The organism is Flavobacterium daemonense (assembly GCF_007341385.1).
In the GTDB taxonomy this organism is placed as follows: domain Bacteria; phylum Bacteroidota; class Bacteroidia; order Flavobacteriales; family Flavobacteriaceae; genus Flavobacterium; species Flavobacterium daemonense.
The window spans coordinates 1-57,671 of sequence record NZ_VJYD01000020.1; the positions used below are offsets into that span (position 1 = coordinate 1).

The 57,671-nt window shown below is 33.2% G+C and carries 56 protein-coding genes (1 of these 56 running past the window's edge); 36 read left to right on the top strand and 20 right to left on the bottom strand.

Annotated elements, in window-relative coordinates:
- Positions 1-162 precede the first annotated feature (162 nt).
- Positions 163-987 (bottom strand): dihydropteroate synthase, encoded by an 825-nt coding sequence (gene folP, locus FND99_RS18795; RefSeq protein WP_144339476.1) that lies wholly within the window; start codon positions 985-987, stop codon positions 163-165.
- Positions 988-1,207: 220 nt separating this feature from the next.
- Between folP and FND99_RS18800 the strand changes: the two genes are divergently transcribed.
- The 10 genes from FND99_RS18800 (at position 1,208) to FND99_RS18845 (ending at position 8,722) form a co-directional block, all read left to right on the top strand.
- The gene (locus tag FND99_RS18800; protein WP_115886753.1) at positions 1,208-1,747 is read left to right on the top strand and encodes a DUF1599 domain-containing protein; all 540 of its coding nucleotides are present in this window, start codon (positions 1,208-1,210) and stop codon (positions 1,745-1,747) included.
- Between the two features lie 88 nt (positions 1,748-1,835).
- The gene (locus tag FND99_RS18805; protein ID WP_144339477.1) at positions 1,836-2,957 is read left to right on the top strand and encodes a BT_3928 family protein; all 1,122 of its coding nucleotides are present in this window, start codon (positions 1,836-1,838) and stop codon (positions 2,955-2,957) included.
- A 142-nt stretch (positions 2,958-3,099) separates the two neighbouring features.
- Entirely contained in the window at positions 3,100-3,759 is a 660-nt protein-coding gene (locus FND99_RS18810) for a YqiA/YcfP family alpha/beta fold hydrolase (RefSeq protein ID WP_144339478.1), read from the top strand.
- A gap of 76 nt (positions 3,760-3,835) precedes the next feature.
- Positions 3,836-4,291 (top strand): hypothetical protein, encoded by a 456-nt coding sequence (locus FND99_RS18815; RefSeq protein WP_144339479.1) that lies wholly within the window; start codon positions 3,836-3,838, stop codon positions 4,289-4,291.
- A 315-nt stretch (positions 4,292-4,606) separates the two neighbouring features.
- A complete protein-coding gene (locus tag FND99_RS18820; protein ID WP_144339480.1) occupies positions 4,607-5,107 on the top strand; it encodes a TlpA family protein disulfide reductase in 501 nt (166 codons plus the stop codon).
- A gap of 50 nt (positions 5,108-5,157) precedes the next feature.
- Positions 5,158-5,910 carry a triose-phosphate isomerase gene (gene tpiA / locus FND99_RS18825; RefSeq protein ID WP_144339481.1) on the top strand — a complete coding sequence of 251 codons (753 nt, stop codon included), beginning with the start codon at positions 5,158-5,160 and terminating at the stop codon, positions 5,908-5,910.
- A gap of 223 nt (positions 5,911-6,133) precedes the next feature.
- The gene (gene prmA / locus FND99_RS18830; RefSeq protein WP_144339482.1) at positions 6,134-6,967 is read left to right on the top strand and encodes a 50S ribosomal protein L11 methyltransferase; all 834 of its coding nucleotides are present in this window, start codon (positions 6,134-6,136) and stop codon (positions 6,965-6,967) included.
- A 34-nt stretch (positions 6,968-7,001) separates the two neighbouring features.
- Positions 7,002-7,277, top strand: coding sequence for an ATP-dependent Clp protease adaptor ClpS (locus FND99_RS18835; RefSeq protein WP_026729399.1), 276 nt, complete (start codon positions 7,002-7,004; stop codon positions 7,275-7,277).
- A 53-nt stretch (positions 7,278-7,330) separates the two neighbouring features.
- Complete coding sequence (locus tag FND99_RS18840; RefSeq protein WP_342777803.1) at positions 7,331-8,125, top strand: sterol desaturase family protein; 795 nt, start codon at positions 7,331-7,333, stop codon at positions 8,123-8,125.
- Positions 8,126-8,209: 84 nt separating this feature from the next.
- A complete protein-coding gene (locus FND99_RS18845) occupies positions 8,210-8,722 on the top strand; it encodes a hypothetical protein (protein WP_144339483.1) in 513 nt (170 codons plus the stop codon).
- A 105-nt stretch (positions 8,723-8,827) separates the two neighbouring features.
- Here the strand turns inward: FND99_RS18845 and FND99_RS18850 are convergent, their stop codons facing one another.
- The 4 genes from FND99_RS18850 to FND99_RS18865 form a co-directional block, all read right to left on the bottom strand.
- Entirely contained in the window at positions 8,828-9,214 is a 387-nt protein-coding gene (locus FND99_RS18850; protein WP_144339484.1) for a hypothetical protein, read from the bottom strand.
- A 4-nt stretch (positions 9,215-9,218) separates the two neighbouring features.
- Positions 9,219-9,635: a hypothetical protein gene (locus tag FND99_RS18855; protein WP_144339485.1), complete on the bottom strand. Its 417-nt coding sequence runs from the start codon at positions 9,633-9,635 to the stop codon at positions 9,219-9,221.
- Between the two features lie 246 nt (positions 9,636-9,881).
- Positions 9,882-10,892 (bottom strand): P63C domain-containing protein, encoded by a 1,011-nt coding sequence (locus FND99_RS18860; RefSeq protein WP_144339486.1) that lies wholly within the window; start codon positions 10,890-10,892, stop codon positions 9,882-9,884.
- Positions 10,885-11,811: an IS1595 family transposase gene (locus FND99_RS18865; protein ID WP_144339487.1), complete on the bottom strand. Its 927-nt coding sequence runs from the start codon at positions 11,809-11,811 to the stop codon at positions 10,885-10,887. Before FND99_RS18865 ends, FND99_RS18860 begins: the two co-directional genes overlap by 8 nt.
- Before the next feature lie 82 nt (positions 11,812-11,893).
- Between FND99_RS18865 and FND99_RS18870 the strand changes: the two genes are divergently transcribed.
- The 10 genes from FND99_RS18870 to FND99_RS18915 all read left to right on the top strand — a co-directional run bounded on the left by FND99_RS18870 (position 11,894) and on the right by FND99_RS18915 (position 19,032).
- Positions 11,894-12,433, top strand: a complete 540-nt coding sequence (locus FND99_RS18870) for a hypothetical protein (protein ID WP_246074248.1) — start codon at positions 11,894-11,896, stop codon at positions 12,431-12,433.
- Complete coding sequence (locus FND99_RS18875; protein ID WP_144339488.1) at positions 12,430-13,107, top strand: lysoplasmalogenase; 678 nt, start codon at positions 12,430-12,432, stop codon at positions 13,105-13,107. The genes FND99_RS18870 and FND99_RS18875 overlap by 4 nt, the downstream gene beginning before the upstream one ends.
- A gap of 106 nt (positions 13,108-13,213) precedes the next feature.
- Complete coding sequence (locus FND99_RS18880; RefSeq protein WP_144339489.1) at positions 13,214-13,666, top strand: 2-dehydro-3-deoxyphosphooctonate aldolase; 453 nt, start codon at positions 13,214-13,216, stop codon at positions 13,664-13,666.
- Positions 13,667-13,692: 26 nt separating this feature from the next.
- Positions 13,693-14,007 (top strand): hypothetical protein, encoded by a 315-nt coding sequence (locus tag FND99_RS18885; protein ID WP_144339490.1) that lies wholly within the window; start codon positions 13,693-13,695, stop codon positions 14,005-14,007.
- Between the two features lie 535 nt (positions 14,008-14,542).
- Complete coding sequence (locus FND99_RS18890; protein ID WP_144339491.1) at positions 14,543-15,241, top strand: arylamine N-acetyltransferase family protein; 699 nt, start codon at positions 14,543-14,545, stop codon at positions 15,239-15,241.
- Positions 15,242-15,594: 353 nt separating this feature from the next.
- Positions 15,595-16,413: a 3-deoxy-8-phosphooctulonate synthase gene (kdsA, locus tag FND99_RS18895; protein ID WP_144339492.1), complete on the top strand. Its 819-nt coding sequence runs from the start codon at positions 15,595-15,597 to the stop codon at positions 16,411-16,413.
- Between the two features lie 19 nt (positions 16,414-16,432).
- The gene (locus tag FND99_RS18900) at positions 16,433-17,338 is read left to right on the top strand and encodes a hypothetical protein (protein WP_144339493.1); all 906 of its coding nucleotides are present in this window, start codon (positions 16,433-16,435) and stop codon (positions 17,336-17,338) included.
- Between the two features lie 166 nt (positions 17,339-17,504).
- A complete protein-coding gene (locus FND99_RS18905; RefSeq protein ID WP_144339494.1) occupies positions 17,505-18,182 on the top strand; it encodes a YiiX family permuted papain-like enzyme in 678 nt (225 codons plus the stop codon).
- 87 nt (positions 18,183-18,269) lie between these two features.
- A complete protein-coding gene (locus FND99_RS18910) occupies positions 18,270-18,722 on the top strand; it encodes a hypothetical protein (protein WP_144339495.1) in 453 nt (150 codons plus the stop codon).
- Positions 18,723-18,726: 4 nt separating this feature from the next.
- Positions 18,727-19,032 (top strand): hypothetical protein, encoded by a 306-nt coding sequence (locus tag FND99_RS18915; RefSeq protein WP_144339496.1) that lies wholly within the window; start codon positions 18,727-18,729, stop codon positions 19,030-19,032.
- Between the two features lie 70 nt (positions 19,033-19,102).
- Here FND99_RS18915 and FND99_RS18920 read toward each other — a convergent pair whose 3' ends face one another.
- The 13 genes from FND99_RS18920 to corA all read right to left on the bottom strand — a co-directional run bounded on the left by FND99_RS18920 (position 19,103) and on the right by corA (position 41,232).
- Entirely contained in the window at positions 19,103-20,494 is a 1,392-nt protein-coding gene (locus FND99_RS18920; protein ID WP_144339497.1) for a M20/M25/M40 family metallo-hydrolase, read from the bottom strand.
- Between the two features lie 299 nt (positions 20,495-20,793).
- The gene (locus FND99_RS18925; protein WP_144339498.1) at positions 20,794-22,710 is read right to left on the bottom strand and encodes a discoidin domain-containing protein; all 1,917 of its coding nucleotides are present in this window, start codon (positions 22,708-22,710) and stop codon (positions 20,794-20,796) included.
- A 31-nt stretch (positions 22,711-22,741) separates the two neighbouring features.
- Positions 22,742-23,524, bottom strand: coding sequence for a glycerophosphodiester phosphodiesterase family protein (locus FND99_RS18930; RefSeq protein ID WP_144339499.1), 783 nt, complete (start codon positions 23,522-23,524; stop codon positions 22,742-22,744).
- Positions 23,525-23,604: 80 nt separating this feature from the next.
- Positions 23,605-25,905: a beta-glucosidase BglX gene (gene bglX, locus FND99_RS18935; RefSeq protein ID WP_144339500.1), complete on the bottom strand. Its 2,301-nt coding sequence runs from the start codon at positions 25,903-25,905 to the stop codon at positions 23,605-23,607.
- A gap of 10 nt (positions 25,906-25,915) precedes the next feature.
- On the bottom strand, positions 25,916-26,629 hold the full coding sequence (locus FND99_RS18940; protein ID WP_144339501.1) for a carboxylesterase family protein: 714 nt from the start codon (positions 26,627-26,629) through the stop codon (positions 25,916-25,918).
- A gap of 10 nt (positions 26,630-26,639) precedes the next feature.
- The gene (locus FND99_RS18945) at positions 26,640-28,025 is read right to left on the bottom strand and encodes a glucoamylase family protein (protein WP_144339502.1); all 1,386 of its coding nucleotides are present in this window, start codon (positions 28,023-28,025) and stop codon (positions 26,640-26,642) included.
- Positions 28,026-28,092: 67 nt separating this feature from the next.
- Positions 28,093-28,989, bottom strand: a complete 897-nt coding sequence (locus tag FND99_RS18950) for a LamG domain-containing protein (protein ID WP_144339503.1) — start codon at positions 28,987-28,989, stop codon at positions 28,093-28,095.
- A gap of 19 nt (positions 28,990-29,008) precedes the next feature.
- Positions 29,009-30,463: a RagB/SusD family nutrient uptake outer membrane protein gene (locus tag FND99_RS18955; RefSeq protein WP_144339504.1), complete on the bottom strand. Its 1,455-nt coding sequence runs from the start codon at positions 30,461-30,463 to the stop codon at positions 29,009-29,011.
- Positions 30,464-30,467: 4 nt separating this feature from the next.
- Positions 30,468-33,500, bottom strand: coding sequence for a SusC/RagA family TonB-linked outer membrane protein (locus FND99_RS18960; protein WP_144339505.1), 3,033 nt, complete (start codon positions 33,498-33,500; stop codon positions 30,468-30,470).
- Positions 33,501-33,744: 244 nt separating this feature from the next.
- Positions 33,745-36,489, bottom strand: a complete 2,745-nt coding sequence (locus tag FND99_RS18965; protein ID WP_144339506.1) for a helix-turn-helix and ligand-binding sensor domain-containing protein — start codon at positions 36,487-36,489, stop codon at positions 33,745-33,747.
- Positions 36,490-36,588: 99 nt separating this feature from the next.
- Positions 36,589-37,773 carry an acetate/propionate family kinase gene (locus FND99_RS18970; RefSeq protein ID WP_144339507.1) on the bottom strand — a complete coding sequence of 395 codons (1,185 nt, stop codon included), beginning with the start codon at positions 37,771-37,773 and terminating at the stop codon, positions 36,589-36,591.
- A 243-nt stretch (positions 37,774-38,016) separates the two neighbouring features.
- A complete protein-coding gene (pta, locus tag FND99_RS18975) occupies positions 38,017-40,110 on the bottom strand; it encodes a phosphate acetyltransferase (protein ID WP_144339508.1) in 2,094 nt (697 codons plus the stop codon).
- A 42-nt stretch (positions 40,111-40,152) separates the two neighbouring features.
- Positions 40,153-41,232 carry a magnesium/cobalt transporter CorA gene (corA, locus tag FND99_RS18980; RefSeq protein WP_144339509.1) on the bottom strand — a complete coding sequence of 360 codons (1,080 nt, stop codon included), beginning with the start codon at positions 41,230-41,232 and terminating at the stop codon, positions 40,153-40,155.
- Between the two features lie 179 nt (positions 41,233-41,411).
- Here corA and FND99_RS18985 point away from each other — a divergent pair, with 179 nt between their 5' ends.
- Positions 41,412-42,014 carry a hypothetical protein gene (locus tag FND99_RS18985; protein ID WP_144339510.1) on the top strand — a complete coding sequence of 201 codons (603 nt, stop codon included), beginning with the start codon at positions 41,412-41,414 and terminating at the stop codon, positions 42,012-42,014.
- Positions 42,015-42,415: 401 nt separating this feature from the next.
- Here FND99_RS18985 and dnaK read toward each other — a convergent pair whose 3' ends face one another.
- Positions 42,416-44,299 carry a molecular chaperone DnaK gene (dnaK, locus tag FND99_RS18990; protein WP_144339511.1) on the bottom strand — a complete coding sequence of 628 codons (1,884 nt, stop codon included), beginning with the start codon at positions 44,297-44,299 and terminating at the stop codon, positions 42,416-42,418.
- A gap of 266 nt (positions 44,300-44,565) precedes the next feature.
- Here dnaK and FND99_RS18995 point away from each other — a divergent pair, with 266 nt between their 5' ends.
- The 12 genes from FND99_RS18995 to FND99_RS19050 all read left to right on the top strand — a co-directional run bounded on the left by FND99_RS18995 (position 44,566) and on the right by FND99_RS19050 (position 54,657).
- Entirely contained in the window at positions 44,566-45,267 is a 702-nt protein-coding gene (locus FND99_RS18995; protein ID WP_144339512.1) for a DUF2225 domain-containing protein, read from the top strand.
- A gap of 70 nt (positions 45,268-45,337) precedes the next feature.
- The gene (locus FND99_RS19000; RefSeq protein WP_144339513.1) at positions 45,338-45,952 is read left to right on the top strand and encodes a YdeI/OmpD-associated family protein; all 615 of its coding nucleotides are present in this window, start codon (positions 45,338-45,340) and stop codon (positions 45,950-45,952) included.
- Positions 45,953-45,985: 33 nt separating this feature from the next.
- Positions 45,986-46,519 (top strand): hypothetical protein, encoded by a 534-nt coding sequence (locus FND99_RS19005; protein WP_144339514.1) that lies wholly within the window; start codon positions 45,986-45,988, stop codon positions 46,517-46,519.
- 120 nt (positions 46,520-46,639) lie between these two features.
- Positions 46,640-47,314 carry a hypothetical protein gene (locus FND99_RS19010; RefSeq protein ID WP_144339515.1) on the top strand — a complete coding sequence of 225 codons (675 nt, stop codon included), beginning with the start codon at positions 46,640-46,642 and terminating at the stop codon, positions 47,312-47,314.
- Between the two features lie 117 nt (positions 47,315-47,431).
- Positions 47,432-48,709 carry a Na+/H+ antiporter gene (locus FND99_RS19015; protein ID WP_144339516.1) on the top strand — a complete coding sequence of 426 codons (1,278 nt, stop codon included), beginning with the start codon at positions 47,432-47,434 and terminating at the stop codon, positions 48,707-48,709.
- Between the two features lie 109 nt (positions 48,710-48,818).
- Positions 48,819-49,286, top strand: a complete 468-nt coding sequence (locus tag FND99_RS19020) for a hypothetical protein (RefSeq protein ID WP_144339517.1) — start codon at positions 48,819-48,821, stop codon at positions 49,284-49,286.
- 36 nt (positions 49,287-49,322) lie between these two features.
- The gene (locus FND99_RS19025) at positions 49,323-49,784 is read left to right on the top strand and encodes an SRPBCC family protein (RefSeq protein WP_144339518.1); all 462 of its coding nucleotides are present in this window, start codon (positions 49,323-49,325) and stop codon (positions 49,782-49,784) included.
- A gap of 91 nt (positions 49,785-49,875) precedes the next feature.
- Complete coding sequence (locus tag FND99_RS19030; RefSeq protein ID WP_162615577.1) at positions 49,876-50,931, top strand: nuclease-related domain-containing protein; 1,056 nt, start codon at positions 49,876-49,878, stop codon at positions 50,929-50,931.
- 82 nt (positions 50,932-51,013) lie between these two features.
- Positions 51,014-51,211: a hypothetical protein gene (locus FND99_RS19035; RefSeq protein WP_144339520.1), complete on the top strand. Its 198-nt coding sequence runs from the start codon at positions 51,014-51,016 to the stop codon at positions 51,209-51,211.
- Complete coding sequence (locus FND99_RS20355; RefSeq protein ID WP_144339521.1) at positions 51,120-51,419, top strand: TlpA disulfide reductase family protein; 300 nt, start codon at positions 51,120-51,122, stop codon at positions 51,417-51,419. The genes FND99_RS19035 and FND99_RS20355 overlap by 92 nt, the downstream gene beginning before the upstream one ends.
- 1,006 nt (positions 51,420-52,425) lie before the next feature.
- Entirely contained in the window at positions 52,426-54,012 is a 1,587-nt protein-coding gene (locus FND99_RS19045; protein ID WP_144339522.1) for a T9SS type A sorting domain-containing protein, read from the top strand.
- Between the two features lie 207 nt (positions 54,013-54,219).
- Complete coding sequence (locus FND99_RS19050; RefSeq protein ID WP_026982233.1) at positions 54,220-54,657, top strand: acyl-CoA thioesterase; 438 nt, start codon at positions 54,220-54,222, stop codon at positions 54,655-54,657.
- Between the two features lie 187 nt (positions 54,658-54,844).
- On the opposite strand, the gene FND99_RS19055 is transcribed toward FND99_RS19050, so the two are convergent.
- Positions 54,845-55,537, bottom strand: coding sequence for a hypothetical protein (locus FND99_RS19055; protein WP_144339523.1), 693 nt, complete (start codon positions 55,535-55,537; stop codon positions 54,845-54,847).
- A 280-nt stretch (positions 55,538-55,817) separates the two neighbouring features.
- Between FND99_RS19055 and FND99_RS19060 the strand changes: the two genes are divergently transcribed.
- The 3 genes from FND99_RS19060 to FND99_RS19070 form a co-directional block, all read left to right on the top strand.
- Positions 55,818-56,810, top strand: coding sequence for an alpha/beta fold hydrolase (locus tag FND99_RS19060; protein ID WP_144339524.1), 993 nt, complete (start codon positions 55,818-55,820; stop codon positions 56,808-56,810).
- Positions 56,811-56,981: 171 nt separating this feature from the next.
- Entirely contained in the window at positions 56,982-57,371 is a 390-nt protein-coding gene (locus FND99_RS19065; RefSeq protein WP_144339525.1) for a DUF1398 domain-containing protein, read from the top strand.
- A gap of 5 nt (positions 57,372-57,376) precedes the next feature.
- On the top strand, positions 57,377-57,671 hold the 5' portion of the coding sequence (locus FND99_RS19070; protein ID WP_144339526.1) for a ThuA domain-containing protein. The gene runs 560 nt beyond the window's last position; only the first 295 of its 855 coding nucleotides appear in the window; the start codon lies at positions 57,377-57,379; the stop codon falls past the right edge of the window.

The window sequence follows — 57,671 nt, forward strand, 5'->3', positions numbered from 1 at the left end:
ACTTTTGCTTCCTTTCTCAATCATAAATCTACTCAAAATTTCAAAAAACAAATCTAAAGGAGGAACGAGGAATCTCCGCAAGAAACTCCGTATAAAAATTCGCCAATCTTTGTCGAGCTACTTGCGAAGATTTCTCCTTCGTCGAAATGACAAAATAGACGATTACAAACCTAATTTATTAAACAAACTAACACATTCCACCGCTTCCTTCACATCATGAACACGCAGAATCTTTGCGCCTTTTGTCAGCGCAATCGTATTTAAAAACGTTGTTCCGTTTAAGGCCTCTTGTGGCGTAATATTAAGCGTTTTATAAATCATTGATTTTCTAGAAATACCAGCTAAAACAGGTAATTCCAATAAATTAAAAAGTTCCATTTTTTGCATGACTTCATAATTTTGATCCGTTGTTTTGGCGAAACCAAAACCTGGATCAAGAATCAAATCATTAATTCCCAGACTTCTTGCCTTTTTTACTTTTTCTGAAAAATAAAAAAGCATTTCTTTTACAATGTCATCATATTGCGTCAAACTCTGCATCGTCTGCGGATTGCCACGCATGTGCATCATGATGTATGGAACGTTATATTTCGCAATAACCTCAAACATTTTTTCGTCCAGTTCTCCCGCCGCAATATCATTTATAATCGCCGCGCCACTTTCGATGCTTGCTTTCGCAACTTCGGCTCTAAAAGTGTCGATTGACAATAATGTTTTAGGAAAATGCTTTAAAATCAATTCTATTGCGGGAACAATTCGGTCGATTTCTTCTTGTTCGCTGACAAATTCGGCGCTTGGTTTGCTTGAATATGCCCCAATATCAATAAATGTTGCTCCTTCAGAAAGCATTTTATCGACTTGAGAAATAATCTCTTCTTCGTTTTTGTATTTCCCTCCATCAAAGAAAGAATTTGGCGTAACATTCAAAATTCCCATTACTTTCGGAATCGATAAATCTATAAGTTCGCCTTTGCAGTTAATCGTCATTGTTTATTTTGTTTCAGGTTTCAAGTTTCAAGTTGACATAGATTGCACAAGTTCCAGAACTTGCAACTTGAAACCTGAAACTTGAAACATTTTTCAGTTTCAAGTCATAACCGTTAACACTTTGTTTAGAAAAAACTTGAAACAAAGAGAACATGAAACTTGAAACTCTTAAAAAATTATCCTTATTTTTGAAAAAATTTAAGCAAATATACAGCAATAAATGAAGAATACTTCCCTTGAATTTGATAATGTAATTACGGTTTGCCGTACTTTATTTATCAATAAAATGAAAGATTACGGCAGCGCATGGAGAATTTTAAGACTTCCGTCATTGACTGACCAAATTTTCATAAAAGCACAACGAATCAGAAGTTTACAGGAAAATGATGTCCGTAAAGTTGATGAAGATGAAAAAGGAGAATTTATAGGAATCATCAATTATTCAATCATGGCTTTAATTCAGTTAGAATTGGGCGTTGTTGATCAGCCGGATTTGGACGTTGAAAAAGCAACCGAATTATATGATGCAAAAGTGAAGCTTACCAAAGATTTAATGGAAGCCAAAAATCACGATTACGGTGAAGCGTGGCGTGATATGCGTGTTAGTTCATTAACCGATTTGATTCTGCAAAAACTTCTTCGCGTAAAGCAAATCGAAGACAATAAAGGCGCAACTTTAGTTTCTGAAGGAATCGACGCAAATTATCAGGATATGATTAATTATGCTGTTTTTGCTCTAATTCTCAATCCAATTAAATAATAGTTAGCCACTAATTTCACAAATTTTCACAAATTAATTCGTGGAGATTCGTGAAATTCGGGCCAATGACAATCCCAAATAAATTACCATGAAAAACATCATTACCCAATTCTCCCGATTATTTGTCGGTGTTTTATTTATCATTTCTGGATTAATCAAACTAAATGATCCTGTTGGTTTCTCTTATAAATTAGCCGAATATTTTAGCGAGCCGGTTTTCAATATGCCTTTTTTAGAGCCTCTTGCTTTAGGGTTAGCAATATTTTTAGTGATTCTAGAAGTAGTTTTGGGTGTCATGTTGTTGCTTGGCTATAAATCAAAATTGACCATTTGGGCGCTACTTTTATTAATTGTTTTCTTCACATTCCTTACCTTCTACTCTGCTTATTTTGATGTAGTAAAAGATTGTGGCTGTTTTGGTGATGCTTTACACTTAACACCTTGGCAGTCATTTACAAAAGATGTTGTTTTGCTTTTCTTTATTGTGATCTTATTCACCAATAAAAAATTAGTAAGGCCTTTATTTTCAAAAATGATTACCAATATACTGGCTCTAATCAGCATTATTTTATGCGTTTTTATGGCTGTTTGGGTTTTAAACCACAATCCAATTAAAGATTTCCGTCCGTATAAAGTGGGGACAAACATAGAGAAAGGGATGGAAATTCCAGAAGGCGCTCCAAAATCAGTTGTTGAAATGATTTTCATTTATAAAGTAAATGGAATTGATAAAGAATTTACTGAAAAAGATTTAATGAAAATTCCTGAAGGCGCTACTTTTGTTGACAGAAAAGACAAAGTGATTACTGAAGGTTATACACCTCCAATTCATGATTTTACCATGACGAAAGATGATTCTGATTACAAAGCAGAATTATTGCAAGAACCAAAATTATTAGTTTTTGTAACCTATGATCTGGCTTTATCTAATCCTGACGGAATGAAAAAATTAGCCAAAGTAAGCGCAGACGCAAAAGCAAAAGGTTACAAAGTAATTGGCATGACCGCTTCTGGAGCCGATGAAATTGCAAAAGCTAAAAAACAATATAATTTAGATATTGATTTTTATTTCTGTGATGCAACAGCTTTAAAAACAATTGAAAGAGCAAATCCAAGCATTGTCGTACTTCACAAAGGAACAATTGTTCAAAAAGTACATTATAATGATGTTGATGATTTGAAATTATCAGATGTTGCTTACGGGATTTAAAAAAATAAAAACTTAAAATAGTTATGAACGCCGATATTCTTCTTCAAGAAATATCGGCGTTTTTTTTATAAGAAAATTTTTAAATTCCACAATTGTTTTTACCTATATTTGGTTTGAAAATTATCCAAAACAAACCATATTTATGAAACAATTACCAAAGTTTTTTTCGCCTTATTTGCTACTTCTATTTTTCAGCGTTCTTGTTTCAGCTCAAGACAATAAAGACCAACGCTATATCTTTTTTCTCCACAATGCATATATTGAACAAAATCCGTTAAATGTTCCCCATCCTGAATATGGAAAAGCAGAATATAACGAAATTTTAGCTTCATTTAAAAAAGACAACTTTATTGTTTTCAGTGAAATAAGAAAGAAAAATACAAATGCCGCTGAATATGCGCAAAAGATTGTAAAGCAAATTAAAAAACTTATTAAAGACGGAGTTTCTCCAAATAAAATTACCGTTATCGGAACCTCAAAAGGTGGTTATATTGCACAATATACTTCTACTTATTTAGCAAATCCAGATGTGAATTTTGTCTTTATTGGATGTTTTAGAGATGTTGATATTGAACAGGCTCCAGAAATCAACTTCTGTGGAAACATATTAACTATTTATGAAAAATCAGATGTCTACGGTGTTTCGGCAATCAAAAGAAAAGAAACTTCGAAACTTAAAATAAATCATTTTAAAGAAATCGAACTCAATACGGGGCTTAAACATGGCTTTTTATACAAAGCTTTGGATTTATGGATTATTCCTTGCAAGAAATGGGCAAATGGAAATTATGATTTAAACTAAAATTCATAATCAAAACTTAATATTTAAATCAGAATATAATTCTTACATTTGAAAAAAGCCTAACCAATTTTTTACTATGAAAATTATAACAAAGTTTATTTTTATTTTCTTGGCCGTTATTTCTTATGGATGCAGCAATGATTCTATTTCTTGTTTTACACCCCCAGAAGGCTTCTCTTTTGAACTTGTAGATAAAACAACGGGAGAAAATTTATTTACCAACGGAACTTACAAAAGCAGTGACATTACAGTAAAAGACTTAGATGATTCTGGGAAAAATATCGAATTCAATTTTTTTTCTGAGAACAACTATAATATAATTAGAATTGAAAGTATTGGGTGGAAAACCGAAACCATAAATTATTCCGTAAATATTGCTGGAAAAAGTATTTTTGAATTTCATGTACAAGCAAATAGAATTAGTGGTAAATGTTCACATACAGAATACAAAGATTTTCAAATAAAAAATGCAACCTTTCAATTAGATCAAACTCGAGGAGTTTATAAAATTTTAGTTGACACGAAGATTTAAAATATATTAAAAAAGGAACTTAATTTTAGGTTCCTTTTTTGTTCAAAAAAAGCAAAACATTGACGTTTTTTTTCTTCAAAAACAGTTTCAAAAAATAAAAATCCAATTCTTTTTTCATCTTTAAAAAAACAATTTCAAATAATCTCTACTTTTTTGTACCAACTATTACGATTTCATTCTGTTTTTTCTAACCAAAATTTCACGTATTGTTACAAATCAAACGACTCTTCAAATTTTGTTAATCTCCATTTGGCATTCAATTTGTTTGTTTAACTTTGTGAATTCAGTACTTAATAAAAATAATTTAAATATAATATGAAACAATTAGCCCTAGTCGTTATTGCGTTTATTACATTTTCATGTTCTCAGGCACAGAAAAAAGAATTTTCAAAAGAAGCTTTATCTGAAAAATTATTAGCGACAAATGATAGTCAGGTAGCATTTAAAAGCATTCTGAAAAAATACAAAGGAAAAACTTTAGTTATCGAAGTTTGGGCGTCATGGTGCGGCGACTGCGTAAAAGCAATGCCAAAAGTAAAAGAGCTTCAAGCAAATAATCCTGATGTTTCGTATTTGTTCATTTCTGCAGATAAAACAGCTGACAAATGGAAAGCCGGAATTGAAAAACATGAATTAAAAGGCGATCATTACATGATGAACGACGGAATGAAAGGCTTATTCGGAAAAGCAATCGACTTAGATTGGATTCCACGTTACATTATAGTTGATAAAAAAGGAAATATAGTGCTTTACCGTGCTATTGAAACTGATTTTGATAAAATCAATGAAGCTTTAAAAGGCTTAAAACAAGCATAAAAAATTGCCACTAAAAACAAAAAATTAAAAGAATAATAAAAACTACCAAAATGAGAAAAAAGATTGTTGCAGGAAACTGGAAAATGCATAAAAACGCAGCTCAAACTGAAGAATTATTAAGCGAATTAATCACTAAAATACCAGCACAAACTACTGCACAAGTTATTGTAGCGCCAACGTTTGTAAACTTACAAGCTGCTGCCACAAAATTAAAAAATACAACTATTGGAGTTTCTGCTCAAAATGTTCACCAAGCTGAAGGTGGTGCTTTTACAGGAGAAATTTCTGCAGATATGTTGACTAGTATTGGCGTTAATACAGTAATTCTTGGGCACTCTGAGCGTAGAGCTATTTTCCATGAAACAGATGCATTAATCGCTAACAAAGTTGATACTGCTTTGAAACATGATATGACAGTAATTTTCTGTTTTGGAGAAGAATTAAAAGATCGTCAATCTGGAAATCATTTCAACATTGTTGAAAACCAATTACGTGACGGATTGTTCCAAATTTCAAAAGAATCTTGGTCAAATGTTGTTTTAGCATATGAGCCAGTTTGGGCTATTGGAACGGGAGAAACTGCTTCGCCAGAACAAGCTCAAGAAATGCACGAATTTATCAGAGAAGTTATCCGCAAAGCTTTTGGAGCTGAAATTGCTGATGAAGTTTCTATTTTATACGGTGGTTCTGTTAAACCAGAAAACGCTAAAGAAATTTTCTCTAAACCAGACGTAGATGGTGGTTTAATTGGAGGCGCTGCTTTAAAAGCTGACGATTTCTTAGCAATTGTAACAGCTATCTAAAAAACATTTTTTTCTAGCCACAGATTAAAAGGATTAATTGGATTTTTTAAAGTAGTCCAAAAAAAATCTTTGGAAATCCTTTTAATCTGTGGCTAAAAACATAGAGCGATGCTAAATGCATCGCTTTTTTTATATTTTAAATTATTCTTAAATTATCAATGTTCTCATAGATTTATAAGCAATTTCTACTTTGTATTCTTACCTTTGCAAAAAAAAATTATTTATGTCAAATATATATTTAGGATATCATTTTACAATTGAGCCGAAAGAATTGGGATCAGAAATTTTAGTGGCTGAATTGGGCGAAAAAGCGTTTGAAAGTTTTACAGAAACTGAAAGCGGGATTTCTGCTTTTGTGAAAAAGGATTTATGGGTTGAGAATATCCTAGATGATATTTATATTTTACAATCGGAAGAATTTAAAATTGAATATACCATTGAAGAAATCGATCAGGTAAACTGGAACGAAGAATGGGAAAAGAATTTTGAACCAATTGACGTTGACGGAAAATGTCATGTTCGCGCTCCTTTTCACCCAAAAACAGATGCCGAATTTGATATTGTAATAGAACCAAAAATGAGTTTTGGAACCGGACATCATGAAACTACACATATGATGATTCAGCATCTATTAGAAATGGATGTCAAAGGTTTGAAAACGCTTGATATGGGTTGTGGAACTGCGATTCTGGCTATTTTAGCCGAAATGAAAGGTGCTGAGCCAATTGATGCAATTGATATTGATAACTGGTGTTATTTGAATTCTATCGAAAATGCCGAACGCAATAACTGCAAGCATATTTCTGTTTACGAAGGCGATGCTGCTTTATTAGCCGGAAAAAAATACGACCTGATTATTGCTAACATCAACAGAAATATTCTATTGAACGACATGCAGGCTTATGTTGACAGTTTGAATCCAAAAGGAATTATTTTATTCAGCGGTTTTTATGAAGAAGATATTCCGTTTATCGATGCTTCTTGCGTTGAAAAAGGATTGACTTATGTTAAAAAATTCCAGCGAAACAATTGGGTTTCATTAAAATACGTAAATTAGTTATAAGTAATTACAAGTACAAAAACTAGACAAGATGAGTACTAAAGAAAAAGTAAGAGAAAGAGTTCGCGAAAAGGAAGCAACCGTTTTCAATAACGAAATCATAGTTTATAACGACGATGTAAACACTTTTGATCACGTAATTGATACTTTAATGCGTGTTTGCAGCCACACGGCAGAACAAGCAGAACAATGTTCGTTAATTGTACATTACAACGGAAAATGCACCGTAAAAACTGGTCCGCTTGACAAGTTAAAACCGCAATGCACACAACTTTTAGAAGCCGGATTAAGCGCAGAAATTGTTTAATTGCAAATAATTTAAAAAGCATTCTATTTTATTTTATATTTGAATAAAATAGAATGCTTTTTTTATGGAAGAATACGGGAAAATACTCATTTATTGCCATGCCGGTTTTTTTAACTTTAATCGTGATAGAAAAGTTATATGGCATTTATATAAAAAACGATACCGCGCCCTTAATAGACAGCGTATCGAGTATCAGCTCTGGAATCACGAATTCTGTTAAAGATGTTTTGGGGCTTAGTGTTACTTTTCTTTCCTATGAATGGCTGGTTTCAAAAATTGCGCTGCAGCATTTAGAACCAAGTGTCCTCTCCTATATCATCGCTTTTTTTGTGATTGATTTTTATGGTTATTGGAGCCATCGTTTGGCACATCAAATCAATTTTCTTTGGAACAAACATGCCATTCATCACAGCAGTGAAGAATTTAACTTGGCGTGTGCACTTCGTCAGCCAATTGCAAGTTTGGTCAATCTGTTTACCTTTTTGCTTATTCCTGCTGCATTGCTTGGCGTTCCTGCATCTATAATTGCTATTACGCTTCCACTCCACTTATTTTTACAGTTTTGGTATCATACCAAACACATCAAAAAAATGGGATTTCTGGAGCATATTATCGTAACGCCTTCGCATCATCGCGTGCATCATGCTATCAATCCAGAATATTTAGATAAAAATCATTCTCAGATTTTCATTTTTTGGGATAAGCTTTTCGGAACTTTTCAGGCTGAAATGGATGATGTTCCGCCTGTTTTTGGCATTACAAGACCAGCAAATACTTGGAATCCTGTAAAAATCAATTTTCAGCATTTGACATTATTAATTAGGTATGTATATATTAGTTTACAGTGAATTTCTACGGCTTTCGAAGAAATGTTAAATTTAATTGTTTTTTATTATATTTAGAGATGTAATTTAATCTAATAAAATTCATTTATGAATGACGACGTTGCCGAAGAAATATTTGATATTATTCTAAGAACAGGAAGTTGTAATCCAATTACAAATTTTGAGCAAATAAAATGTACAGCTATTTTAAAAAGCAAAGGGTATTTGATTACTCCTCGTGCTGAAATATATGAACCCACTGCGTTAGGACAAGAAGTTCTGCAAAATGGTAGCTGGAAAGCATATATTAAAGCAAAAAATAAAAGGCAAAAAAACTTAGATAGGAAAGAGTATTATGAGGGCTTAATATCGAGGTTGAAATATTGGCTATTTTGGCCAATACTAATTTTATCTGCCTTTGGCGGTTTTATAGAAGTTCTAAGATTTTATTCAGAATACAATAGCCAAGATCAAAAATCCAGTAGCTCCAAAATAAAACCCAAAATGGGAGAAGCCAAACAAAATACTTCATACGAATCCCCAAAAATTTCGACTTATCCTCCCGTAAAAGTTGTCGATACTCTTTACGTTCGGGAGAAAACAAAAGAAGGTAGTAAATAGTAAACATAACTAAGATTTTTTAATTATTCACTCACTTAAAAATGGTAGAATGATTGACCATGTGATATTAAAAAAGCCTCACTTATAGTGAGGCTTTCGAGTTATTTATTTTTGTTCTGATTTATCTGCTTTTCCCATTACTGTCATATTATAATATCCTAGCAACGAACCAGCTATAGAGATGCACATTTTTGTTATTTCCAATGGCTCTGAATACAATTTCTTTAAATAAAATTCTGAAACTAGCATAATAGCGGTAAACACGAAAAAAGCAACAAATGCAGACTTCAATTTATAATTAGGTACAATGAAATAAACTATCGTTACAAATAATATTCCCTGAGCAAAAAACTGAATATATGTACCGAATATTGTAAATAATTTAGGCTCTGAAATAACTAAACTTACAATGTAAGAGTAGGCGGATGAAATTAAGGAACTAGCTATTATAGCAAAAGGAAATGCTATAATCCAAAGTAATAAATTCTTCATGTATCTATTTTCTTTTATAAAACAAGGTATTCTCATACAAAACTCCTTGTTGAGTTACTCTTGAAGATGTAGAAAATTCATCTTTATTAATAACGGAAAGTTTAAAAATAGTACCATTTGCCTTGTAAATGCCATCAATATATGAATAGGTAAAATTATATCCTTGTGGCTGAATTTTACCAGTTCCATCAGAGTAGTAAGTTAATGCGAGATTACAATCAAATCCAGAGCCTGCAGTTCCACATGTAGTAATTACGGCTGGAACACCGGCATCTACACGTAATTTTGATTGTTTGTAATTGTACCAATCGCCAACTAATGAGAATGAATTGTTTTGCTTAGGTTTTTCTTCATCACTTGAACAAGAATTGAATACTAAGAAGCAAAATGTTAATACAACGAAAAGATTTAAATGTTTCATTTAATTAGATTTAAGTTTGTTCCACTTAAACCCAAAGTGAAGTTAGTTATAAATAACAAGCGTGGGTTTGCAAGCTAGTATCAGTCAGAGGCTTCCGAGGGCCCACACACATAAACAAGTCACAAATACCCACGCCATAGCATGAGCATCAGTCTTATTTTTTCGGTGTGTGTTTAAAATTTTCGGAATTTCTGACACGAAAAAACAGCTAACGCTATATTTTATTTCGAGAACAAATATATAAATCTATTCCTTCTTTTTCTTCTCTTCTTTTGGATTAAATTCTAATCCTTGTTTTAGCTTTTGGTTAAACGATGAAAGTTTCTCTAATTTTGGTTTTGATGTTTTTTCTTGTTCTATAGAACTTTCTATTTCGTCGAAATTCAATTCTATCTGTCCATTAGCTCTATCGACCATTCTGTTAAAACTATTCTTAAACTCTTCCCATGTGTTAGAAACACTCATAATACCAATCACTTTGTAAATTTGAGCAGTTAATGCGGGATGTCCAATATCTGGCGTTAAGCTTTGAAAAAATCTAGCGGTATAGTTTCCGGATTCACTCTTAGGAGTTTTAGTCTTTAATTCATCTAAAACTCCTTTTGGAAGCTGTTTGTAAATTAATTCGTTTGTCCAAGTTCCAATTACTCCCGGTCTTTTCTTGATTCCGCTTACAGTATAATCCCATTTGTTTAGTCTGAAAATCTCGAAATAAAATGAATCTGGAAACTTTTGCTGCCATTTAAGCAACTCATCATTTATGTATGCTTTTAAAACTACTTGTAAAGCATCTTTTTCCCTTTCATATTGGTATCCTGTAGCTTCATCAACAAGAGCAATAATACCAACTCTTGCCAGAGCTCTAATAAGTATATCTGCATGCTCTATAACCGATAATTGCCTACTTCCAAGATATTCGCCATTAGACTTTGCATAATCCCTTACTTTTAACATGGTTTCACATATTTCAGGTAAAATAACAGCCTTATAAGCACTAATCTTCTTCTTTCCTTGATAACACGTTACAGAATTGTATTTCGCCGAATCCTCATCCGTTGATATGAAACGACTTACAGCTTTTGAGGATAGTATTTCATCTAATCTTCCCGACGAACGTTGGTTTGCTTCTGTCTCTAATCCTAATGCTCTTTGCATTCCAGCAGTAGACAGAACTCTCTCGCCATTTTCTAAAACATAACAAGGTATTTTAAAACCATTTAGGTCTAATTCGCCTTCATGTGAAATTTTGTTATCCATTGATTAGTTCTTTATAAGTTATACGATTCTCCATATTAGAGAGCAAGATAGTAAATCTATCAAATTGCGTAGTTTTTCTGTTATTAAATCTGAAAACAAACTCGTCAACATATTTTTGCATGTGTTTTCTCGACCACCAATTATAGATTCCGTTATAACCACGTTTCATGATTCCCCAAAACCCTTCAATGCTATTGCTGTGGATTTCTGAATTATTGAAATCAACATATTGTTTCTTTCCGTGGTCAACAACATGGTGGTCGAAATGACTATGCAAGCCTCTGTAACCGTGCCATTCATCAGATATGAAAACACTATCCTTTTGAACGTGTTTTAGAATTATAGGCTGAATAGTTTTGGATTTAGTATCGGGAATAACAAACGCTCTAACTGTTCCATCACGTTGTAACAAACCTAATACAGGAGTTTTGTCTTTGAAGCTTCGCCCTTGTGATTGTTCTACTTTTTTATCTTTATGGCGGTTCTTATTCTTACCGCCGACAAAAGTTTCGTCCGCTTCAATTATTCCATCTAATTGCTCTTCATCATCAATCCCAAAACAGTTTCTAATACGTTGTAATAAGAACCAAGCCGATTTCTGAGTAATATCTAACTCTTTGGATAATTGTATAGAAGAAATACCTTTCTTATATGAAGTAACTAACCAAATTGCTAAAAACCATTTCTGCAGTTCAATTTTAGTGTTGTCGAAAATAGTATTAGTCTTGACGTTAAAGTATTTTCCTGTGTTCTTGCATTGGTATTTATTACCTTTACACTTATAGACTTTAGAACTAGCATCGAAAGGACTGACAACTTCGCGATCCCAACGTAACATCTCTAAATGATCTATACAAGTCTGTTCATCAGGAAAAGCCTTGATTAAATCTAGTACTGATTTGATTTCTTTATTAAACATGATAAAGCTTGTTTTTGATATTACAAATATAAGTAGTTAGTTACAGTAAACCTAATTTATTTTACTGTAAAATTGTATATACTTGCCATTAATTAAAGATGCTTGGCGTGCCGAAAACTGGAAAGACAAATTTACCATCTGGTTTAAACCAACAGGATGGCGTCCCGAAAATTTTGAAGAAAAATATCCTGTAAACAAAATTGAAAATGTTTTTAATTTTGACAAATACGGCACTCAAAACTCTCAAAAACTTATTTATTGGTCGGTTGTACAAATGTTAATTACGCTTTTGTTCGTAAGTTATCTGTTTGACAATATTGCAAAAATTGGTCTGCCAAATATCTTTATCTACGGCTTTTTTATTTTGATCACCATTTACAGTTATACTGAATTGATGGACAAAAATAAATATGCCATTTTTTGGGAAGGATTGCGTTTTGCAGTTGCATCAGGAATTATATTGTATTTTGGCGACTGGTTTGGTTTAAATACTATTTTTTCAGCCGGAAATTATATAATTTTGGCCTACTTGGCTTTATCGTTTTTAACCACAATTTACTTTGTTGCTATAGATTTTAAAAAACCAATGACCCAAACCGCTAATTTACTTAACCATTTATGAGAAACTCTACTTATTTTAAAATTTATAGCGCCTTTTGTTTTGTTTATCTGCTTGTTATATTTTTAGGCTACGAAAATCTAGATTTATTTTTAAAGCCAATTCTGATTCCCTTACTAAGTTTTGGAGTTTATTTTTACCGAAATTTTCCAACAAAAAACATTCTGCTTCTTGCACTTCTATTTTCATGGATTGGTGACGTTATTTTGCTCTTTACAGATTTAGGAGAAATCTATTTTATTCTAGGATTGGTAGCATTTCTAACTTCGCACGTTGCCTATTGTGTCTTATTCAACAAACAAAATAAAGGCGAAATCAAAAGAAACTTAGTTCGTTTTGGTATTGGAAGTGTTGTAATTGGTTTATACTTAATTGGAATGCTGTCTTTTCTGTTGCCTTCTTTAGGCGCTTTAAAAATTCCGGTAATTGTGTATGCAAGTGTCATTTCAATAATGCTTTTATTTGCTTTTAATGGCTATTTGATCTGGAAAAAACCTGGAAATTTATATGTTTTCTCTGGAGCTGCCTTTTTTGTCCTTTCAGACAGTATTTTGGCCGTTAACAAATTCTATTCGCCAATTGAAAAAAGTTCGTTTTTTATCATGCTCACATACCTTGTGGCACAATATCTGATTGTGGTTGGTATATTAAAACTGAATCCGAAAAAGGCTGAATAACGTTTTTAAATCGATTTTAAGTTTTAAACTTTTCATCATTTAACTGATAGCTATCGGGAGTGATAAAAAAACCTATTAAATTTGCATGACCAAAAACGCATAAACAATGAAAAAAATAACCTTCTTTTTAATTTTATTAATCACCGCAACTTCGTGCGTGAGTACTAAATCGACATTAAAAAATGTTGATGATAATGCTCCTGATTTAATTTTGAAGAAAGACAATACGTTTGCTATCACCCTTTTTGCTAAAGACAAAAGATACGGCTACGATCCTGATTACCCAATAAATATTTTCTTTAGAAACACCAAAGACGAGGCATTAAACGAAACTCGTTTTCTAAATGCTCTTGCTGGTCCAAACGGAGAAAAAATCACTTATAAACGCTTGGAAACTTGTTGTCCTTTTCCAACCAAAAGAAGCGATATGGGAGCCGGATTTTTAAACGTTTATGAATTAACTTGGAATGGGCAAAAAAAGCCAATCAAGCTGTATTTGAATATTTATGAAAAAGGAATTTTAATGGTTCCGATGGGATTGGGATTGAAGAAAGAGTAATTCTTAAAGAATAGAAATAATTAACTATGTACGGAATATCTCCATTAATTTTAATTCTATTACCCTTATTTTTTCAATTGATATGCGGGCGAAAAGCAATTGGCGAAAGTATTTCATTAAAATTTGGAACTATTTCTTTGATCAGTTTGTTTTTGCAATTTGTATTATCAATTTTAGCTTACTTTATTGCTTCATATAATTTTACTGAAAGCCTTCAAGGGCAACCATATCGATGCGGAATGGGAATGATTGGAATATTTTTCTTTTCGTTTTTATTTACAATACTGCTTATCATTGTTATTATAGTGCAATATTTTATAAAAAAATCTTACGAGAAGTAAAATGATCAGGACAAAAACAGCTTTTGTAATTTTTGTATTTTTATGCGTAACCACATTTCCTTATTACATTTTTATTTTCCTTATCAATTCTGATTCAGTTTATTCAATTATTCCGGGTTGGCATACAACTATTATTCCTGGGCAAATTATTTCAAATTCAAGTAAGTTTTTAATTCTTTTTATAACAACTTTTTTTTATTGGAAACTTTCAAAAAGTGCTTCCGAAATAAATCTTAAAAAATTTTTAATTCATTTTTCGCTAACAATTCCAGCTATTTTTATTGGGAAATTTAGTCTTTATAATCTGCTTAATTTCAGTTCTACAAATCCAGAAAGTCTTATAAATAACATCCAAATTATTGTATTTCTGAATATTTGCATCAACATTTTATTTTTTATTGGACAGCTTCTTTTTTGGAGATTTTATCAAAAACATCAAATGCAGATTGGCAATAACTAATCTAAATTCCCAATCAAACAGCAGAATGTTTCCTCAATATTAGAATTTGTAACTTTACATTAAAATTAAATTACAATGCAACAATCAAAAACTCACTATAAAATTGAAGCCACAAATTTCAATTTACAGCAGTATTTAAACAGAATAAATTTTTCTGGCGAAATTGAATTGAATTTTACAGGAATCAAAAAATTAATGCAATCGCAGTTGTTCAGCGTTCCTTTTGAAAATATTGATGTACAGGCCGGTAAAATCATTTCGCTTGCTGGCGATGATATTGTAGATCAAATTATCCATAAAAAACGTGGCGGTTATTGTTATCAGATTAACGGGATATTTTCTTTGGCATTGCAAGAAATCGGGCTTCCGCATTATTATATTGCGGCACGGCCAATGGTGAATCCGGGGGAGAATGCAAAAACGCATTTTGGGATTATTGCTACTATTGAAAACGAAGATTATTTAATCGATTTGGGTTTTGGCGGCAATAGTATTCGCGAACCTTTAAAATTGAGCGAAATTGGAAAGGAAATCCAGCATGATTGGGATACTTTTATGCTGACTAAAACCGAAGATGACGAATATCTGCTTCAAATTTTAATGGGAAAAGAATGGTCGAATTTATATTCATTTAATCTCTCTCCGCAAAGATGGATTGATTTTAAGCCTGCCAATTATTATAATTATTCGCATCCCGATTCGTTTTTTACGCAAAACTTGATTGTAGTTTTACAAAATCCATTGGGAAAAAAATATTATTTAAAAATTCGGTAAAATCTGTAAGCGACGGCAAAACCGAAATTATTTATTTTGAGGATGGTGATTTAAAAACTGTTCTTGAAACGGAGTTTAATTTGAAAAATTTATCTTAAAATCTAAATTAACTTAAATTTTCTAAATTCCACTAAACTTCTAGCCCTGATAGAAGCGGAAATCCTTTTTTGAGAAAACCTATTTTTTATGGTTTTTGCAGAGCGACCGGAGGAAGCTCCTGCAATGACCAATAAAAAAAGGTTTTAGAGAAAAAGATTACAGCGGATAGCAGGATCAGCTTCTTAAAATAATCTTAAATCTTCATGTGGTATTCATAAATCATAACTACCTTTGCACTGCTAAAAAATAACTTTATGAATCTACAACATATTCCACAAATTAAGCATACTGACAGCGGGAATTTCTTTTTATTGGCGGGACCTTGCGCTATTGAAGGAGAAGAAATGGCTCTTAGAATTGCTGAAAAATTAGTTGGTATTACCGACAATCTTAAGATTCCTTATGTTTTTAAAGGATCTTTTAAAAAAGCAAACCGTTCTAGAATCGACAGTTTTTCTGGAATTGGAGATGAAAAAGCTTTAAAAATATTAAGAAAAGTTTCGGAGACTTTTCATGTTCCAACCGTTACTGATATTCACACAAATGAAGATGCTGACATGGCAGCTCAATATGTTGACGTTTTACAAATTCCTGCGTTTTTAGTTCGCCAAACAGATCTTGTTGTGGCGGCAGCAAATACTGGAAAAACAGTAAACTTGAAAAAAGGACAATTTATGAGTCCGGAGAGCATGAAACATGCGGTTCAAAAAGTATTAGACTGTAATAATGAGAATGTTATGGTTACAGATCGCGGTACTATGTTTGGCTACCAAGACATGATTGTTGATTTTAGAGGAATTCCTACTATGCAGCAATATGCGTCTACGGTTCTGGATGTGACACATTCTTTGCAACAGCCTAATCAAACTGCTGGTGTAACTGGAGGAAGACCTGATATGATCGAAACAGTTGCCAAAGCGGGTATCGCTGTTGGTGTTGATGGTATTTTTATCGAAACGCACTTTGATCCTGCAAATGCAAAAAGCGATGGCGCTAACATGCTTCATTTAGACTATTTTGAAGGCCTGATGACAAAATTAGTGGCTATTAGAAAAACAGTTAACTCATTCTAAATTTATAATACTAAGTTCTTTGAAAACAAAAATTTTATTTTTCCTTCTGACTTGTGTTTCTTTAAACACTTTTGCACAGAGTGAAATTCCGGTAGAAAAATATACGGCTCATAACAAAGGTAAATTCTTTGTTTCATGGGGAGGAAACAGAGACAGCTACACAAAATCTGATGTAAATTTCAGAGGAAAAGATTACAACTTTTCGGTTGCTGACATTTCTGCTCATGATAAACCAAAAGGATACCATATTGATTATGTGAATCCGGCAAATATGACAATTCCTCAAACTAACTTTAGAATGGGATATTTCATCAACGATCATTACAGTGTTGCTATTGGCTGGGATCACATGAAATATGTAATGACTCAAAATCAAATTGCAAACGTTACTGGTTATATCAATTTACCTGCTGATCAACCGGGATCTTACTACAACGGAACGTATAATAACACTCCTGTTGATATGTCTCAAAATGGCGCTATCGAAGGTGGTTACGACAAAGGCGTTGCACAAGGAAATCCTCCTGCTTTTTTGATGTACGAGCATACAGATGGTTTGAACTATATCAATACAGAGGTTTCTAGACATGACGATATTTCGAAATGGTTTGGTTTGCCAAATATTGACAAAGTTCAAATCAACTTAACTGAAGGTATTGGAGGCGGAGTTTTGTATCCAAAAACAAATACAACTTTATTAGGAATGGAGCGTCATGATGATTTCCATATTTCTGGATTTGGGGTTTCTGCAAAAGCGGGATTAAACTTTACTTTCTTTAAACATTTTTACCTTCAAGGTGAGTTAAAAGGTGGTTATATCGATATGAAAGATATTAGAACTACGATTAGCAACGATGATAAAGCGACACAGCATTTCTTATTCTTTCAGAGAATTATTGCGGTAGGCGGTATTTTTAGAATTTAAGCAAGTCGAAAGTGTAAAGTCTTAAAGTCAAAAGGACTAGAGGCTTTAAAACGCGAGATTACATTTTACTTACTATTTAATATAAATTAGCTGTCATTTATTTGGCAGCTAATTTTTTTATTATTTACTTTGTACTTCAAAGTACTTTTTATTTATTCTCTAAAATATGAAAAAGCAAAAATATATTTTCCTGATTATTACTTTCTTGTTGAGTTTTGGCTGTGCATTATTTGTAGCAATGAAGGTGTTTCCTAATAATCCATTTTCTGATTCAAAAGCAAAAAAAACTTCTGCAGATAAAATTCAAGATGGAGACATTATATTTCAAACTTCGCAGTCACCTCAATGCGAAGCGGTTCGAATTGCTACTAATTCAAAATTTTCACATTGTGGGATAATCTACAATATAAACGGAAATTGGTTTGTTTTTGAAGCTGTACAACCCGTTAAACTTACTCCTTTTGATGAATGGATCCAACATGGAAAAGACAATAAATATGTTGTAAAAAGACTAAAGAATTCAGAGAAAATTTTGACTCCGAATGTTCTTGAAAAAATGAAAGATTACAGCCAAAAATTTGATGGAAAAGAATATGATGCTTATTTTGAATGGACAGACAATCGAATTTATTGTTCGGAACTAGTTTGGAAAATTTATAAAAATGCTGCCGGTATCGAACTTTCAAAACTTAGGGAATTAAAAGATTTTAATTTGAAAGATCCAAGAGTCGAAAAAATTTTAAAGGAACGATATGGGAATGAAATTCCGCTTGAAGAAAAAGTTGTCGCTCCCTCCGACCTTTCTGATTCTGAGTTATTAAAAACGGTAATTGACACGTATTAAAAATAGACAAAGCTAATTCAAAACACAATTAGCTTTTTTATTTTCTTTTTTACTTTGAAATTCAAAGAACTTTTTAAAATATATTTTATGAGAGATTATTTAATTGAAAAACTTTATGAATGTTCTAAAAAACCATATCAAAAATATTTCAAAAAAAACGAACCTTGGCAAATCAATAAATCGGAATTAATGAATTATCCTGAAAATAGCTTGGGATATGGATTAGGGAATTTCTTGTACAAATATCATTTTGACATTCAGGAAAAACTTGAAGATCATGATATAATTCATGTTTTAACCAAGACAGGAATTTCGGTTTACGAAGAAATAGGAATGCAATATTATCTTTTAGGAAATGGAAAAAAAAGCTTGTATCTGTTCGCTGTTATTGCATCAGGAACTATTTTTTATCCAAAACAAATTTCCTATTTCATTCGCCAATTTAAAAAAGGAAAACGCGCTTTTGCATTTCATCATCTGGACTTTTCAAAAATGTTGTTCCTGCCCATTACAACTATTCAAGAAGCATTTAATATCTAAACTTATGAAAACAAATTATAAAAAAGCTTTTGAAGAAAAGCAATCTATCGAATTAGCAATCGGAACTTTTATAATGAGTACTGTATTCTTTATACTTTTTATTTTGACCAACGAAAGCTCCAATTTTCTTGTTATTGCGTGGCCATTTGCTTTTTCGGCTATAATTCTAAACAGTATTATGGTTTTCCATTTAACGGAAAGATTTATTCATTTGCCACAATACCGAAAAGATATTTGCTTTAAAATCTTGCTACTGCTTTCAAACATTCCCATAACCTATTTTTATTATTTGATTGTGGTCAAATCTTAGTTTGGAAATATTCGGCAAAAAAAAGCTATGAGCATAAACTCATAGCTTTTTGTTCAGCTTATAAAGATTTTTAGTTTGCAGTTGGAAGTACAATTCCGTTTTGATCTACTAAATAAATCAATGATGTCATTGTTGCAGCACCAAGCTCTAATTCTCTTTTATTGATGGCATCAAATTTATCATTTGCAGCGTGGTGGTAATCAAAATAACGTTGTGAATCTGGCTGTAAACCTGCTTTTACAATCGTTTTTGAAGTTAAATGCTCAATATCTGATCCTGCGTGTCCTTTTACAAAACTGTGAATTAAATAAGGCTCAAAAAGATCTTTGTATCCTTGCAGTTTTTTGAAGTTTGCGTCATCAGCTTCGATTGAGAATCCTCTTGGCGTAAATCCGCCTGAATCACTTTCTAAAGCAAAAATATGGTTCTCGTTCTTTTGCTTTGCAACTTCTTCATATTTTGCACCGCCTTTTCCACCGTTTTCTTCATTCATAAACAATACAACACGAATTGTATTTTTTGGCTTGTAGTTCAAGTTTTTCAAAATACGAACTACTTCCATACTTTGCACCACTCCTGCTCCATCGTCATGAGAACCGTCTGCCAAATCCCAAGAATCCAAGTGTCCGCCAACAACCAAAACATTTTCTGGAGTTACCGTTCCTGTCAATTCTCCAATTACATTATATGATAATGCATCAGGCAAAGTTTCGCAAGATTGTTTGAAATAGAATTTTAACGTGGGATTTGCTTTTAATGTTTTGCTCAATAATTCAGCTCCATTTGTACTAATTGCAGCAGCCGGAATGTATTGTTCTTTTGGTAAATCGCCATAGCTTTGCGCCCCTGCATGAGGAAAATCATCTTGACGCAAGTTTAACGAACGAACAATTGCGCCAACTGCACCAAGTTTAGCAGCTTCTTTTGCACCGCTTCTTCTTTGGTCTCCTGCAGCAGAATAAGAATCAAAAGTTCCAATGTTTTCAGGATTCATTGGTCGGTTAAAAAACACAATTTTACCTTTTACTTTGTCGCCAAGTCCTTTTAATTCGTCAAGGCTTTGCACTTCGATTACTTCTGCCGTAATTCCAGTTTTTGGAGTTGCAACAGAACCTCCTAAAGCACAAATTGGCACAGCAGTTTTTACTTTTCCATCTTGAATAAAAGCTGTTTCTTTTTCACCGCGAACCCAGTGAGGAACCATAACTTCTTGAAGATATACTTTGTCAAGACCTAGACCTTCTAGTTGTCTTTTTGTGTATTCAACTGCTTCAGCAGCACCTTTAGAACCAGATAAACGGCTTCCGATATCATTTGAAAGATATTCTAACCAAGAATAACATTTAGCTTCGGTCAAGGCTTTTTTATAAAATAATTTGATGTTTTTTTCATCATTTGACTGTGCAAAAGATGCGGTCAATCCATTTAAAACTAAAGCAGTTAAAAGAATCGTTTTTTTCATTGTTTTTATAGCATTTTGGGTTGTTTAGCAAAGGAACAAAATTCTTCAGACCTGTCAGAATTTTTTTCGTAGTCTTTTTTCAAAAAAAGAGCTCTAATTGTAATTCTTCAAACTTACAATTAGAGCTTTTAATATTTTAATTAATAAACCAATCCAAACTTGAAGTCAATAAGTTTGATTAATAGGCTTATATTTTACAAGATTACAAAGTTCTAATAACCGCAAATTCCACAAATTTTCGCAAATTAATTTGTGCGAATTTGTGGAATTTGTGTTTGACTTTTTTTGTTCAATGAAAATTATTTCACCTCAATCAGTTTATTTCTTGTACCAATTCCGTTTTCATTAAAAGGTTCAATGGTGAAATAATATTTTGTCCCTTTGTCCAGACCTCTAAAATCATATGATTTGTCGCCGTAAACCATAATACTGTTGTACAATTTATCAGGGGCAATTCCGTAATAAATATTGTAACCAACGGCATCATTTTGCTTTTTCCAAGAAATCATGGCGTTGCGTGAATCAGTTTTGTTTCGATCTACTTTAAAAGAAGATACTGCTTTGGGTTTTTCTGCCAAACCATTTCCAAAAACTCTGAAATCTGATATTGCAAACAATCCCGATGCGTTGTGAATGTTCTCCATTTTGATGTAACGCGCTTTGATTGATTTTGTAAGCTCTACATAATCGTGCGGAACATCTTTATCATTTTTAGATTTATCGACAACCAAAGTCCAATTTACAGCATCATCAGACATGAATATTTTATATTGGTAATAAATATCCATCGCCTTGTTATATTGCGTTGCTTTATGATCCGCATAATTAATCTGAAGCGCTTTAATTTCCATTTGTCTTCCCAAATCCATTTGAAGCCATTCGCCAGGATTGCTAGTTTTTGCAGACCAGTAGGTTTGGATATTTTCGTCGGTTAAATTTTCAGCTCCGTAACAGAATTTCTCATAGACTTTTTTCCCTCCGTTATCCATTCTGTGCGTTTCAACTTCCATACATTCTTCAGAAGAAGAAACAGTTACAGGCTTTTTGTATGAAAGCAACATCCAACCAGATGAAACGCCTTTTGTTTGATCGCGCTCGCCCGTTGGAAGCACAATTGGGAAATCTCCGTAAGCTGTAATTGAATACATTACATCATCTTTATCAAATCCGGCGGGAAACATATCGATACGACGCTCAAAACGGTCTTTTATTGAGATTTTACAGGTTCCTGTGTTCCAATAATTTCCGTAAATATCTGCAAAAGTATTACCGTGACCCGCTCCAATTACAAAGCCACCAGGTTTATACGACATCGGATTGTGTTTTTGATACATAAAAGGCCCTAGCGGATTATCTCCTACATGAACTCCATTTGCATAACCTTTAAACTCCGTTGCCGGCGCTCCGTATTGCATATAATACTTTCCATTGTGTTTCGTCATCCAAGCACCTTCAATGAAATTTCCCCAAGGTGCAGGTTCCATATCATTATTTGGTCCAAAACGTTCCCACCCGTGAGATGACGGATCTAAAATTGCAACTTCTTTTATTTGTCCGTAAGGGCGCTGAATATCTTCGACTTCTGTCGCTTTGTATAATTGTGCATAATCCGCTTGATTCCCCTTTGGAAGCCAAGTATTATAATCAACTTCTGTTCCCACAAGAGGTAATTTTCCGCTTGAACCGTAGTACATATATACTTTTTTGTCATCGTCTTGAAAAATCGCTGGATCCCAAGTCGGCAACATAGCTTTATCAACGTGACGTGTCCATCTTCCTGATTTTGGATCAGCCGTTTTCCAAATTGGATGATCTCTTTTCCAAGTTGAACCAACGTAAAACAACGTATCGTTTACCACCCAAGCTGCAGGTGCGCATTGGTCATCGTCGCCCGGTTGTCTTTGAAAACTTCCGTACACAAATTTCCAATCCGACATGTCTTTGCTCCAAAAGAAACCTGCTTGATTTGTGGCAAATAAATAATATTCTCCCTTGTACGTAATGATTACAGGATCAGCACTTGAGCGTCGAGATTCAGGAATTCCATTGTGATTGTGTGTGGTGAAATTGTACCCAATATTAACTGGATTACAATATGTTGTTGCGGGTTTTGCAGGATCAAACCATTCTGTTTTACCAGAATTTTGTGCCAAAAGACTGCCTCCGAAAAACATCGAAAACAAGATCGGCGTAAGTTGTTTATATATCTTTTTCATGGTTAGATTTCTTTAGTAAAGCTTAAAAAGATTAGTTCTTAATCTCTTTTCTTTCCTTTAAAAGTTCGGGTTCATTTGTTGTTATGTAATTGAATTTCTGAGCGATAATCCAATCCATATCTTTTGCATCATTAACAGTCCAAGCGTTTAGGATGATTTTATTGTCCTTTGCTTCCTGTATCCATTCTGGGTGTTTTTGAAAAACAGAATAATGATAATCAACGCCATTGATTTTGTCTGCTCTAACTTCTTTTGGAGATTTATTTCCTTCCAAATATTGCAGCGAAGTTTTTGAATCAATAGCTCTAATTTGTTTCAGAATATCGTAATCAAAACTTATATAGCATGTTTTTTTATTGGCTTTCAGTTTCTTGATGACTTCAACCGTCATTACTGCTGTTTTTTGCCCTCGTTCTTTGCTTATTTCCGAAGGTTTTATTTCGCAAACTAAAAGTGTGTGTTTATTGTTTTTTATTCCTTCTGAAATATATTCATAAAGCGTTGGAAGCTTTTCGCCATTTGATAATTTAAACTTCATCAAATCGGCATAATTTGTTTGTTCGATCAAGAGTTTGTTGAAATGTGCATCGTGATTGATTACTAACGAATCATCCGCAGTTCTCCAAACGTCAAATTCTGACCCGTCCAATTTCAGATCAATTGCATGTCTTAAAGAAGCAATCGAATTTTCAGGAAAATTGTTTTTTTTCCAAGCCCCGCGATGTGCTACAATCGCATTTTTCTGCGCATTGCAAGAAGCAAAAACAACTAACAAGAGTAGAGAAAAAGTGTGAGATATTTTAAAAGTATTCATAGATAAAAAATTAAAAGAGAATATTTATTTTAGAAAAAAAGCCCTCCATATGAAGGGCTCTTAACTAACCAATAAACCAACTATTTAGTTAACTCGAAACTAACTTTCTTGTCGGCAGTTGAATTTCCTCCAACGAAAATATCAAACTGTCCAGGTTCTGCTGCGAACTGCAAATCAGAATTATAAAATTTTAAATCTTCAACAGTGATATCAAAACTTACTGTTTGTTTTTCACCTTTTTTAAGTGCTATTTTTTGGAAACCTTTCAATTCTCTAACAGGTCTTGTTACTGAACCAACTAAATCTCTGATGTATAATTGAACCGTTTCTTTTCCGTCAAAATTTCCAGTATTTGTTACATCAACCGTTACTTTTAATTTTCCGCTGAAATTCATTTTATCAGAAGAAATTTTCAAGTTTGAATAATCAAAAGTTGTGTAGCTCAATCCGTATCCGAATGGGAATAAAGGCTCGTTTCTTTCGTCAATATAATTAGATCTGAATTTTTCGAATTTTCCTTCTGTATTAGAAAGTGGTCTTCCTGTATTTTTGTGTGCGTAATAAATTGGCAATTGACCAACACTTCTTGGGAAAGTTGAAGTTAATTTTCCAGAAGGATTTACATCTCCAAACAAAACATCAGCAATTGCATAACCAGCCTCTGTACCAGCAAACCAAGCATTTAAAATAGCTGGAACTGTTTTTTCTTCTTCAGTAATTACTAAAGGACGTCCGTCAAATAAAACTACAACAACTGGTTTTCCTGTTTTCAATAAAGCGTTTAGTAAATCTTTTTGCGCTTGTGGAATTTGTAAATTCGTACGGCTGCTTGATTCGCCGCTCATTTCTGCAGATTCACCAAGTGCAGCAACAATTACATCTGACTGCTGCGCAACTTTTAAAGCTTCTGCCAATAATTCTTCTTTTGAACGTCCGTCACGGTGCAACGTTTTACCAAACATTGTAGCGTTAGTTTCAAAAGTTTCATCATAATCTAAATTGCTTCCTTTAGCATATAGAACTTTTGTTGATGGTCCTGCAACTTCTTTAATTCCAGCCAATAATGAAACAGCGTTTTCCATTTTTGTAGCCACACTCCAAGTTCCTGGCATGTTTTCTTTAGCATCAGCCAAAGGTCCGATTAAAGCAATAGTTCCTGATTTTTTAAGAGGTAATAATTGGTTTTGATTTTTTAATAAAACCAATGATTGAGCTGCGATTTGACGGGCTTCTTTTCTGCTATCCATTGTGAAGATTTCAGTTTTCGCTCTTTTTTCATCACAGTATTTGTATGGATCTTCAAATAATCCTAAATCGTATTTTGCATCCAAAATAAGTTTAACTGCATTGTCGATTGTTTCCATAGAAACTCTTTTTTCGTCCAATGATTTTTTCAAAGTTCCTAAGAAACCTTCTCCAACCATATCCATTTCAACACCAGCATTTAAAGCCAAAGCCGAAACATCTTGAAGATTCCCCATTCCGTGTTCGATCATTTCTGGAATTCCTGTAAAATCAGTAACTACGAAACCTTTGAAACCCCATTTTTTTCTTAAAACATCTGTCATCAACCATTTATTTCCAGTTGCAGGAACTCCGTCAACTTCATTGAAAGATGCCATAACCGATCCTACACCTGCATCAACTGCGGCTTTGTAAGGAGGAAAATAATCATTGAACATTCTGATGTGGCTCATATCAACTGTGTTATAATCACGTCCAGCTTCTGGCGCGCCATATAATGCGAAGTGTTTAACGCAGGCTAAAATTGAATTGTTTTTTGAAAGGTCGTGTTGCTGATATCCATTAACCATTGCTTTTGCAATTTGGCTTCCTAAATATGGATCTTCTCCAGAACCTTCAGAAACTCTTCCCCAACGTGGATCGCGAGAAATATCAACCATTGGAGAGAATGTCCAGTTGATTCCGTCAGCACTTGCTTCTTTTGCTGCAATTTGCGCACTTCTTTCAATTAAAGCCATATCCCAAGTACAAGACAATCCCAACGGAATTGGGAATGTTGTTTCGTAACCGTGAATAACATCCATACCAAAAAGCAACGGAATTTTTAAACGGCTTTTTTCAACAGCAATTTTCTGTACTTCTTTAATTTTTTGTACTGATTTTATATTGAACAAACCGCCTACTTTACCTTCAGCAATATTTTTTGCAACATTTGAACTATTTGCCTGACCAGTTGTTATATCACCGGATGTTGGTAAATTCAACTGCCCTAATTTTTCTTCTAATGTCATTTTTGACATTAACTCTGCCACAAACTCTGACTTAGGTTTAATTTTCACTGTACTTTTTGTGCTCTTTTTTTGAGCGTAACCCAAAACAGCACATCCTAAAAAAAGTAAGACTAATTTGTTTTTCATTATGTATTATTTATTTGTTTGTATTCGTTTTTCTTTGTTGTAGCATCCAGTCATAAATCGCTGCATTATCATAAACTCTAGTCCAGCTGTTATGTCCCGCATCATCAAAAATGGTCAATTCCACATCTTTGGCATTACATTTTTTTAATTCTTTGTAAATGGTTATCGCATAATCCACATTTACAACATCATCTAATAATCCGTGGAAAATTCTGGTTGGAATACCAGCAATTTTACAAGCACCTTCCAGCGGAATCAAATCTACGAAACCAGCGATAGGCACAACTGCGGCAAACTTATCTGGATAAGAAAGAGCTAAATTCCAAGTTGCCCATCCGCCAGAACTTAAACCGGTAACGTATATTCTATCTGAATCAATTTTATTTTCCTTTTCAATCTTTAAAATCAATTGGTAAATGGATTCAATGTCCCAATTTTCATCTTCTTTACATTGAGGAGCCAAAACATAAGCATCTAATTGATGTGTCTTTAAATAATTCAAAGGCCCGTGAATTTTTACTTTTTCAATATCGGTACCTTTTTCTCCATCTCCCGAAATAAAAACGATCAAAGGCTTCTTTTCTTTAGTATTTGCAGGTTTATGAAGCGCATAACCAAGTTCGTACTTTGACACGATAACTGTATTTATTTTCCCCGTAGTTTCAGATTGAGCGAAACCAAACGCAGAAAATAATAAGACGAGAAGCGTTGTTTTAAATTTCATTTAGATGTAATTAGATTCCGTATTTCCCTGATGTAAAACCTAGTTTTTTCAAACCTTGTTTTGTATCAGATGCATTCATGAATAATTTCCACAATAAACCTGTTCTGTAGTTTTCAACCATAGGAGCAATAGTTCCTTGATCGATTGCTAAATAACGCGTTGTTACCCAATTGTATTGAGGCGAAAAGGCATCATATGGGCCTGCAATTCCAACAAGTTTTGCTCTATTTTCATCATAGATATAATGCAAAAACTTCATTGCTTCAACTGGTGCATATGGAAACGATGATAAAGCTGCTGTTGGCGAAATTACTCCATTATCGTTATTTGGCTGATGCGCTGTATAACCCGTTGTCCCATCAGGATTTCTCGTATAACTTGCTGTCAATCCCCAACATTTATCTGAATAATCTTTAAATCCTTTTGGATTGGCAATGCTGTACTGAACCATGATTTTTGCATGATTTTGTGTCAATTGCCAATAATCAGCATATTTATCTTTCAGCATATTTGGATCTAAACCTAAGTACGAATAGTGCGACCAAAACATTGGCCCAACATTTCCAACGGCTCCGTTATAACTTAAAACAACCGGAATTCCATACTGAGAACCTCCATTTACTATGGCGCCATTTCTCGCCCAAGCCTGATGATACGCTTCCGCAGAAATTGGATGCGTTGGAGATGAAGCTGCCATAACATACGTAATCAAACATTCGTTGTAACCTTCCAATTTAAAGTTCATTTCCCAGCCATAACTTGGCGACCAATGCCAATACAAAGCATTTTCTCCTTTTGTGTACCAGTCCCATTCAACACCTTTCCAAAGTTCATCTGCTTTTGCAGCCAATGCTTTTTCAGAAGTGCTTCCGTTTTTAAAATATTCGCGAATCGTAATTAAAGCTTGACAAACAAAAGATGTTTCCACCAAATCGCCACCATTATCTTTTGTTCCAAATGGTATAACTTTCCCCGATTTATTGTCCATCCAATGTGGCCATGCACCGTGAAAACGATCAGCATTTTCAAGGAAAGTCAATGCCGTAGTAAGTCTAGAAACAGCTTCAGCCCTAGGCAAAAAACCTCTTTCTACGCCTACAACTATAGTCATTAATCCAAACCCTGAACCTCCTGTAGTTATAATATTTGACTCAAAATTAGGGTCTTCCGTCAGGTATCTTTCTCTTGCCAATTTTGAATTAGCGTCAGCATAATCCCAAAAATATTTTATTGCATCTTTTTGAACCTGATCCATTGCTTCAGCATCAGTCAAAGGTTTGGTTGGCGTTGTTGGATTTGTCGGCAATGGAGTTCCGCCTCCCGATCCCTCTGGAGTAGATGATGAGCATGAATTAAAAAAGCTCAAAAAAGCAACTAGGTATATTGAAATTTTCATTTTATTCTAAATAATATTAACTAAATAATACACCCGGAGGAAACCTCCAGGTGTATTGAAAAAATAATTATCTCTTATCTTTTTCCAGTTTATATAAAGCCGTAACTTCATTTTCTGCAAGAACTGAGTCGTAAATTCTTAATTCATCCATTAAACCAGTATAGTGAAGCATCCAACTATCTGGAGCACCCCATGGAGCACCCAAATGCTGTTGATAACCACCAATAATGAATTTTGAAACTTCAGAATTAGCTAATTCTCCAAATGGACCACCGCCCGTTGCAGGATCGCTAGCATATCTTTTTGAAATAGATTCTGGCAATGTTACTTTTTTTCCATCAATATAAAGGCTGTAAGTCGAACTTGTTCCGTTATATGTCCAAACTAAATGTTTCCATGCTCCAAACATATTAGGCAAAGCATTTGCTCCTCCATGCTCAATAAATTGTCCTGCAAAAGGGATACTTGGAGTAACGTCTCTTTGAATGTGATTTTTAAGAAACATTTTTTCTGGTCCATTTGCTTCAATTAAAGTAAAGATGTTACCCCAGAAATCAGTTTTCTTTGGAAGCATAAACAATGACTGAGCGCCTCCAGTATGAGGATCTGTTTTGATCCACATTGAAACAGTGATATTTTTTACGCCTACTATAGAACTTGCAACATTGTTATATGCAATAAATGTTGTTGGAGAACCTTTATAAGCACTTCCTTTAATACCTGTGTCATAAGAAACGTCTGTTCCTGTTCCGCCAGTTATTCCACCTTTTGAATCGCTGATGTTTCCATCAAAACTGAATTTAGCAAGTAAATGGCTTGGTGCAATATCATCTGAATTCTCATATCCGCCAATTGACTCGTATGGAATTGGGCTGTTCACTTTATCAATACTATCCTCACAGCTCACAAAAATTTGCGAAGCCAAAGCAAAAGAAAGTAATAAAATAGATTTATTTTTTTTCATTTTAATTAAGATTTAAGGATTAGTAACCAGGATTTTGAGCCGATAAACCACCAGCTTGTTTAATGAACGATGCCGGAATTGGGAATAATTCATTTTTACCTTCTGTGAATACTTTGCCATCAACCGCAAAAGCAGCTTTAGCTTGGCCAGTACGAACTAAATCAAAAAATCTGTCGTGCTCAAAAGCCATTTCTACTCTTCTTTCTTTCCAGATTGCTGTTCTAACATCTGCTTGCGAACTTGCAGTTGTGTTTCCTAAACCAGCTCTGTTTCTAATTTGATTCACTAACGGAATTGCTGCAGAAGTTTGTCCTAATTCATTTGATGCTTCTGCTTTCATTAATAAAACTTCAGCATATCTTAAATATTTAATATCAACATCTGTTTCCCAAGCATTTGTGTATGCAGATGAATAGGCTTTGTAGTTGTATCTTTCGTTTTCAACTGTATTTGGAATTACTCTTCCATCATATAAAGTCTGACCTCTAAAAATGATCGTTGCTGCTTTTCTAACATCGCCCGCCTCATATGCATTTACTAAACTTTGAGATGGCGTATTGAAACCCCAGCCCCAGCCTCCAGTACCACGAGCGCCTTGTGTATTAGAATAACCTTCGATTCCTTTTGACGGTACAGCACCTTGTGCATAGATTTCAAAGATAGATTCAGAGTCAAATTTTCCTGTCGCTTTGTATTGTGATGCATAATCACTTACAAGTGCATAACCTGTAACTTTATTGCAATTATCGATTACTTGCTGCCATTTCTTTTGGTACAAACTTACTTTTGCTAATAAAGCATAAGCTGCGCCTTTTGAAACTCTTGCTTTTTCATCAGCTGAATAAGCTGTTTTATCTGGTAATGCCGCAATAGCATCATTTAAATCAGCTTCGATAAAAGTGTAAACTTCTGCAGCAGTTTTACGTGTCAACTGCATAACTCTATCTGATTCTAAACCAGGAACTGGCAAATGATCAACAATTGGTACACCTCCGTAACATTTTACTAAAGTAAAGTACATAAATGCTCTCATAAATTTAGCTTCACCAGCTAATCTGCTTCTTAAGCCAGCATCAACTTTATCTAATTTTGGAAGTATATTCAACGCTTGATTACATCTGTTGATTCCATCATAATTAGCAATAAAAGTACTTTCTGCAGAAGGATTAGAAGCATTGTAAGTCAATGCATCCAATACATCTTTGTCTGTTCCTGTATCTCCTGGAGATGATCCTTTGTCAGCATCATCAGAAGTAATACTTGACAAACCAATCCATCCAAAAGAAGTCATATCCCAATTTAGAAACTTGTTGTAAATAGCGGTAACAAACTGCGCTGCTCCTGCATCATTATTATACAACTCCGTATCATTTGTCGAAATAGTTTCTGTTTGATCTACGTCTAAATAGTCGCTTGAACATCCCGTAAAAATGGATGCTGATAATACAAACGCTGCTATATATATCTTTTTCATCTTATTAAAATTTTAAATTAGCACCAATTACAAACGATCTTAAAGTTGGATAAGCATCCAGCTCCACACCTTGAGTTCCATAAGGATCTCCATCTCCATTTAACTCTGGAGAAAATCCTGAGAATTTTTGTGTAATAAATGGGTTAATAGCATTTACATACAATCTGCAAGAACTAATAAAATTGTTGCTTGCGATAGGCAGTTTGTAACCAACTGTAATATTGTTTATTCTGAAGAAATCGCCAGACTCTAAGTAATAAGTAGAAGCTACTGGCACTTCATTGAATGGTGCAGGATTTGAAGCCGATAAATTATTTAGTGTCCAGAAATTTGTAGCTAAAGAATCTTCAATATTTTCTCCTGAGAAACGTTGCGCTTTTTTACCATTATAAACTTTAGCGCCACCAGTTCCGTATCCGTCAACTGAGAAATCAAAGTTTTTGTAGTTGAAACCTAATGTGATTCCGTAGTTTGTTTTTGGCAAACTAGATCCCATGTATTTTCTATCTTTATTAGCATCTAAAGCATCTTGAGTAACTTTATCTCCTGCTGCATTATAGTATAACATTTTTCCGTTTGTAGCGTCAAAACCAGCATATTCATAAAGATAAAAACTTCCTAATGGCTGACCGATTGTAGTGTTATCCAACAATTTAGTTGTTTGACCATTTCCTAAGCTACCACCAGTTTTTGGAGCCAAAATAACGTCTTTCAAACCTGTAAGCTCATTTTTATTGTTTGAAAAGTTTCCACCAATCCAATAGCTGAAATTGTCTCCAATTTTATCTTCCCAACGCAATGAAATCTCATATCCTTTGTTTGATACTTCTCCAACGTGTGCTGGTGATTGATCAGTAAGTCCTGATGTCATGTATGGTTTAGTAAACAAAATTACATTTGATGTATTTTTGTCATACAAATCAAAAGATCCTTTTAATCTGTTGTTCAATAATTCGAAATCTAAACCTACAGAAGATTCTTCAGTAACCTCCCAAGATAAGCTAGGGTCAATTTGTGAACTGATCGTAGTTCCTTCATATAAAATAGAACCTCCTAAATAAGCATTTTTACCTGAAGCATAAGACTGATTGTTAAGCGGTACATTTTGGTTACCTAATTTACCCCAACCTCCTCTTAATTTCAATAAATTGATCGCTTTAACATCAGACATGAAATCTTCTTTTGTTATAACCCATCCTAAACCAAAAGCTGGAAAAGTTCCCCAACGATAATCTTTACCAAAGTTAGATGATCCGTCACGTCTAAGTGTTCCCGTAACTAAATATCTATCCATTAATTTGTATTGAAAACGACCAAAATAAGATGCTAATTTCGTTTCGTTGAATACTACATCGTATAAACTTGTTACCGTTGCAGCATATTCAACTCCATGTCCTGCATTTGGATCATTTAAAGCCCAGTAATTTGAATCTGGATTAACATTTTTTCTAGCAATTGTAAGCTTTTCTCTTGGCCCTTTTACAGAAGTCTCGATACCAGCTGTTGCTTCTACGTCATGAATTTCAGCAAATACTTTGTTGTATGTCAAATAATTAGATAAGTTCCAGTTAAAGTATTGCTCTCTTCCTTTTGTCAATAAATTGATATTTCCGTTTGGAAATTCTTTTGCATAATCGCTATCCACTTTATTAGGATTTGCAGCTAACCAGATATTTTTAGTGTCATCGTAGTTATACTGTTTCCAAGTATAAAATTCTCCATTAAATTGAGAAGTAAATTTTAATGATTTGATGATTTCATAATCTAATTTCAAACCACCTTGCAATGTTACGCTTCTTTGTTGTTCATCGTAAAAATTCAGCTGAGCAACTGGATTTCCAACATTGTTGAATGAAGAACCTGTTTCACTTGCAAACCCATTTTCACCTACACGAGATACACCATATTTACCATCAGCAAAATATACTGGCACAATAGGAGATTGTTTGTAAGCATTTGTAAATGCGCTTAATGGTTTTGGAGATGAATTTGCGCTTGAAACACTAAAGTTTTGATTTAAAGTTACTTTCTTAGAAATTTTGTATTCGTTATTATTTCTAAACGTTGTACGGCCAAAATCTAAACCATTTAAAACAGCTTTTTCTTCGTAATTTCCTAAACTGAAAAAATATTTTACATTTTCAGTAGCTCCTGAAACTGACACGTTATTTTGTGTATAGCTTCCTGTTCTTGTGATTTCATCAAACCAATCTGTATTAACAGGCTGATCTTGTGAAAAAGTCGTTGATTGCAAAGCTGCATTTGAATAGTATGAATACTTGTTGCTGCCCGCCATTTTTACAGTTTTAAGAGGTGCTCTAAAACCTGCAAAACTTTCAACTTCTACAGAAACTTTGTCTCCTGAACCTTTTTTAGTCGTAATAATGATAACTCCATTTGCGGCTCTAGTACCGTAAATTGCTAAAGCAGAAGCATCTTTTAAAATCTCATACGATGTAATATCGTTAGTATTGATGTTATTGATGTTTTCAGTCTGCATTCCGTCAACAATATATAAAGGATTTCTTCCTCCGATTGCTGTACCCAAACCTCTAATAACAACTGAAGGAGTACTTCCTGGCAAATCAGATGAAATTACCTGAACACCAGCCGCTTTACCTTGAATAGCTTGTGAAGCATTTAAAACTTTGGTTTTTACAATCTCTTCCGATTTAATTGAGGAAATTGCTGTCGTATTATCAACCTTTTTTCTGGTTCCGTATCCAATTACAACAACTTCTTTTAAAGCAGTGTCCTCAGATTCCTTTAAGGTGATTTTCATTGGTGCTGTGGTTGCTGGCACAGAAACTGGATCGAATCCCAGCATCGAGATTTTTAAAATCTCACCTTCTTTGGCATTGATTGTAAAGTTACCGTCGAAGTCAGCATCAGCAGTTGTTCTGGAATTTGAAGCACTGATTACGGCTCCCGGAATCCCCATTCCGCTGCTGTCTACTACTTTTCCTTTAATTGCTTGCCCAGACATATAAGCCGGTAGCAGCAATAGCGCTAAAAAGCTAAAAATAAAATTTTTCATACAGTATGTAATCGTTTAAGTTAGTAGAGCCAAATTAAACAATTACAACGTTGTAGTACATCAAACAGCACTACTACATAGCTACATCATTATGTTAAAATACTTTTATATACTACTGAAAATCAATACTATAAATGTTAATTTATTTTCTTTAACATAACCTTATGATGTAGTAATGATGTGTTGGAATTCTATAAAAAAAGGAATAGAAAAATATAAAATATTTAAAATTTAATGTCAAATCTTACAGAGTTAATAAAAACTTTGACAGGTTTTCTTCCTGATTCAGGTTTAGCTTCTTTCTTAAGCGATATCTGTGCAATTCTACGCCTCTAAATGAGATATTCATCATAGGGGCAATTTCCTTAGATGAAAGGTTCATTTTTAGGTAAACACACAACTTAATATCTTTTGGTGTCAGATTCGGGAATTTCTTCGAAAGATTAATAATAAACTCATTGTGGATCTGATTTAAGTTTGTTTCAAAAATCTCCCACTCGTGTTTGTTCACTTCATTAATCTTGATCGCTTTTTTAATTTCGCTTTTAAGCTTATTAAAATCTTTTTCAGAATCCAGAATATTTTGAATGTTCTCAATCATTTCGCTTTGCTTGGCAATAGAAAGTGATTTTCCAGCAACTTCTGATGATTTTGTTTGAAGTTCTAATTCTAAAATATGTTTCTCGTATTCCTGAACATTCAATTCATTCTCTTTTTTCAATTCCATTTCTAGAATCTCACGTTGATGTTTCAGTTCTTCTGCCTGCAATTTTAATTTTTGCGTATAGCGAAGTTTATTCCATTTGTAATAAAAGAACAAAACAGCTCCAATAAGCAATAAGTAAAGCAATATCATCCAAAATGAAAAATACCAAGGTTGCGCTACTTTAAATTCAAAAGATACAACCTCATCATAATTTGCTCCGTCATGCTTAAAAATTACAACTGAATGAAAACCACTATTTAGGTTATTCAAAACAATTGTTCCGTTTGAAATTGGAATGTAATTTTTACTGCCGTTTAACTGATAAAATAAATTTGGTTTGCTTGCGCCATAAATTCCCGATATTACGTTGATGCGCAATTCGGTGTTGTGTTTTATTTTTCCTTCGTCTGGCAATAACATATTATTGTTGTACGCTTCGACTTTGACTCCGGTATTTTGATTGTTTTCATACGAAAGCTGCAATGAAATAAATCCGTCATCAAGATTCATCAAATAATGATTATTGCTTTTGAAGATTCGCAGGTTTTCATTAATCAATTTTCCTTTATAATATTTCTCCTGAATCATGTTCCAGACAAACTTGTTGCCATTTGCATAAATATGATATAAGATCCCCTCTTGAAGTACTATAAAATGATTTTCGTCGATGGCAACAACATCAGAGATATTTTTAAAATTTGTATTGAACAGTTCGTTCTCTTCTAATTTATTTGTAATTGAATTGAAAGTGTACCAAACGTTATTGATCAAGAAAAGAATTTCATCTCTAAATTCAAAAATCTTTACGCCAAAGTCATTTTCTATTTTACTCTGCTGCGTAATATTTTCAACTTTTGTGGTTTTAAAATTATCATCAAAAAGAACTCGATATAAGCCACGGTAATTATCTGCTGCCCAAATTTCGTTTCTTTTATTCTGTGCAACATATTTTATTGGTTTAGAAAGATCATCGATTTTTTTGCTTTCGTTTAATTTTGAAACATTGTCATAAACCAAAATTCCGCTGTAAGTCGATTGAAAATAAGTGTCATTTATAATACTTTTTGACAAATTCCATCCACCACTCACATTGTTGATTTTTGTTAACGCGCCACTCTCATAACAAAATGTTCCGTCATTATGTCCAATGACATATTTACTGCCAATTTTTGTAATATTCCACCCCTGTCCTTGTGTGTTGGGAAGCATTTTAAAATTCCCAGATTCGAATTCAAAAATACCGTGATTCGAGGCAATCAAATAGCCTTTATCGATTGTGGCAACAGAATAAACAGAACCTAGAAGCCCTGAATTATCATAGAAAAATGAAATCGGTGAATTTACCTCGACATGCGCAATTCCGTTATCAAGTCCGAGCCATAAATCTTGTTCTTTATCAAAACCAATGCATAAAACCGAATTGTTCATTAAAACATTATTGCGGTCGATATTTTTAAAAGTCGACGTATTGAAATCATAAATAAAAACACCTTTATTTCCTGTTCCGATAACTAATTTATTGTTTTTGATGAATTTTGCTACGTTGATTCCGGTTCCTTTCAATGTTTCGTTCAACGGATTGTTCCAAGCCGTCAATCCATTTTTCTCAACAATAAAAACGCCTTTTTTATGGGTAAAAATATACGTTTTGCCTTTATATTTTTCAATTGCGTGAACGACTGTATTTTTTAAAATATCCCAACCTTTCGGGTTTGCAATTTTTGAGCCATTCATTCTAAAAATACCTTTGTTGACAGAAGCAACATACAGGTTTTTATCGACAACAAAACAATATGATATCAGGAAAGGAAATTTGATTTTTTTAATGTGTTTTCCATCATAAATAAAAACATCATTGAAAGATTGAAAATACAGCGAGCCATTAAACCTGAAAATTTTCCAGATTTCTTCATTGTCTTTTTCATCAAACAAACGCAGATTTTTAGTAATCGAAACGTAAAGCATTTTTCCGTCCTTTCGATACCAATATCCAAATTCTTTATACGAACCCGAATAAATTCGGTCGCCTTCAATTAAAATGGAACGAATAATGGTTTTGTTTGGCAAAGAATATTTTTCCCAAACTACGCCGTCATATCGCAGTAAGTAATGATTATTGGCAAAATACATTGCACGATCACGACCTTGAGCAATGTTCCATATTTGATTATCGCCCTGATAATCTGATTTATTGTAATTTTCAACAAAGGGAAGTAATTCTTGTGCTTGTATGTGTGAAGCAATGAAAAAGAAGAAAACTAGTTTTAAAAGTGTAGATTTCAAGATATTCAGTTTTATAGCCAAAGATACTCACAAATATTTAATTTTTAGACCTAAAAAAAGCCTCTCGACAGAGAAGCTTTTTTAAAATGGGTTTGTATTTTAACTGTTTAATAATTGATAAACCTGATTTGCAATTTCATATTCTTCATCCGTCGGAACAACCAAAACTTTAGTATTTGAATTTGCTTTATTGATTTCTCTGACTTCTTTTGAGCGAATTTGATTTTTATCCGAATCAATTTCAATTCCGAAATAATCCATATCCGTACAAACCAATTGACGCATATATGAAGAATTTTCGCCAATTCCTGCCGTAAAAACAATAGCATCCAAACCATTCAAAGCAGCAACATACGCGCCAATAGTTTTTTTGATACGATACGCATTCATTAACAGTGCCAACTGGCAATCTTTATTTCCTTTTGCGGCTTCTGCTTCAATATCACGCAAATCACTGTAACCTGTAAGACCAAGCATACCGCTTTGTTTCAGTAAAACTGCATTTACTTCATCTGGCGTATATCCCAAATTTTTAATCATATAAAAAACCACAGATTGGTCAATATCGCCCGCACGCGTTCCCATAATCAAACCATTTGACGGCGAAAATCCCATTGAAGTATCAATACATTTTCCGTCTTTTACAGCCGCCATACTGCAACCGTTTCCTAAATGAATGGTAATTATTTTTGAATGTTTTTCTAGAAATTTAATTGCTTTTTCCGAAACATATTTATGACTTGTTCCATGAAAACCATAAACACGAACTTTATTTTCTGTCAAAAGATAATTCGGAATCGCATATCGATAAGCTTCTTCTGGCATGGTTTGGTGAAAAGCAGTATCAAAAACGGCAATTTGTTCCGCCGAACTAAATATTTCTTCTGCAACATTAATTCCTTCTAAATTGGCAGGATTATGCAATGGCGCCAACTCAAAAAGTTGTTTGATCTTTGATTTTACTTTTTCGTCAATTTTAACCGTATCGCTAAAATCGCTTCCGCCGTGCACTACGCGATGTCCAACGGCAGCAATTTCTGAAGTTGATTTAATTACCCCTTTTTCGGCATCTAAAAGCATATTGGCTACTTTTTGCAAACCTACTTTATGATTCGGAATTGGAAGTGATTCTTCTATCGAATTTGAAGCCGTTTTAAAAGTCACATTTGAAGTTTCTAAACCAATTCTGTCAATCATTCCCGAACAAATTACTTCGTTCTCTGGCATAACCATTAATTGATATTTTATTGACGAACTTCCTGAGTTTATAATTAGTATTTTCATTTTTTTTAAGTTGCTAAGGTTCTAAGATACTAAGGTGCTGAGTTTTTTTTACCTCAAAGACAGAAATTTTAATTGTTGAGATTAGCACGCGAATGAATCGGATTTACTTCGTAAAGACACGGATTAAAACGGATCTTTCAATTTTTCAAAAATAAAATCCGTGTAAATCTGCGTTTTCACATAGCGAATCAGTCGCATGCGTGATCTATTTTTTTAATTCATAATTCATAATTCACAATTAACCTAAAGTCCTTGAGCCTGAATTGCCGTAATTACTACGGTATTGATAATATCATCAACAGTACAGCCACGACTTAAATCGTTTACGGGTTTGTTTAAACCTTGAAGCATTGGCCCAATTGCCAAAGCTCCCGTTTCTCTCTGAACGGCTTTATAAGTGTTATTTCCCGTATTTAAATCAGGAAAAATCAACACGCTCGCCTGCCCTGCCACTTCAGAATCTGGCATTTTACTTTTTCCGACAGCGCGATCTACTGCAGCATCATATTGAATTGGTCCTTCGATTTTTAAATCGGGGCGTTTTTGTTTTACAATTTCGGTTGCTGTTCTTACTTTATCCACTTCATCCCCTTTTCCAGAAGCTCCAGAAGAATACGATAGCATGGCGATTTTTGGCTCAATTCCGAAAGCCGAACTTGATTCTGCTGACGAAATAGCAATTTCTGCCAATTGTTCAGCCGTTGGGTTTGGATTAATCGCGCAATCACCAAAAACAGAAACTCTGTCTTCCAAACACATAAAAAATACAGAAGAAACTACTGAAGAATTAGGTTTTGTTTTAATAAACTGCAATGCTGGCAAAATGGTATGTTGCGTAGTGTGCGCGGCTCCCGAAACCATTCCGTCTGCGTGACCTTTATACACCATCATAGTTCCGTAATACGAAACATCTTCCATTAAATCTCTTGCCATGGTTATACTTATATTCTTCGCTTTTCTAAGCTCATAATAAGTATTAGCATAATCCTCAAAAAGTTTTGATTCTTTTGGATTAATAATCTGCACTTTTGAAAAATCAAATGTAAGTCCCAGTTCGGCAACTTTGCTTTCAATTTGTTTTTTATCTCCAATGATTGAGATATCAACTACATCCATATCTAGCAATCTTGAGGCTGCAGTGATAATTCGGTCGTCATTTCCTTCTGGGAGTACAATATGTTTGCGATGTTGTTTGGCTCTTTTCACCATATTGTACTGAAACATTTTTGGCGTCATTCCCTCTGGCTGGAAAGTAATTACTCGCTCAGACAAAGCCTCAATTTCAACGTATTTTTCAAATGTGCTGATCGAAGTTTCAATTTTATGCGTGTTTGAAGCATAAATCTCCGATTTTATTGCGCCTATTTTATTTGTAATATTATAGGTTCCGCCATCAACAGCAATAATGGGAACAATTGCCGAAAGTCCCTCTATCAATTTTAAAATACTATCCTCAGGAACAATATTTCCAGTCAAAATTATACCGGAAATCGTGGGATAATTAACCGATTCATTTGCTTGCAAAGCTCCTAAAATAATGTCTGAACGATCTCCTGGCGTAATCACAAGCGCATTATTATTCAAATGCACTAGATAATTATGCAACTGCATTGCTCCTACACTGTAATGACCAATTTCGTTATTTAGATAGTTTTCGCCAAATAAAACTTTGGCATCAAGTTCATTTACAATTTCCTGCATAGTAGGATTGTTCAAGCTTGATATTAGAGGAATTGTATTTACCAAAACATTTGGAGGCAAACTCTTTTGCAAGCTTTTGGTAACCAGTTTTATATTTTCAGGCTGCACTTTATTGGCGAAAACCGATAAAACCTCAACTTCTTTCACTTTAAAAGAGTCGTAAACCAAATATAGACTATCAACAAGTTCTTCCAAAGTTTTTCCAACACCGGAGCCAATGATTATGGTTGGAATCCCGAGATTTTTTGCAATTAAGACATTCAAATCCAATTCAATTGAAGTGCCTTCGCCTGTGAAGCTCGTTCCTTCCACCAAAACAAAATCAAAGCGTTCTTCAAGTTTTTTATACTTTTCGATAATTAAATCTAAAATCTCGCCTATTTTGCCTTTATTTTTCTTCTTGATCAGTTTGCTTTTGGTAATTGCATACGCATCTTCAAACTTAATATCAAGGTTAAAATGCGACAAAACTGTTTCGATATGATTGTCTTGTTCACCATCTACAAAATCTTCTACAATAGGCCTGAAATAACCCACTTTTGCTGTTTTACCAAGCAAAATACTCATTAAACCAAGGGTAATTATCGATTTACCGCTATTATGATCACTTGTGGCAATGTATATCGCTTTACTCATAATGTATGTTTTAAAACTGTCTCTTTTTATAAAATAAAAACGCTAAAACCAACGTCTTTTTTTGAAATATATAATCAACGCGATAACCAGTAAAAACATTACGCCCATAACTACAAAATAACCATTTTCAGTCTTTAGTTCTGGCATGTTTTCAAAGTTCATTCCGTATACTCCAACAATAAATGTCAGCGGAATAAATATGGCCGAAATGATTGTCAACGTTTTCATAATTTCATTCATTTTTCGGCTTTGTTCCGAAAAATAAAAGTTTGATGCGCTTTCCAACGCACTCATATCTGACTCTATTTGTTCTAAAAGCTCCAAACTCTTTTGGTGAAGCCTGATAAAGAAATTAAATGTTTCCTTTTTAATAAGACCGTTATTCTCACTTTCATCGTCGTCTTTAATCGTTTTCAGATAATACAACGAATCTCGAAGAGGTACAATGGAACGTTTTAAAAAATTAAAATTGTCACGATGATTTTCAATTTTTTCCAAAATAACAGGATGTGCTCCCTTTTTAGCTTTATTGATTAATTCTTCGATCTTTTCCTCTTCATCTTCAATAGTTATATAGAAGTTCTCCATTACGGCATCAAGCAACAAATACAGAAGGTAATCGACTTTTTTTGTTCTTACAATTCCCGCATGCGTGCGAAGGCGCTCCCGAATATGTGTAAAGAAATCACTTCTTTTTTCTTGGAAAGAAATCAGTAATCCATCTTTTAAAATAAAACTAAGTTGCTCAACACTAATATTATCTGAATATTCAGAGGGCAAAAGCGATTTTATATTGAAAAAAAGAACGTTTTGCTGTTCTTCTAATTTGGTTCTTTTTGTGGTATTTAAAATATCGGCTAAAAGAAAATCATCGAGCTTAAAATGAGCTCCAATTGTTTTTATTAAATCAATGTCATTTAAGCCATGAATATTCAGCCAATTGTTTTTAGTATAATCAAAACAAGAATTTAAAGCTAAAACGGTAAACTTATCGTATTCAATAACATCATTATCATCATATACAAAAAGCTGCATTTCGGTTTCATTTTCTTTGTGCGTGCCTGTATACTCTAATGTAATGTGCTGCAGCTTGCGCCCTTTCTTATATTTAATCTTTCTCATTCAAAAAAATTTGCAATAGTAATATTACGAAAAAGAATTTGATTGGGAAATGACATTTATCATTTTGATAAGAAAGATTACCAAAATAGATTGATATTAAAAAGTAATCTTTTTACTACTTTTGAATAATTAAACCCGACAGGTTTTAAAAACCTGTCGGGTTTCTTGAACATACATATATGCAAAAAAATGAAACTCTCGAATCTGGAAAATATTATCATATTTACAATCGTGGAATTAATAGCGAAAATTTATTTAAAGAAAATAGAAATCATGAGTATTTTCTAATGCTTTATACTAAACACATTGACCCAATCGCAGAAACATTAGCTTGGTGCTTGCTAAAAAACCATTTCCATTTATTAGTGAGAATTAAAACTTTTGAAGAAATTTTAAAAGATCATAAAGATTATGAAATAAAAAAAATAATTCCTGCTCATCAATCATTCGGGAATTTATTTAATGCTTACACAAAAGCAATCAATAAAGGTTATAACAGACATGGCGCTCTATTTGAAAGACCATTTAAGAGAAAATTAATCAATAATGAAAACTATTTACGTTCTGTCATAAAATATATTCATTACAATCCAGTTAATCATGGTTTTTGCCAACATCCAATAGAATATCCATGGAGTTCTTATTTAACTTGTGTTTCTGAAAAAACAACAAAATTAAAACGCGAAAAAGTCATCTTATTATTTGAAAATATCGACAATTTAAAAGCTTCTCACAATGAAAGAGAAAATTTCGTTTCTTTGGAAGAATTTCTAAATTTATAAAGCAAAGCAAACCCGACAGGTTTTAAAAACCTGTCGGGTTTAACCACCAAGAAAAAATCACCAATCAATTTCATAAGGTAAACATCAAAGAAATTTTCAAAGTACTCGAAAAATCGAAACCTATTCTTGTCGCATAGCAAACCCGACAGGTTTTTAAAACCTGTCGGGTTTAACTACCAAGAAAAAATCACCAACCAATTTCAAAAGGTAAACATCAAAGAAATTTTCAAAGTACTCGAAAAATCGAAACCTATTCTTGCAGCATAGCAAACCCGACAGGTTTTAAAAACCTGTCGGGTTTAACTAAGCGCAAAATAACGAATAAAAAAACCGAGTCATTTCTGACTCGGTTTTCATATTCAATTGTAGAGACGCACAGCAGTGCTTCTCTGCGTAGTAAATTATTTTACTTCTTCGAATTCAACGTCTTCAACATTGTCTCCAGATTGCTCTTGTTGTGGAGCAGCTTGTTGAGCTTGGTCACCACCTTGAGCGTACATTGCTTCTGTAGCTGTTTTCCAAGCTGCATTTACATTGTCTAATCCTTTTTGGATTGCGTCAAGATCTTGAGATTGGTGTGCCATTCTCAATTCAGTTAAAGCATATTCGATAGCTGTTTTGTGCTCATCTGTCAATTTATCTCCCAATTCTTTCAATTGACTTTCAGTTTGGAAAATAGTACTGTCAGCTTCGTTCAATTTCTCAGCTCTTTCTTTTGCAATTCTGTCAGCATCAGCGTTAGCTTCAGCATCTTTTTTCATTCTTTCGATTTCTTCAGCTGTTAATCCAGAAGAAGCTTCGATACGGATATCGTGAGATTTTCCTGTTCCTTTATCAGTTGCAGAAACTTTGATGATACCATTAGCATCGATATCGAAAGTTACTTCGATTTGAGGAACTCCTCTTGGTGCTGGTGGAATACCGTCTAAGTGGAAACGACCGATAGTTTTGTTATCAGCAGCCATAGCTCTTTCTCCTTGTAATACGTGGATTTCAACAGATGGTTGAGAATCAGCAGCAGTAGAGAATACTTGAGATTTTTTAGTTGGGATAGTTGTGTTAGACTCGATTAATTTAGTCAATACACCACCCATAGTTTCGATACCTAAAGAAAGAGGTGTTACGTCAAGCAACAATACATCTTTTACATCTCCAGATAAAACTCCACCTTGAATAGCAGCTCCAATAGCAACAACCTCATCAGGGTTAACACCTTTAGATGCTTTTTTACCGAAGAATTTTTCAACTTCGTCAGCGATTCTTGGCATACGAGTAGAACCTCCTACAAGGATTACTTCGTCGATATCAGATGTAGATAAACCTGCATCTTTTAATGCTTTAGCAACTGGCTCCATAGAACGTTTTACTAAAGAATCAGATAATTGCTCAAATTTAGCTCTAGATAATTTTTTTACTAAGTGTTTTGGTCCAGAAGCAGTAGCTGTAACGTATGGCAAGTTGATTTCTGTTTCAGCAGAAGATGATAATTCAATCTTAGCTTTCTCAGCAGCTTCTTTCAAACGCTGTAATGACATTGGATCTAAACGTAAATCAATTCCTTCTTCAGCTTTGAATTCGTCAGCTAACCAGTCTATAACAACTTGGTCAAAGTCATCACCACCTAAGTGAGTATCACCATTTGTAGATAATACTTCAAATACACCGTCACCTAATTCAAGAACAGAGATATCAAAAGTACCTCCACCTAAATCGTAAACAGCAATTTTTTGATCAGTTCCTTTTTTATCTAATCCGTAAGCAAGTGCAGCAGCAGTTGGCTCATTGATGATACGCATAACTTTAAGACCAGCGATTTCACCAGCTTCTTTAGTAGCTTGACGTTGCGCATCGTTAAAGTAAGCAGGAACAGTGATAACTGCCTCAGTAACTGTTTGACCTAAATAGTCTTCAGCAGTTTTTTTCATTTTTTGAAGTGTCATTGCAGACAATTCTTGTGGAGTGTATAAACGACCATCAATATCCACACGTGGCGTATTGTTGTCACCTTTTACAACACTGTAAGGAACTCTTTTTGCCTCATCTTGAGTTTCAGCAAAAGTGTGTCCCATAAAACGTTTAATAGAAGCAATCGTTTTTGTAGGATTCGTTACTGCTTGTCTTTTTGCAGGATCACCTACTTTAATTTCTCCACCTTCAACAAAAGCGATGATAGATGGTGTAGTTCTTTTTCCTTCTGCGTTAGGGATAACAACTGCTTCGTTACCTTCCATTACAGAAACACAAGAGTTCGTCGTACCTAAGTCAATTCCGATTATTTTACCCATTTTTTATATATTTAATTTTTGATTTAATTTTATAACTCAGGTGGCATAAGTCAATCTTTGTGCCAATATAAAAAACCAAAGTAAATTGTCAGTTTTGCCGTCAGAACCTTAAAAATCATCTGACAACATGACATTTTACACAACTGACAGGTTTGACATAATTGTATTTTATCTGTCATTATTAGGAAGTTGCGAAATATAATTGCCTCAAATAATAATTTTATTCGTAATTATATTTTTAAGTAAATTCGTTAAAAACTTTATTTATGAAAAAAATCTACTACGTATTTTTATTTGTTTTAGCGATAAACACTATAAATGCGCATACTTGTGAAAATGAAACTGTCAATTGTCCGCTGGATAATGCCAAAGTCGATTTTTGTGTCACCATGAGTATGACAACTTTTGGCTCTTTAAAAGATTTTCAACAACAAGGCGCCATTGGAAGTTATTATGAAGAACTTATCAATTCATGTCCTAAATGTCATTTTTCAGGCTATATAGATGACTTTAAAGTAAAATATACTGAAGAAGAAAAAACGAAATTAAAGCAATTTCTGCAACAGTATGACAAGATAAAAACATCTGATATAACTGAATGCCAAATTGCTGGAGATCTAAAAGATTTTCTTTCTAAACCAAATAATGAAATAGCGCATTGCTATTTAATTGGCTCGTATCTAGCCAAAGACAAACCAAAATTTCTTGATTTAAGAAAAGAACTTCAGGTAAAAACTAAGACTTTTTTGATTCTTTCGATTGAAAAAAATGAATATGAAGATAAATCCTCAATTGCAAATATAAATTACTTGATTGGCGAATTAAACAGAAGAACAGCAAACTTTGATGATGCTGTAAAATTTTACGATTTAGCCCTAAATGATCCAAATAGACAAAAATGGATTGATGAAGTCGCCAAAATGCAAAAAGATCTGGCTTTGAAAAAAGATGACAATAATACTATATAACATATTATAACAGAAAATCAGAAACCCTATACTATTTCATAGCACTAATCATAAACTAATTTTTAAATCAATGGAAAACTACAACAAAGAAGTTACTGCCTACATTGCAAAAATGGCTGATTTTGCAAAACCAATCCTAACTCAATTAAGAGAAATAATTTTTAGCACATGTCCTGAAGTAGAAGAAAACATCAAATGGGGAACTCCACATTATTCGTACAAAGGCGACCATTTAGTTATGATGGGAGGTTTTAAACAGCATTGTTCTTTTAGTTTGTATAAAGCTGAACTGATGAAGGATAAAGACATACAGGAAAGTGTAAAATCAGGTAAAAAATTCGGATATATGGATAAGGTTAAAGATATATCTGAACTGCCAAATAAGGAAATTTTAATTGCGTATATCAAAGAAGCAATGGAATTAAATCAAAACGGCACCGTAAAACCAAAACCTGTAAAAGAAAAATCAGCAGTAGAAGTTGTTGCTCCGAAAGAATTTTTGGATGCATTAAAAAAAGACAGCAAAGCAACCGAAATCTTTGAAAGCAAATCACCATCATTTCGTAAAAATTATATCATTTGGATTGCTGACGCAAAAACAGACGAAACCAGAAATAAAAGAATTACGCAATCTTTAGAATGGATTGCAGAAGGGAAAGATAGATTTTGGCAATCGAAAAAGTAAACCAGCAAAAAGACCTTTTTTCTAAGATTAAATATGATAAAGAATCCGAGATTGATTAAAACACTTAAGATTTTTGCTTCAGGATTAATGTTGCTCGCACTATTGACATTAACGATCAACTCTATTGAACCAAATATTGAATTTCCAAGTGTTGGTTTTAATAGATTTTGGGGATTTTTGATTTGTTATTCCTGCTTGATTTCATTTTTAATCGTTATTTTGGTTTTCAAGAGTTTTAATAAAATTGCCAAACGGATTCTATTGATTATTGGAATCCCAACTGTTTTTATAGCACTACTTTTCACATTGATTATGAGTTTAAAACTTGAATATCAGCCACGTTTTGACAGATATATAGCGTACAGAAATGTATATCAACCTAATCAATATGTATTTGTTCAGGATTATGTGAAATGGAAAACTAATCAACCAGCAGTTGATACAACCTTTATTAAAAATTTATATTTTCTACGAAAAGCCAAACATATTGATTCGATGAAAATTAAAGGGAAATGGATTAAATTTGATGAAAACGGAAAAATAATTGACACTGTATTTATTAAGTAAAAAAATCACTCAATTAAGATTTGGCAAATCCGAAAACCGGAATTAATTTAGTCCAAATACCTTTGTAATAGTTGAATATAGCCAGTTATAACACTTAAACAGAAAAACAAAATACAGGAAATGGATTGGAGATTTAACACTATCTGGTTTGAACAATTAGAACAAAATAAAATCTTTAGAAAAGACTTTAAGGAAAATTCTATTCATACTGAAAACAAGAGTTTTGACAATTCTGAATATGCAATCATATGGCATTTAAAAGAAAACCTACAATCATTTGACAATTTATCTGAAAACGACAAACTTTTATATCTTGAACTGCATTCTGCAAACATCAAGAATTTTACAGGAATAGGAAAACTTAAAAATCTTAAAAGACTTGAACTTCATTACTGTACAAAACTAGAAGATGACAAAGATCTTATTCAAATTAGCAACAATTTAGAATTTTTGCATATTAACCAATCTAAAAAATTCAAATTTTCTGAAGAACTTTTGAAGCTAAAAAAACTTAAAGCCTTATGTTTAAATGCCTGTGCTCCAATTGAAAATCTTAACTTTTTAAGTAATTTTCCAAATCTCATAGACTTTCGTTTTGTCGACACAAATATTTTAGATGGGAATATGAAGCCAATTCTTGAGCATCCTACAATACGAACAGTTGGTTTTTTAAATAAAAAACATTACAACTACAAGCCAGAGAAACTCAAACAAGAGCTTGAAAACAAGTTCAATAAAGAGTACAAAACCGTAATTCAGAAAGGGGAATATTCGACCTATAGATATGATTACTAAAAAAATCACAACAATCAACAATTACTACAAGAGATTTAAACAATTCGCTTAAAACAAATCATCTAACCAAACCGATAAAGTCTCTAACCAAAAATAGACAACTGAATAAAATAAAAAATGGAAAACTACACCATAATCATTTTCATATTAGCCATTGTAATTGGTATTTCTGCCTTTGCTGAAAAATCAAAACTGCCCTTCCCTATTCTTTTAGTAATTGTTGGGGTTGCCATTGGTTTTATTCCGACGATGAATGAAATCGAAATTAATCCTGAAATTATTTTCCTGATCTTCCTGCCTCCTTTGTTGTATGACGCATCCTTTAACATTTCTCCAAAACATTTTAAAACAAATCTGAGTACGATAAGCACATTAGCGATTCCGCTTGTATTTCTAACTACCTTTTGGATTGCTGTGGTTTCACATTATATGATTTCCGGCATGAGTTGGCCTTTGTCGTTTGTACTTGGCGCCATACTTTCGGCAACTGATGCTGTTGCTGCCATAAACATCACGCGAGGTCTAGATATTCCTGAAAAAACGCTGACCATTCTTGAAGGCGAAAGTCTCATTAATGATGCTTCTGCTCTAGTTGCGTATCGTTTTGCCGTAGCTGCGGTTATGGGTTCTGTTTTTATTCTTTGGAAAGCTACGCTTCAATTTATGTTTTTGCTTGGAGGCGGATTTTTAGTGGGCTTTGTTATGGGCAAAATCTTGGCTTTTATTCTAAAGAAAGTCCGCAATAATATAAATGTGACCGTTAGTTTTATGCTTTTAATGCCGTTTGTAACCTATCTTGTTGCAGAACATTTGCATGTTTCGGGCGTAATTGCTGTTGTATTTTTAGGTTTGGCAATGGCGCGTTTGAGCAATAAAATCTTGCCTGAAAAATTACGAACCAATTCTAAAAACCTTTGGGACGTCATTATCTTTTTGCTCAACGGATTAATTTTTATCTTAATCGGACTTAATTTTCGATACGTTTTAAAAGATATTGAAAACGGAATGATTCTGCCATACATTGGTTATGCTTTGATAATTACCATTGTGGCCTTATTAACCCGAATGGTGAGGATATTTTTTCAAAAAATAAATCTGCAGAAAGCCTATCGAAAAAATAGCAAGAAAAAACGAAAAGTAAGCGAGCATGCCTTACTGGATTCAAAAAACAGTTTTATTATTGCATGGTCTGGAATGCGCGGTATTGTTTCGCTGGCAATTGCTTTGGGTTTGCCTAAATTTCTAGAAGACGGAACGCCTTTTCCACATCGAAATGCCATTATTTTTATTTCGGTGGCCGTTGTATTGATAACCATAATTGGCCAAGGACTTAGTTTGCCTTGGATCGTAAAAAAAATAAATGCCAAAAATGACGTTAATCCATCATCAAAATAGTTTCTTTTTTATCTTTACATAAATAAATCTTTCTACTTTACTATTTTACTTTAGATAAAATATTCGCCCATATCCCAAAACTATTTACTAACTAACCAAAAAACTAAGCATGAACGAAGAATTACAAAGCCAATTTGACGAATTTGAAAAAACAGGAATCATCCGAAGAAAATTGCTTCCGTGGTGGATCAAAACCTTCTGCTGGATTTTTATGATCTTGGCTGTTTGCGGGTTGTTCACATTAATAGGAAGTGCCTTTTCAAATAATGTCCAATTATCTTTGTATGGCTTTGAAACCAATACGGCTTATTCTGTTATCGGAATTTTTCTGATTGCAGTTATGACCTTAAAAGGTTATGCTGGTTATTCACTTTGGTTTGAAAAAGCAAATGCAATTTCAATTGCTAAAATTGATGCCATTATTGGAGTTGTAATTTGTGTCGCTTCTATGTTTGTAATTCCATTTACTTCTGGTGATGGGCATATCCAGTTACGATTAGAACTTCTATTATTAATTCCGTACTACATTAAAATTAATAAAATAGAATACGAATGGGATAATTTGGAAAAAATATAATTATCTAAAAAATACTTAATTACTAAACAGATAAAAATGAAATCAGAAATCATCATAACAACGCCAGACTCAGAAATTGTTACGACACGAATTCTGAATTTTCCTCATGAACTGGTTTTTAAAGCCTGGAGCGATCCCGATCATTTAAAAAATTGGTGGGGACCAAAAGGCTTTACCAATACTTTTAATAAATTTGACTTTTGCGAAGGCGGAAAATGGGAATTCATCATGCATGGTCCGGAAGTCGGAAATTATGCCAATGAATGTGAATTCATAAAAATTGACAGACCCAATCTTATTGCGTGGAAACGTCATTCGAAACCCTTATTTCAAATTCTAACAACCTTTGAAACTGTTGAAGAAAACCAGACAAAAGTAGTTTTTAAAATGCTTTTTGAAACTGTTGAAGAATGCCAAAAACTAAAACCTTACGTTGTCGATAAAAACGAAGAAAACTTTGATAAACTTGAAGTTGAATTATCGAAAATGAAGCCCTAAACATCTATCAAACACATCTTATGACCGCTAATGAAAGAAGAATATGTGTAGAGTTTATAATACGATCGGTTGCCTGAATGCTATACAATTAATGCTAGTCAGATATAATGTTGACGAATTTCGCACGTTGAATGAATTGATCCATTTTCGGAAAAATTATCAGTTCAACGAAGAAGAAATCATTTCTGACCATACACTTTTCATACAAGAAGAAAAATCAACTCTTGAACAAGAAATCGCTGAATTGATTGAAGCTATTCCGCGAAATAAAAATGATCTTGAAGATCGGCTTCGGCAACAGCTTGACGATTATAACCAAGAAATAGAAAACCTACCCGAAACGCATTCTAAAATTATACCTACAATTCGGGATTATTGGTTAAACCTCGTCATTTGTTCCAAATTTTGGTTTGTTCAACTCGAATGTCAATTTAACATCAAAACCTTCAATTATCAGGCAAAAAAATTACTCTCAGAAAAAAATAAACGTTTCGATTATCTTTCTGCAAATTTTCAAGATGCGGTAAACGAAAGCTGTTTTCCGGCTTTACAGGCATTTGAAAAGAAAAAAGAAATAATTGAAAACTTAAACAACACGATTTACGGCGCTGTTGGCGAACAAAAGGTTGAGAATGCACTCCGAATACTCTCCGATGATTTTATTTTAATAAACGATTTCTGCTGTACTTTTAAGCCTCCTATCTACAATAAAGCCAAAAACGATCACATTTATTCCATTCAAATTGATCATCTTTTAATTTCTACTTCGGGGATTTTTTTAATCGAAACGAAAAACTGGAGCGACAATTCACTCAATAATCCAGATTTGCGATCTCCTGTTGAACAGATTCTTAGAACAAATTTTGCTCTTTATATTTTGTTATCTGATGCGTCAAAAAGACGAAATGGAAGTTTTGAGCACCAAAATTTGATCGACAGAAAAATTCCGATAAAAAATATAATTGTTTTTACAAACAACAAACCCGCTGAAGAATTTCAATTTGTAAAAATGCTGACTTTGCCAGAATTGGTGCCCTACATAAAATACTTTAAATCAATTTTTTCTGCAGAAGAAACCGAAATCATAGCAGAATATCTTCTTAAATTTTCGGAACAGAAAAAATTACGCTCCAAATTAAAATGTTGAAAATAAAACAACTCTACTTCTATTTCTGAGGCAATTCTTTTTTTTATTCTTAAAATATGCCCAAGAAAAAAGAATTAAATCTATGAATAAAGACGTATCTGAAAAAGAAAGAGATGAATTAGCTAAAAAATATGGTGATAAAATTGGTGACAGAGAATTTATAACGGTTGTTGAGATTTTTTCTGAAAATGAAAAACTTGAAAATAGCAACCAAAGTGTTGCCGAAACACCAAAACAAGAAATTACAAAAAAAAACGACAGAATATCTTTTAAACGTTAATGACAATGCAAAAGATTTTACTTTAAAACTAATAGATGGCAAAACAATTAAACTTTCTGATTTAAAAGAAAAAGTGGTTCTTGTCAATTTTTTGGCTACATGGTGTGCGCCTTGCCTCCAAGAATTTTACGATGTTCCAGCAAAAATTATAGAACCATTTAAAAATGACAATTTTATATTTTTAGCCATCTCAAAGTGGAGAAGCTGAAAATCTAGTTTTAAAAAAAAAACGGATAAATTAAAAAAAGATGGTTTGAATTTTAATTACGGTTTGACCCAGAAAGCAAAATTTGGAACAATTATGCCACCAATTCAATTCCAAAAAACTTCCTAAATGATCAAAATGGAGTTATAAAATTTGTAACCACAGGAAATGTAGAAGGAAACCTATATAATCTTGCGGCCGAAATCAAAAAACTGCTTTCAAAATAAAATATTCACCAACATATTGCAAGATTGCAAAAAATAAAATATGCATGAATAGTAATTTTGTGTTATTCGTCTATTTTTATTCGTAATCTCGGTAAACCATTTATCCTAAATTACAACAACTTACTAACAAACAAAAAATGAGTGAAGAATTACAAAGCAAATTTGAAAAATTTGAAAAACCACCCGTTTATTAAAAAAAACTTTTCATAGTGGATTAAAACTTTCTGTTGGATTTTTATGTTTTTAACTGTTTGTAGTCTGAGAGTCTTTTTTAATTTGAAATGCTTTTACAGATAACGTTAATCATCTCTTTATGGATTCTCAAGCAATACCATATATTTAGAAGTTGGAATTTTTATCACTTTAATTATTACAATAAAAGACATTGCCACTTATTCCTTGTGGTTCGAAAAGCCAAATATCATAATTATTGCTAAAATCGATCCTATTGTCGGAATTGTGTTTTGTATTGTATCACATATCAACACACCCATAATGGAAACCTTTCTTTTATATTAGAAATTCTTTTCCTTATTCCATGTTACATCAAAATAAATAAAATTGAATATGAGTAGGATAATCATAATCTGAAAAGCCTTTGGCTTTTTTTAATAGAATTCTTATAAATAAAGCTGTTAATTCTTAAATCAGAAAAAAGTACTAATATTTACAGACATTTCTTAACTATTTAGAAATAATTTACTGTAAAACAATAAATTATTTTTTTTGTCAAAAAAACACTACTTTTATTTAAATTTTAATACTAATTTTAATAAAAATCTATGAAAAAAATTACTCTAAAAATTCTTTTTCTCTTTTTTGTTTTTACAAATTTAATGAGTGCTCAAGTTGCAGGAATTTCTGATGTAAAGGTCAACAACAAATCTATTGATAATTGCAGTACGATTGCACTTGGCCTTAATACTTCAGTAACTGTAACTTTTACCTTAAAAATCGTTAAAAATTCTTCAACTGATGTCGGCACCACAGCTAAATTTAAAATCTTTTTGAAAAAAAACAATAGTTCTACTCCTGTTGAACTAAACGGAATTATTGTAAACAACTCGGCTTTTTCGGAAGGAGGAACAACATGGGAAGGAACTTTTTCCCAAATAATATCAGCCTCAGATATTGAAGTTTCAGGCAGTACTTTTTATGCAGAGTATAGTCATGCATCAACAAATTCACCTGCCATATCCTGTACTTATAATTTAACTAAAACATCGCCAACATTTGAAATTTCTCCGACATCTCAGGTAATATATTGCCAACCATACTCTTATACATTCTCTGTTAATAATGTTTATGACTCTCCAGGAACATTATCTTATAAATGGTGGGTTGGATACGGATGGAGCAGAAACAATTCTCCAGTTCCCCCACTTACAGAATTTACTACAACCACAAACAGTGTAACATTAAATCCAACAGATTTCACAGTTGTTCCATCAAGTGTAACGGTAGTTCCGGTTTTAAATGGTGTCGACCAGGTGCGAAAAACTTGTACTATAACTAGAAGTGGTTTTAGTCCAACTTTATTATCAATTAGCGGAAGTCCGTCAATTTGTTATCAGTCTTCATCAGCAATATATTCCATTCCAGATCTATACAATGGATTAAGTGTCACATGGAGCTCATCTAATAATGCTGTTGCAACTGTTACTAATTCAGGTAATCAAGCTGTGGTCGTTCCGGTATCAAAAGGGACTTTTATTTTGACAGGTTTGTTGAGCAATGAATGTGGACAAACATTTGCGCTAACAAAAAAAATAACAATTGTTGGTTCTCCTGCAGCAAACTATACTGGAGAAAGAGTAGAAAGATATGTTTTTAATTATCGAGGTCAAGATCTATATAATGACTTCTCAACCTTTACTTGGGAATTTGTCTCTAGTACAGGTTATTATGTAGATTTCCGCAGTCAAGGTGATCTTGCAGTTTTTACGGCTTACCCTCCCTTTTCAATAACAATGAAATTAACTGCAACAAATGCTTGTGGAAGTGTTTCAGAATATGTTACACAATCATTAAATAGTGAAGATGAGCAAATAAACAAACCTTCTAAGGTAAATAAATCAAACACAGTTACAGATGACATATCAAATACTACAGTAAAAACCAATTCGAACTTTAATATATACCCAAATCCTTCAAATGGTGAAATTAATATAAGACGAAACGAAGTAACTCAAAAACCAGACTCAAAAATTACTGCAGTACTTTATGATATTAACGGAAATCGAAACCGTGAAATTAAAATTATAGATGAAATTACTACAATGAATGTGCAGGGATTGTCTAAGGGAATCTATTTTCTAAAAATAAATAATAATGGAAAAGAAGAAACCAATAAAATAGTAATCGAGTAATTTTCACAATAGAGAAACGTTAATTGATAAATATTTTTAAATTAAATCATACTTAAATGCCCTTAAGTTTAAGGGCATTTTTTTTATAATCTAACACTTCCACTAAAATAAATTTTATTCGTAATTTCGATTTTTTAAAAGATTGTCTTTTTTAAACGAAACAATTTCGGCAGGCAATCACAATACAATTTAAATTACAATTACAAAATGGCTTCATTTATTAAAGAAATTTCTTTTCGCTGGTCAGATCTTGACCCTAATTTTCACGTTCGTCACAGTGCATATTATGATTTTGGTGCACAACATCGTATCGAAATCCTTGAAGAATTAGGTTTGACTTTAAGAGTGATGCAAACGCAGGGTTTTGGACCTGTTTTGTTTAGAGAAGAATGTGTTTTCAGAAAAGAATTAAAACTTTCGGACAAAATTTTTATTCATACCAAAACTTCAAAAATGAAAGCCGATGCTTCGCGCTGGTCGATCATTCACGAATTTAGAAGAGAAGATGATACACTTTGTGCTACAATTACGGTTGATGGGGCTTGGATGGATACAAAACTGCGCAAACTAGCTTCTCCAACCCCTGAAATTGCGATTGAAGCATTAAGCATTTTCCCTAAAAGCGATGATTTTGTTGGACTGTAAAAGTTCAAGTCATTTAGTGAATTAATTCAAACACATAGAAACATAGATTTAAAAAGCTTTAAAAAAGACGTTTTACTTGTTTTAAACGACATAGCAAGCACACTATGCGTTAGAAGCCAGTTTCTTTTTAAGCTCTTTTCTGCAAACAAAATCTATGTTTCTGTGCGTTGAAAATATGCAGTTTATTTTATTCAAACTTTAGTCCGAAGTTGACTTTCTCAAAAGTTGTGCTACAAGAAAATGCAAATCGGCCGACATTTACTGTTCCAAAGATTCCACCAACGGAATGTCCAGAATAAAATCCGCCAGCTGAAAATCGGCGAACTTGATATTTCAGCGCAATATCGTTAACTCTACTGCTCAATTGACCAAAAGCAATGACATTGGGGATGATTTCATAACTCCCAAAAACTTTCGGAACGAGTTTTTTGTAATAATCATAACTTTCATCGGTTTCATAATCAACGCTTGTTGAATGCAGATTTTCGAGATTTCCACCTATGTAAGTATTTTCAGAAAAATGCCATGAAACGCTAAAACCCGTAAAAGTTCCCTGATAATCACTCCGTGAGTCAACGTAACCAACACCAATTGTGGCTCTGAAATTGCCACATATTTTTCCGATGTAACCAATGTAGGTTCTGTCAATTTCTGATTTATCGATTCCGGCACCAAAAATAATATCGTCATCACACATACTAAATGCGTACTGAAAATAAGCCGAATATTGATCTCTATTGGCCGCGACAACGCTTCGGCCTTTATCAAGATCGATATTTGCAGAAATTAAGGTTGAATTTATAACGGCGAAATCAAATGTGTTGATTTCTTGGGCAAATGTGGGGACTGTGAGCAGGAGCAAAAGTATTGTTTTTTTCATAATACATTTTTTTAGCTGACAACATTCTACTATAAAATTACAGACAATTTTCCTGTTAATAAAAGAAGTCCTTTCAAATGCTACATTTTTCGTCAAAATGCATTATTTTCATAATCAGCATCATTTAATCGATAAAATTTCAATAAATCATCGATTATTAGCACTAAAAACAATGAATTTAATTCGAAAGCATTTTTTCTGATAACTTTAAGACACTAATCTTTGCATTTCAAAATCGTTAACGGTAATTTTATGCTTTGCAACATATAATCTGCCAAAAATGAAAATTATAAAGCTTTTATTGTTCTTCTTTCCTCCTTTAGTCTTTTCTCAGGAAGTCAAAATAAAACCATTGGATATTAATCTTTCGAACTACGAATATCCTTTTCCGGTTCAGTTTGTAGAAATAAACAGCCAGCGACAATACATGCAAATGTTTTATATGGATATTATTCCAGATAATTACAATCATAAAAATGTCGTTTTGCTTCACGGAAAAAACTTCAACGGAGCCTATTGGGAAACAACCATAAAAGCATTGACTGCCCAAGGTTTTCGTGTGATTGTTCCGGATCAGATTGGTTTTGGGAAATCATCAAAACCAGATAATTTTCAATATACTTTTCAGCAATTGGCAGAAAATACCAAAAAACTGCTGGATCATCTCGGAATTGGAAAAGCGACAATTTTAGGACATTCTATGGGCGGAATGCTTGCTACACGTTTTGCATTGATGTATCCAGATATGACTGAGAAATTGGTTTTAGAAAATCCAATTGGTTTAGAAGACTGGAAATTAGTTGTTCCCTATAAACCAGTTGATTGGTGGTATGAATCTGAATTGAAGCAGAATTACCAATCCATCAAAAATTATCAAATGGCTAATTATTATAACGGAAAATGGAATGCCGATTATCAAAAATGGGCCGAATTAAGCGCAGGCTGGACAACTGATCCCGAATATGATAAAGTTGCTTGGAACTCGGCACTTTTGTATGATATGATTTTTACGCAGCCAGTTTTGTATGAATTCAAAAACATTCAAGTTCCAACGCTTTTAATTATTGGAACAAGAGATAAAACGGCATTAGGAAAACCGTTAGTTTCGGAAGAAATTCAAGCAACAATGGGAAATTATGCCGAACTAGGCCGAAGAACTCAAAAAGCAATTCCGAATTCAAAACTTGTTGAAATTCCAAATACAGGACATTTGCCGCATATTGAATCTTTTGATCAATTTATAAAACCATTAATCGTATTTTTGAAACAATAAAATTTTTATTAGCCACGAATTCACGAATTATATCTGTTGTTTTTATTTTGCCACAGATTAGAAGATTTACACAGATTAAATCATTTTAACCCTTTTAATCTGTGGCAAAATAAAAAAGTTCGCAAAAATTAGTGTAATTCGTGGCAAATCCTAACTAAAAAAACTAAAACTATGTTTACTATCGACCAAATCAAAGAAGCGCATTCTAAAGTAAAAACTGGTGCTGATTTCCCAAACTATATTCAAGATTTAATCATTCTTGGCGTAAAAGGCTACGATACTTTTGTGCATGACGGAAGCGTAATTTATTTTGGATTAAATAATTATACGGCTGCTGCCGAAGAAAAATATCCTGAAATCAAAGTTGCTGATTTTCCAAACAAGGAACTTTTCATTGAATTTTTAGTAAAACATCAGCATGGCGAATCAGATTATATGACGTTTTGCAAGCAATGTGCACAATGTGGCATTGCAAAATGGCGTGTTAATATCATCGAAATGACTTGCACTTATTTTGATAAGGCTGAAAACGAAATTTTAATTGAAAAAATCCCTAGTTAAGAAAAATGAGCATTTTCAATCAACAACTAAAATTAGTTGGAAAAAGCATTTTACTGACGCTTTTTCTAGTTTGTTTTGCAGGTATTGCACAACATAAAAAAGAAAAATCAAAATTTAAGGTCATTGCTTTTTACACCGCCAAAAATGATCAGGCGCATATCAGTTTTGTACATGAAGCTAATAAATGGTTTCCAAAAATAGCTGAGGAAAATCATTTCGAATACGATTCAACAAGCAATTGGGATAATTTGAATGCTAATTTTTTAGCTAAATATCAAGTCGTTTTATTTTTAGACACAA

Bases quoted from the DNA above. Each gene is read 5' to 3' on its own strand.
- folP (WP_144339476.1), bottom strand. From the start codon at position 987: ATGACGATTAACTGCAAAGGCGAACTTATAGATTTATCGATTCCGAAA.
- FND99_RS18800 (WP_115886753.1), top strand. From the start codon at position 1,208: ATGAAGAATACTTCCCTTGAATTTGATAATGTAATTACGGTTTGCCGT.
- FND99_RS18805 (WP_144339477.1), top strand. From the start codon at position 1,836: ATGAAAAACATCATTACCCAATTCTCCCGATTATTTGTCGGTGTTTTA.
- FND99_RS18810 (WP_144339478.1), top strand. From the start codon at position 3,100: ATGAAACAATTACCAAAGTTTTTTTCGCCTTATTTGCTACTTCTATTT.
- FND99_RS18815 (WP_144339479.1), top strand. From the start codon at position 3,836: ATGAAAATTATAACAAAGTTTATTTTTATTTTCTTGGCCGTTATTTCT.
- FND99_RS18820 (WP_144339480.1), top strand. From the start codon at position 4,607: ATGAAACAATTAGCCCTAGTCGTTATTGCGTTTATTACATTTTCATGT.
- tpiA (WP_144339481.1), top strand. From the start codon at position 5,158: ATGAGAAAAAAGATTGTTGCAGGAAACTGGAAAATGCATAAAAACGCA.
- prmA (WP_144339482.1), top strand. From the start codon at position 6,134: ATGTCAAATATATATTTAGGATATCATTTTACAATTGAGCCGAAAGAA.
- FND99_RS18835 (WP_026729399.1), top strand. From the start codon at position 7,002: ATGAGTACTAAAGAAAAAGTAAGAGAAAGAGTTCGCGAAAAGGAAGCA.
- FND99_RS18840 (WP_342777803.1), top strand. From the start codon at position 7,331: ATGCTTTTTTTATGGAAGAATACGGGAAAATACTCATTTATTGCCATG.
- FND99_RS18845 (WP_144339483.1), top strand. From the start codon at position 8,210: ATGAATGACGACGTTGCCGAAGAAATATTTGATATTATTCTAAGAACA.
- FND99_RS18850 (WP_144339484.1), bottom strand. From the start codon at position 9,214: ATGAAGAATTTATTACTTTGGATTATAGCATTTCCTTTTGCTATAATA.
- FND99_RS18855 (WP_144339485.1), bottom strand. From the start codon at position 9,635: ATGAAACATTTAAATCTTTTCGTTGTATTAACATTTTGCTTCTTAGTA.
- FND99_RS18860 (WP_144339486.1), bottom strand. From the start codon at position 10,892: ATGGATAACAAAATTTCACATGAAGGCGAATTAGACCTAAATGGTTTT.
- FND99_RS18865 (WP_144339487.1), bottom strand. From the start codon at position 11,811: ATGTTTAATAAAGAAATCAAATCAGTACTAGATTTAATCAAGGCTTTT.
- FND99_RS18875 (WP_144339488.1), top strand. From the start codon at position 12,430: ATGAGAAACTCTACTTATTTTAAAATTTATAGCGCCTTTTGTTTTGTT.
- FND99_RS18880 (WP_144339489.1), top strand. From the start codon at position 13,214: ATGAAAAAAATAACCTTCTTTTTAATTTTATTAATCACCGCAACTTCG.
- FND99_RS18885 (WP_144339490.1), top strand. From the start codon at position 13,693: ATGTACGGAATATCTCCATTAATTTTAATTCTATTACCCTTATTTTTT.
- FND99_RS18890 (WP_144339491.1), top strand. From the start codon at position 14,543: ATGCAACAATCAAAAACTCACTATAAAATTGAAGCCACAAATTTCAAT.
- kdsA (WP_144339492.1), top strand. From the start codon at position 15,595: ATGAATCTACAACATATTCCACAAATTAAGCATACTGACAGCGGGAAT.
- FND99_RS18905 (WP_144339494.1), top strand. From the start codon at position 17,505: ATGAAAAAGCAAAAATATATTTTCCTGATTATTACTTTCTTGTTGAGT.
- FND99_RS18910 (WP_144339495.1), top strand. From the start codon at position 18,270: ATGAGAGATTATTTAATTGAAAAACTTTATGAATGTTCTAAAAAACCA.
- FND99_RS18915 (WP_144339496.1), top strand. From the start codon at position 18,727: ATGAAAACAAATTATAAAAAAGCTTTTGAAGAAAAGCAATCTATCGAA.
- FND99_RS18920 (WP_144339497.1), bottom strand. From the start codon at position 20,494: ATGAAAAAAACGATTCTTTTAACTGCTTTAGTTTTAAATGGATTGACC.
- FND99_RS18925 (WP_144339498.1), bottom strand. From the start codon at position 22,710: ATGAAAAAGATATATAAACAACTTACGCCGATCTTGTTTTCGATGTTT.
- FND99_RS18930 (WP_144339499.1), bottom strand. From the start codon at position 23,524: ATGAATACTTTTAAAATATCTCACACTTTTTCTCTACTCTTGTTAGTT.
- bglX (WP_144339500.1), bottom strand. From the start codon at position 25,905: ATGAAAAACAAATTAGTCTTACTTTTTTTAGGATGTGCTGTTTTGGGT.
- FND99_RS18940 (WP_144339501.1), bottom strand. From the start codon at position 26,629: ATGAAATTTAAAACAACGCTTCTCGTCTTATTATTTTCTGCGTTTGGT.
- FND99_RS18945 (WP_144339502.1), bottom strand. From the start codon at position 28,025: ATGAAAATTTCAATATACCTAGTTGCTTTTTTGAGCTTTTTTAATTCA.
- FND99_RS18950 (WP_144339503.1), bottom strand. From the start codon at position 28,989: ATGAAAAAAAATAAATCTATTTTATTACTTTCTTTTGCTTTGGCTTCG.
- FND99_RS18955 (WP_144339504.1), bottom strand. From the start codon at position 30,463: ATGAAAAAGATATATATAGCAGCGTTTGTATTATCAGCATCCATTTTT.
- FND99_RS18960 (WP_144339505.1), bottom strand. From the start codon at position 33,500: ATGAAAAATTTTATTTTTAGCTTTTTAGCGCTATTGCTGCTACCGGCT.
- FND99_RS18970 (WP_144339507.1), bottom strand. From the start codon at position 37,773: ATGAAAATACTAATTATAAACTCAGGAAGTTCGTCAATAAAATATCAA.
- pta (WP_144339508.1), bottom strand. From the start codon at position 40,110: ATGAGTAAAGCGATATACATTGCCACAAGTGATCATAATAGCGGTAAA.
- corA (WP_144339509.1), bottom strand. From the start codon at position 41,232: ATGAGAAAGATTAAATATAAGAAAGGGCGCAAGCTGCAGCACATTACA.
- FND99_RS18985 (WP_144339510.1), top strand. From the start codon at position 41,412: ATGCAAAAAAATGAAACTCTCGAATCTGGAAAATATTATCATATTTAC.
- dnaK (WP_144339511.1), bottom strand. From the start codon at position 44,299: ATGGGTAAAATAATCGGAATTGACTTAGGTACGACGAACTCTTGTGTT.
- FND99_RS18995 (WP_144339512.1), top strand. From the start codon at position 44,566: ATGAAAAAAATCTACTACGTATTTTTATTTGTTTTAGCGATAAACACT.
- FND99_RS19000 (WP_144339513.1), top strand. From the start codon at position 45,338: ATGGAAAACTACAACAAAGAAGTTACTGCCTACATTGCAAAAATGGCT.
- FND99_RS19005 (WP_144339514.1), top strand. From the start codon at position 45,986: ATGATAAAGAATCCGAGATTGATTAAAACACTTAAGATTTTTGCTTCA.
- FND99_RS19010 (WP_144339515.1), top strand. From the start codon at position 46,640: ATGGATTGGAGATTTAACACTATCTGGTTTGAACAATTAGAACAAAAT.
- FND99_RS19015 (WP_144339516.1), top strand. From the start codon at position 47,432: ATGGAAAACTACACCATAATCATTTTCATATTAGCCATTGTAATTGGT.
- FND99_RS19020 (WP_144339517.1), top strand. From the start codon at position 48,819: ATGAACGAAGAATTACAAAGCCAATTTGACGAATTTGAAAAAACAGGA.
- FND99_RS19025 (WP_144339518.1), top strand. From the start codon at position 49,323: ATGAAATCAGAAATCATCATAACAACGCCAGACTCAGAAATTGTTACG.
- FND99_RS19030 (WP_162615577.1), top strand. From the start codon at position 49,876: ATGCTAGTCAGATATAATGTTGACGAATTTCGCACGTTGAATGAATTG.
- FND99_RS19035 (WP_144339520.1), top strand. From the start codon at position 51,014: ATGAATAAAGACGTATCTGAAAAAGAAAGAGATGAATTAGCTAAAAAA.
- FND99_RS20355 (WP_144339521.1), top strand. From the start codon at position 51,120: ATGAAAAACTTGAAAATAGCAACCAAAGTGTTGCCGAAACACCAAAAC.
- FND99_RS19045 (WP_144339522.1), top strand. From the start codon at position 52,426: ATGAAAAAAATTACTCTAAAAATTCTTTTTCTCTTTTTTGTTTTTACA.
- FND99_RS19050 (WP_026982233.1), top strand. From the start codon at position 54,220: ATGGCTTCATTTATTAAAGAAATTTCTTTTCGCTGGTCAGATCTTGAC.
- FND99_RS19055 (WP_144339523.1), bottom strand. From the start codon at position 55,537: ATGAAAAAAACAATACTTTTGCTCCTGCTCACAGTCCCCACATTTGCC.
- FND99_RS19060 (WP_144339524.1), top strand. From the start codon at position 55,818: ATGAAAATTATAAAGCTTTTATTGTTCTTCTTTCCTCCTTTAGTCTTT.
- FND99_RS19065 (WP_144339525.1), top strand. From the start codon at position 56,982: ATGTTTACTATCGACCAAATCAAAGAAGCGCATTCTAAAGTAAAAACT.